The following is a 57,671-nucleotide window of genomic DNA, read 5'->3' on the forward strand; positions in this document are numbered from 1 at the left end:
GGCGACCCCGGCCGCGGCCTGGGCGTGGCCGAGGTTCGACTTGACCGAGCCGAGCAGCAGCGGGTGCTCGCGGTCGCGGCCGTAGGTGGCCAGCAGCGCGCCGGCCTCGATCGGGTCGCCGAGCACCGTGCCGGTGCCGTGCGCCTCGACGACGTCGACCTCGCCCGGCCCGAGACCGGCCCGCTCCAGCGCCGCGCGGATGACCCGCTGCTGGGCCGCCCGCTGGGCGCGGTGAGCCGTTGGAGGCGCCGTCGGAGTTGACCGCGGACCCGCGCAGCACCGCGAGCACCGGGTGCCCGTGCGCGACGGCGTCGGACAGCCGCTCCAGCAGGACGAGTCCGGCGCCCTCGGCCCAGCCGGTGCCGTCGGCGTCGTCGGAGAAGGAGCGGCAGCGTCCGTCGCGGGCCAGCCCGCCCTGGCGGCTGAACTCGACCAGTGAGCCGGGGGTGGCCATCACGTTGACGCCGCCGGCGAGCGCGAGACCGCACTCACCGGCCCGCAGCGCCTGCGCCGCCAGGTGCATCGACACCAGCGACGACGAGCAGGCGGTGTCCACGGTGACCGTGGGGCCCTCGAGGCCGAGCTCGTAGGACAGCCGCCCGGAGACGGCGCCGGCGGCGATGCCGGTACCGATGTCGCCGGTGGCGTCGTCCATCGAGCGGATGAGCAGGTGCGCGTAGTCCTGGCCGTTGGTGCCCACGTAGACGCCGGTGCGGCTGCCGCGCAGCGTGGACGGGTCCAGCCCGGCGCGTTCGACGGTCTCCCAGGCCAGCTCCAGCAGCAACCGCTGCTGCGGGTCCATGGTGACCGCCTCGCGCGGGGAGATCCCGAAGAAGCCGGGGTCGAAGTCGGCGACCCGTCGAGGAACCCGCCCTGCAGGCTGACCTCGGTGCCGCGGTCGTCGACGGTCCCGGCGTGCAGGGCGTCGAGGTCCCAGTTGCGGTCGGTGGGGAACCCGCCCACGGCGTCGCGGCCGGAGTCGACGAGCTGCCAGAGCTCGTCCGGGTCGGTGACACCGCCCGGGAAGCGGCAGCCCATGGCGACGATCGCGACGGGCTCGTTCGACGCCGCCCGCAGGTCCCGGTTCTGCCGGCGGAGCCGCTCGGTCTCCTTGATCGATGCCCGCAGGGCGACGACGACCTTCTCCGAGGGGTGCTCATCAGGTCAGCTCCATCAGTTCTGCGACGGGTCGGACAGGTCGTCGAGTGCGGCCCGTACCAGGTCGTCCACGGACATCGAGTCGATCTCGGGGTCGGTTCCGGAGCCGTCGGCCCCGGTCGGGGTGTGGCCGTTGCCATCGCCGTTGCCACTGCCGTTGCCATGGCCGTTGCCGTGGCCCCGGGGGTGGCCGTTGCCGTCGCCGTCGCCCCGGGGGTCGACGTGACCGGGCGTGCCGTCGGCGGCCAGCGCGAGCAGGGCGTCGAGCAGCCCGGCGTCGCGCGCAACCGCTCCAGCGGGAGCCCGGTGAGGGCGGCCCGCACCGCCGTCTCGGCCGCGCCGTCGGCGCCCGGCACCGCGGTGCCGGACGTGTCGCCGGTCAGTCCGGCGAGCACGTGCTCGGCGAGTGCCTGCGGTGTCGGGTGGTCGAACACCAGCGTCGCGGGCAGCGTCAGGCCGGTCGCCGCCGAGAGCCGGTTGCGCATCTCGACGGTGGCCAGCGAGTCGAAGCCGAGGTCCCGGAAGGGCCGGTCGGCGCCGACCCCGTCGGCGGCGTCGCGGCCGAGCACGCCGGCCGCGATCTCGCGGACCGTCCGGAGCACCGCGTCGAGCCGGGCCGCCGCGGGCAGCGCCAGCACCTGCTCGCGCAGCGCGTCCACCGGCGGGGCTCCCGGGCCCGTGCCGCGCCCGGGGGCCGTGTCGGCGCCGGGCATGTCCCGCAGCAGCGCCGTGGCCCGGGGGCCGGGCGCCGCCGGCCCCTCCACCGCGACGACGACCGCGTTGTCGGCGCCCTCGGCGACGAGCTGGCGCAGCACGGTGCAGGCCCGGCCGGGGTCGAGCGCACCGAGCCCGGCCCGGCGGGCGTGCTCGGTCGCGTCGGCGCCCTGCGCCATGCCCCCGCCCGCCCAGGCACCCCAGGCGATCGAGGTGCCCGCGGCGCCGCGGGCCCGCCTGCGGGCGGCGAGCGCGTCGAGCACCGCGTTGGCCGCGGCGTAGTTGGCCTGGCCGGGGTTCCCGACCGCCGAGGACGCCGAGGAGAACAGCACGAAGGCGTCCAGGTCGCCGGTGAGCTCGTCGAGCAGCAGCGCCGGGGCGACCTTGGCGTGGAACACCTCGGTGAACCGGTCGGGGGTGAGCCGGTCGAGGACGCCGTCGTCGAGCACACCGGAGGCGTGGACGACCCCGGTGAGCGGGTGCTCGTCCGGGATCGCGGCGAGCACCGCGGCCAGCCGGTCGCGGTCCGCCGCGTCGCCGGCGACGACCTCGGCGTGCGCGCCGAGCCCGGCCAGCTCCGCGGTCAGCTCCGCGGCGCCCGGGGCGTCCGGGCCGCGGCGGCTCAGCAGCACCAGCCGGCGGGCACCGGCCCGGGCCAGGTCGCGGGCCACGTGCCCACCCAGTGCGCCGGTCCCGCCGGTGACCAGCACGGTCCCCCGCGGCTCCCACGTCGTGGCGGGACGCGGCGCGGGTGCGGGCAGCAGCCGCCGCCCGTACAGGCCGTGCGGGCGGACCGCGAGCTGGTCCTCGCCGTCCCGGCGGTGAGCGCGGCGGCGAGGCCGCGCACGGTCCGGGCGTCGGTGGCGGGCCCGAGGTCGACCAGGCCGCCCCACCGGTCCGGGTACTCCATGGCCGCGACCCGGCCCAGGCCCCAGACGGCGGCGGCACCGAGGTCGTCCCCGACCGGGTCGTCGGCGGCGACCGAGACCGCGCCGCGGGTCAGCACCCCACAGCGGTGCGGTGACCCCGGCGTCGCCCAGCCCCTGCAGCAGCGTCGTGACCCGGGCGGCCGCGGCCGGCCCACCGTGCGGGTCGGCCGGGCCGGGCAGGGCGAGGACACCGTGCAGGGTCGCGGCCTCGGTCGCGGCTCCGGTCGCGGCGACCAGCCGGGCCACCTCGGTGCGGTCCGCGTCCGCGGTGACCGAGGTCCACACCGGCTCGATCCCGGTGGCCGCGGCCAGGTCCGCGACCATCCCGGCGTCCGGGCCCGCGGGGTCCCGACGACGAGCCAGGGCCCGCCGGGGACCGGGTCGCGGCCGGTCACCGGCCGCCAGCCGATCCGGTGCCGGACCGCGTCGAGCGCGTCGGCCTCCCGGCGGCGTTCCCGCCAGCCCAGCAGGCCGGGCAGGACCTCGGCGAGGGCGTCGGCGTCGACGTCGAGCTCGTCCGTGGCGTGGTCGCCGGAGAGCAGGTCCCACAGCTCGTCCCCGGCGCCGTCGTCGGGCCGGGCCGGGCGGCCGATGCCGGGGTCGCCGCGGTGGTGCTCCAGTAGCGCTCGCGCTGGAACAGGGTAGGTGGGCAGGTCGACGCGCCGGGCCGGGACCCCGGCGAAGACACGGCCCAGTCGACGGCGGCGCCGCGCACGTGCAGCCGGGCGAGCGCGCCGAGCAGGGATTCCTCCTCGTCGTGGTCGCGGCGCAGCGCCGGGACCGCGACCGGGTCGGTGGCCGCGCCGGTGCCGAGCTCGCCGATCAGCGACGACAGCGACGCGTCCGGCCCGAGCTCGAGCACGGTGCGGGCACCGCGCGCGGCGAGGGTCGCGGCGGCGTCGGCGAACCGGACGGTGTCGGCGGACGTGGGCCACCCAGTGGGCGGGGGTGTGCACCGGCCCGGTCCGGTGCCGTCGGCGGTGACGACCGGGATGCGGGGCGGTTCCAGGTCAGCGACGCGGCGACGGCGCCGAACTCCTCGAGCACCGGGTCCATCAGCGCCGAGTGGAACGCGTGGGACACGACCAGCTCGCGGTGCCGCCAGCGGCCGGCGACGGCGAGGACCGCCTCCCGGGGGCCGGCCAGCACGACCGACTCCGGACCGTTGACCGCGGCGACCGCGACGGTGTCCGCCGGGTCACGGTGAGGTGCGCGCGCACCTCGTCCTCGCCGGCGCGGACCGCGACCATCGTGCCGCCGCGGGGCAGTGCCTGCATGAGCCGCGCCCGGGCCGAGACCAGGGTGCAGGCGTCGTCGAGGTCGAGCACGCCGGCCACGTGGGCGGCGACGAGCTCGCCGACCGAGTGCCCGGCCAGCAGGTCCGGGATGACCCCCCAGGACTCGACCAGCCGGTACAGCGCCACCCCGACCGCGAACAGCGCGGGCTGGGCGACGCCGGTCTCGGCGAGCGCGTCCGGTCGTCGCCCCAGAGGGCGTCGCGGACGCCGTCGGGCATCCGGTCGAGGACCGCGTCGAACGCGTCGGCGAAGACCTCGAACCGGGCGTGCAGCTCGCGTCCGGCGCCGGGGGCGCAGCGCGCCCTGGCCGGGAAGACCATCGCGAGCCGGCCGGTGCGGGTGACCTCGCCGGACACGAGGTGCCGGGCCGGGGACCCGGTGGCCAGCGCGTCGAGGCCGTCGAGCAGTGCCCCGCGGTCGGCGGCGAGCACCACCGCGCGGTGCTCGAACGCGGCCCGCCCGGTCGCGGCGGAGAACGCGATGTCGGCCGGGACGGCGCCGTCGTGGGCGGCGACGGCGCGCAGCGCGGACGCGCGGGCCCGCAGCGCCGCGGGTGTGCGGGCCGAGACCGGCACCGGGAGCAGGGGTGCGGCCACCGGCGCCTCCGGGGCGGGTGCGGGAGGCTGTGGCTCGGCCTGTTCCAGCACGACGTGGGCGTTGGTGCCGCTGGCGCCGAACGAGGAGACCGCGGCCCGGCGGGGGCGGCCGGTCTCCGGCCATGCCTGCGGAGCGGGCACCAGCCGGACCGCGCCGGAGGACCAGTCCACCCGCGAGGTCGGGGTGTCCGCGTGCAGCGAGCCGGGCACGGTGCCGTGCTGCATCGCCATGACCGTCGCGATCACCCCGGCGACGCCGGAGGCCGCCTGGGTGTGGCCCAGGTGGGATTTCACCGCGCCGAGCAGCAGGGGATGCTCGCGCTCGCGGCCGTAGGTGGCCAGCAGCGCCTGGGCCTCGATCGGGTCGCCGAGCCGGGTGCCGGTGCCGTGGGTCTCCACGACGTCGACCTCGTGCGCGGCGAGCCCGGCCGCGGCCAGCGCGCGGGTGATCACGCGCTGCTGGGCGGGTCCGCTGGGGGCGGTGAGCCCGTTCGAGGCGCCGTCGGAGTTGATCGCCGAGCCGCGGACGAGGCCGAGCACACGGTGCCCGAGCCGGCGTGCGTCCGACAGCCGCTCGAGCACCAGCACACCGGCGCCCTCGGCCCAGGCGGTGCCGTCGGCCTCCTCGGCGAAGGGCTTGCAGCGCCCGTCCGGGGACAACGCGCCCTGGGTGCTGAACTCGACGAACCCGACCGGGGTCGACATCACGGTGACACCACCGGCCAGCGCCGCGGTGCACTCGCCGGTCCGCAGGGCCTGTGCCGCGAGGTGCAGCGAGACCAGCGACGACGAGCAGGCGGTGTCCACCGACACCGTCGGACCCTGCAGGCCCAGGGTGTAGGCGACCCGCCCGGACAGCAGGCTCGCCGACTGCGCGGTCTGCCACTCCTGGCCGTAGGTGTCGGCGGAGACGCGGTACTCGCCGCTGCCGCCGCCGATGAACACGCCGGTGTCGGAGCCGCGCAGCACCGACGGGTCGATGCCGGCCCGTTCCAGGGCCTCCCAGCAGGTCTCGAGCACGATCCGCTGCTGCGGGTCCATCACCACGGCCTCGCGCGGGGAGACGGAGAAGAAGTCCGCGTCGAACCCGGCGACGTCGTGCAGGAACCCGCCGCGGCGGGTGACACTGGCGAGACCGTCCAGGTCCCAGCCGCGGTCGGTGGGCATGTCGCCGGTCGCGTCGACGCCGTCGCGCACGAGCTCCCACAGGTCCTCCGGCGAGGTGACCCCGCCCGGGTACCGGCAGGCCATGCCGACGATCGCGATCGGCTCCCCCGCCGCCGCGGCGGCCGGTGCGGGCGCCGCCGCGGCGGCGACGGTCGCACCGCCGAGCTCCGCGAGCAGGTGCCGCGCCAGCTCGGCCGGGGTCGGGTGGTCGAACACGAGCGACGCGGGCAGTGCCAGCCCGGTCGCTGCGCCGAGCCGGTCCCGCAGGTCGACGGCGGTGAGCGAGTCGACGCCCAGGTCCCGGAACGGGACGTCACGGTCGACCGCGGCCGGGTCGTCGTGGCCCAGCACGCGGGCGGCGACGGCGCACACCATCTCGGTCAGCTCCGCGGCCCGGGCGCCCTCGGGGAGCTCGGCGAGGCGCGCCCGCAGCGCACCGTCGTCGCCGGCGCCCGCCGGTCGGCGGGCGCGGCCTCGGGCAGCAGGGCCAGCAGCCCGTCCGGTCCGCCCTGGGCCAGGGTCGGCGCGAGCCGCTCCCAGGCCACGTCGGCGACGACCTCCTCCGGTCCGCCGCCGGCGACGGCGGCCGCCAGCGCGGCGAGCGCGGTGTCCGGCTCCAGCTCGGGCAGCCCGTGCAGCCGCAGGTGCGCGGCCACGTCGGCCGTCGACGAGCCCGTCCACGGCCCGAACGCGACGGCGGTGGCGGGCAGGTCGCGCGCCCGGCGGGCGCGGGCCAGCCCGGCGGCGCGGGCCCCGGCGGCGGCCTCGTCGGCCCGGCCGCGGACGTGCCAGGTGCCGGCGACCGAGCCCAGCATCACGAACGCGGTCAGCTCGTGGGCCGCGACGAGCGCGTCGAGCTCGGCGGGGGTCCAGCGGGCGTCCGGTCCCCCGCCGTGCACGACGGCGGTGACCTCCGCGGGCACACCGTCGCTGTGGCCGAGGACGGTCACCTCGGTCCCGGCGGGGTCGAACCCGGTGCCGGGCGCGTCGGTGAGCAGCAGTGCCCGCGCACCGGCGGCGGCCAGCGCCGTCAGCACCGGGGGTCGGTCCCGTCGGCGAGGACGGTCGCGCCGGTGACCACCCGGTGGACCCGCCGGGCGCACCGCCCGGGACGCGGACCAGGCGCCGGGCGTGCACCCGGCCGTCGCGGACCGCGAGCTCGCCGGGGCCCGCCGTGCGCGGCAGGTCCACCGCGGTGCTCGGGTCGGTGCTCCCGGCACTCCCGGCGCTTTCGGCACTCCCGGCGGCCCCGGCGGTCCCGGCGCTCCCGGCGGGGAGGTCGACCCGCACCACGGTGCGGTCCGGGTGCTCCCGGGCGGCGACCGCCGTCCGGGCCCAGCGGTCGGCCTGGTCGGGGTCGCCCTGCTCACCGTCCAGGGCGCCGGCGCCGCGGGTCAGCACCCAGAGCGCGGCCCGGGAGCCGGCCTCGTCCAGCGCGGCGGGGTCCGGGGCGTCCGCCGCGCCGAGGTCGAGGAGGACCCGTCGTGCGGCGGCGAGGGTGTCGGGGTCGGCAACGGGCGGGCACCGTCTCCGGCCCGGTGGGTGCCGTCGGGACGTCCACGACCGGCCACTCGACCCGGTAGCGGGTCGCGGCGGCGGCGTCACGGGTCCGGCGGCGGCGTCGCCACGAGCCCAGCGCGGGCAGGACGGCGTCGGCGGTGTCGCCGTCGAGGCCCAGCTCCTCGGCCACTCGGTCCCGGTCGGACCGTTCGACGGCCGACCACAGCTCGGTCTCGGCCGGGTCCGCGGCACCGGGTGCCGCGCCGGCGGCGATCGTCGCCGGCCAGTACCGCGTCCGGCGGAACGGGTAGGTCGGCAGGTCGGCGCCGGGGCCCTCGCCCAGCGGCCAGCCGCTCCAGTCGACGTCGGTGCCCGCGGTGTGCAGCCGGGCCAGCGCGACCGCGAGGGTGTGCTCCTCGTCGCGGTCGCGGCGCTGCACCGGCACGACGGTGACGTCGTCGGCGACCGCGGCGAGCGCGGCGTCCGGGCCGACCTCGACGAACGTCGTCGTACCCGCGGCGCGCAGCGCGGTGACCGCGTCGGCGAAGCGGACGGTGTCGCGGACGTGGGACACCCAGTACTCGGGGTCGGTGACGTCACCCGCCGCCTCGACCGGGATGAGCGGCGGCGCGAGCTCCAGGCCCGCCACGACGGCCCCGAACTCGTCGAGGACCGGGTCCATGAGCGGGGAGTGGAACGCGTGCGAGACGGTCAGGACACGGTGCCGGAACCCGGCGGCGGCCGCGGTGACGGCGTCGGTGTCCCCGGCCAGCACCACCGAGTCCCGGCCGTTGACCGCGGCGAGCGCGACGACCCGGCCGGGGGTGTCGTCCAGGTGCGGGGCCACCTCGTCCTCCGAGGCGGCGACGGCGACCATGGCGCCCTGCTCGGGCAGGGCGTCCATCAGGCGGGCGCGGGCCGCGACCAGCGCGGCCGCGTGCTCGAGGGTCAGCACCCCGGCGACGTGCGCGGCGGTGATCTCGCCGATCGAGTGGCCGGCGACCCGGTCCGGGTGGATCCCGAACGACCCGAGCAGCCGGTGCAGGGCGACCTCGACCGCGAACAGCGCGGGCTGCGCCCATCCGGTGCGCTGCAGCGTGGCGGCGTCCCCGGACCGGACGACGTCGCCGAGCGGACGGTCGAGGTGGACGTCGAGGTGGGCGCAGACCTCGTCGAACGCGGCGGCGAAGACCGGGAACCGGTCGTACAGCGCGGCGCCCATGCCCGGCCGCTGGCTGCCCTGGCCGGTGAACAGGAACGCGGTGCCACCGCTGCCGCGGGCGACGCCGCGGGCGAGCTCCTCGACGGTCCCGTCGGTCCCGTCGGTCCCGGCGAGGAGCACCGCGCGGTGTGCGAGCGTGGCGCGGCCGTGCACCAGGGTGCGGGCGACGGCGGCCCGTCCGGCGTCGTCGGCGGGTGCCGGCGGGAGGGCGGCGAGCTGCTCGTCGAGGGCGTCGGCGGCGGCGGCCGACACCGGCCACGGCACGGCACCGGCCGGCGGAGCCGGGGCGGGCACCGGGTCGGGGCCCGCCTCCAGCACGACGTGCGCGTTGGTGCCGGACAACCCGAAGGCCGAGACCCCGGCCCGCCGCGGGCGACCGGTCTCCGGCCACGCGGTGGTGTCCTGCACCAGCTCCAGCGGCCCGCCCGCCCAGTCCACGTGCGGGGACGGGGTGGCGGCGTGCAGGGTCCGCAGGGAGGACGCCGTGCCGCATCGCCAGCACCATCTTGATCACACCGGCCATCCCGGCCGCGGCCTGGGTGTGGCCCAGGTTGGACTTCACCGAGCCGATCAGCAGCGGGTGGTCGCGCCGCCCCGCGAAGGTGCCGGACAGTGCGCGGGCCTCGATCGGGTCGCCGAGCACGGTGCCGGTGCCGTGCGCCTCGACGGCGTCGACCTCGGCCGGGGCGAGCCCGGCGTCGGCCAGCGCGGCGGCGATGGCCCGCTGCTGCGACGGCCCGTTGGGGGCGGTGAGCCCGTTGGAGGCGCCGTCGGAGTTCACCGCGGAGCCGCGGACCAGGCCCCACACGGTGTGTCCGTTGCGGCGGGCGTCGGAGAGCCGCTCCAGCACCAGCATCCCGGCACCCTCGGACCAGCCGGTGCCGTCGGCGCCGTCGGCGAAGGCCTTGCAGCGCCCGTCCGGGGCCAGCCCGCCCTGCGCGCTGAACTCCACGAAGGCATCCGGTGTGGACATGACCGAGACGCCGCCGGCGAGTGCGAGCCCGACCTCGCCGGAACGCAGCGCCCGGGTCGCCCAGTGCAGCGCGACCAGCGACGACGAGCAGGCGGTGTCGACGGTGACGGCCGGTCCCTCGGTGCCGAGCACGTAGGCCAGCCGGCCGGACAGCACCGACGCGGTGGTGCCGGTCGCGGCGTGGCCGAGCACCTCGGCGTCGCCGGCGCGGCGCAGCACCTCCCCGTAGTCCTGGCCGTTGGTGCCGACGAACACACCGGTGCCGGTGCCGCGCAGCGTGGACGGGTCGATGCCGGCCCGCTCCAGCGCGGTCCACGCGGTCTCCAGCACCAGGCGCTGCTGCGGGTCCATCGCCAGCGCCTCGCGCGGGGAGATCCCGAAGAACGCGGCGTCGAAGTCGGCGACCCCGGTCAGGAACCCGGCGCGGGGTGGTCGCGGTGTGTCCGGCCAGCGCGTCCAGGTCCCAGCCGCGGTCGGTGGGGAACCCGGTGATGGCGTCGCCGCCGTTCTCCAGCAGCGTCCACAGGTCCTCCGGCGAGGCGATCCCGCCGGGGAAGCGGCAGCCGAGGCCGACGACGGCGATCGGGTCGTCGTCGGCCGCGGCGGTGACGGGCCCGGCCGGGACCACGCCGTCGGAGGCCTCCGGCCCGCCCAGCTCGGCGAGCAGGAACGCGGTGAGCTCACGCGGGGTCGGGAAGTCGAACACCAGCGACGCGGGCAGGGTGAGCCCGGTCGCGGCGGCGAGCCGGTTGCGCAGCTCCAGGGTGGTCAGCGAGTCGAACCCGAGGTCGCGGAACGCGCGGTCGTCGTCCACGGCGGCGGCGTCGGCGTGCCCGAGCACCGCGGCGGCCTCACCGCGGACCAGGGCGGCGAGCGCGGCCCGGTCCCCCGGCCGGGGCCGCACGTCCGGTGCGGGGGCACCCGTGGTGCGGGCCCGGGCCTCGGCCAGGTCCGAGAGCAGCGGCAGCGGGCGCAGCGCGGTGAAGGCCGGCAGGAACCGGTCCCAGTCGATGTCGGCCAGCACGGTCGCGGTGTCGCCGCGGTCGAGCGCCCGGTCGAGCGCGGGCGACCGCGCGTTCCGGTGCCAGCGGGACCAGACCGCCGCGGCGCACCCGGTCGGCGACCACGCCCCGGTCGGCCATGCCGGCGCCGGCCCACGGTCCCCAGGCGAGTGCGGTCGCGGGGAGACCGGCGGCGCGACGGTGCTCGGCGAGTGCGTCGAGGTAGGCGTTGGCACCGGCGTAGACGCCCTGCCCCGGGGCACCCACGACGCCGGCGGTCGAGGTGAACAGCACGAAGGCCCGCAGGTCGAGGCCGCGGTCGACGGTGAGCTCGTGCAGGTTGCGGGCCCCGGTGACCTTCGGCCCGAGGACCGCGTCGACCGAGCCGGTGCTCACGGTGTCGAGCACGGCGTCGTCGACGACGCCGGCGGCGTGCACGACAGCGCGCAGCGGGCGGTCGGCGGGCACGGCGTCGAGGACGGCGGCCAGCGCCTCGCGGTCGGTGACGTCGCAGGCGACGGCGTCGGCGCCGGTACCGGCCTCGCGGAGCGCGGCGACCAGCTCGGCGGCACCGGGCGCGTCCGCGCCGCGACGGCCGAGGAGCAGCACGTGCGCGGCCCCGCGGGCGGCGAGCCAGCGGGCCACGTGCCCTCCGACGCCACCGGTACCGCCGGTGACCAGCGCGGTCCCGCCGGACAGGTCGACGGACCCGCCCGCCGAGCCGAGGGCGCCACGGCCGGTGTCGCGCACCAGACGGCGGGCGTACACCCCGGACGCGCGCACGGCGACCTGGTCCTCGTCACCACCGGCGGCGAGCACGGCGGGCAGCCGGCGCAGTGCCGCCGTGTCGGTGCCCGCCGGGAGGTCGACGAGGCCGCCCCACCGCTGCGAGACCTCCATCGCGGCGACCCGGCCGACGCCCCAGGCGACCGCCCCGACCGGGGCGGCGACCGTCTCCGAGCGGCCGATCGCGACGGCGCCCCGGGTCAGGCACCACAGCGGCGCGTCGACGCCGGCGTCACCGAGCGCCCCGACCGCCGCCGCCACCCGGGCGGTCAGGTCGGCGGCGGTGGCGCCGGTGTCGGGGCCGGTGTCGCCGAGCAGCAGGAGGACACCCCGGGGTGGTGTGTCCGTGTCCCCGGTGACCACCCCGGCGACCGCCTCGGCGAGTGCGGCGCGGTCGGCCAGGATGCGGGGGCCGCCCGGTACCGCCGTGGCGGGGGCGCCGAGCGCGTCGAGCACGGCGGCGGTCCAGGTGCCGTCGTCGTGCGGCAGCACCAGCCAGTCCCCGCCCGCCGGGGACGCGTCCGGCACGGGTCCGACCGGCTTCCAGGTGACGGTGTAGCGGCAGCGGTCGACGTCGGCGCGCTCGCGGATGTCGTGGCGGCGGGCGGCCAGCGCCGGGACGAGATCGGCGACCGCGGCGGGCTCGAGGTCGAGCGCGGCGGCGACGGCGTCGGTGTCGCCGCGCTCGACGGCGTCCCAGAACGCGGCGTCGGCCGGGTCGGCCGTGGCACCGGTGTCGGCGGTCGCGGGGGCGGCCTCCGGCCAGAACCGGGTGCGCCGGAACGGGTAGGTCGGCAGGGCGACCGTGCGCGCACCGGTGCCGTCGAACACCGCGGCGGGGTCCGTCGCGGTGCCGTGCACGGCGAGGGTGGCGAGCGCGACGGCGACGCTCGCGGTCTCCGTGCGGTCCCGGCGCAGCAGCGGGACCAGGACGGAGTCGTCGCCGTCCGGGCCGGGGCAGGCGCGGGCGGCGGCGCACAGCACACCGTCCGGGCCGAGCTCGACGAAGCTGCGGGCGCCGTCGGCATGCGCCCGGGTCACCGCCGCGGCGAACCGGACCGGCTCGCGGACCTGACGCACCCAGTACTCGGCGGTGAGCGGCTCCGCGGCGGTCAGCGGGGCGCCGGTCAGGGTGGACACGACCGCGATCTCGGGTGCGACGGCCGGGATCCCGGCGGCGACGGCGCGGAACGCCTCGAGCATGCCGTCCATCCGCGGCGAGTGGAAGGCATGGCTCACCCGCAGCGCGGTGGTGCGGCGCCCCCGCGCGGCCAGTGCCTCGGCCACCGCGCGGACCTCGTCGGCCTCACCGGAGAGCACCAGCGACCGCGGCCCGTTGACGGCGGCGACGCCGACCCCGGCGGTGAGCAGCTCGGTGACCTCCTCCTCGGTGGCCTCGACGGCGACCATCGCGCCGCCGTCGGGCAGGGCTTCCATCAGGCCGGCGCGGGCGGCGACCAGGCGGCAGGCGTCGGGCAGGGGCAGCGCGCCGGCGCAGTGCGCTGCGGCGATCTCGCCGACCGAGTGACCGACGAGCACGTCCGGGCGCAGCCCCCAGGACACCCCCAGCCGGTAGAGGGCGACCTGCAGGGCGAACAGCGCGGCTGGGCGGCGCCGGTCCGGTCGATCCGCTCGGCGGCGGCCGGTGTCTCGTCGAGCAGCAGCGGACGGACCGGGGCGTCGAGCAGCGTGTCCAGGTGTGCCAGCACCTCGTCGAGGGCCTCGGCGAACACCGGGAAGTGCCGGTAGAGCCCGGCGCCGGCGCCCGCCCGCTGGCTGCCCTGGCCGCTGAACAGGAACGCCGTCCGTCCGCGGCCACCGGGCCCGGGGCGGACCAGCGCGGGGTCGGGCCGGTCGTCGCGCAGCGCGCCGAGTGCCGGGTGAGCTCGCCGGTGTCGGCCGCGACGACCGCGGCCCGGTGCTCGAACGACGTGCGGGTCGTGGCGACCGAGTGGGCGAGGTCGGCCGGTCGGACCGACGGCTCGTCGCCGAGCAGCTCCAGGAGCGCGGCGGCCTGGGCGCGCAGCGCACCGGCGTCGCGGGCCGAGAGCACCAGCGGGACCTCGCGCCCGTCGGCCTCGGGTCCGTCGATCTCGGGGGCGCCGGTCTCGGTACCGCCGAGCGGGGTGGCGGCGAGCAGGCCCGGTCCCTGCTCCAGCACGGTGTGCGCGTTGGTGCCGGACAGCCCGAACGACGAGACCGCGGCCCGGCGCGGGCCGGTGGTCTCCGGCCACTCCTGGGGCCGCTGCGGCAGCGTGATCGTCCCGGACGACCAGTCGACGTGGGTGGTCGGAGTGGCCGCGTGCAGGGTCGGCGGCACGATGCCGTGCTGCATCGCCAGCACCATCTTGATCACGCCGGCGACGCCGGAGGCCATCTGGGTGTGGCCGATGTGGACTTCACCGAGCCGAGCACCAGCGGGGCCCGCCCGGCGCGCTCGCCGTAGGTGCTCTGCAGGGCCCGCATCTCGATCGGGTCGCCGAGCGCCGTTCCGGTGCCGTGCCCCTCCACGACGTCGACGTCGGCGGGGGTCAGACCCGCCTCGCCCAGCGCGGCGGTGATCACCCGCTGCTGCGCGGGACCGCTGGGGGCGGTGAGCCCGTTGGAAGCGCCGTCCTGGTTGATCGCGCTGCCGCGGACCACCGCGAGGATCGGGTGCCCGTGGCGTTCCGCCTCCGAACGGCGGGTCAGCAGCAGCATGCCGACCCCCTCGGCGAGGGTCATGCCGTCGGCGTCGTCGGAGTAGGCCTTGCAGCGGCCGTCGGCGGCGAGTGCGCGCTGCCTGCTGAACCCGACGAACGCGCCGGGGGTGGCCATCACGCTGACACCGCCCGCGAGGGCCATCGTGGACTCGCCGTCGCGCAGCGAGCGGCAGGCCAGGTGCAGCGCCACCAGCGAGGAGGAGCAGGCCGTGTCCAGGGTGACCGCCGGGCCCTCCAGGCCGAGCAGGTAGCTCACCCGCCCGGACAGGATCGACGACAGAGTGCCGGTGACGAGGTGGCCCTCGGCGCCGTCGGACGGGTCGCCGCCGGAGGCACCGGCGCGGACGTTGTCGTAGTCCTGGTAGCTGGCCCCGACGAAGGTGCCGACCCGGGTCCCGCGCAGGCTGGACGGGTCGATCCCGGCGCGTTCGACGGTCTCCCACACGGTCTCCAGGACCAGGCGCTGCTGCGGGTCCATCGCGAGTGCCTCGCGCGGGGAGATCCCGAAGAACGCGGCGTCGAAGTCGGCGACCCCGGAGAGGAACCCGCCCCGCACCGAGTAGGTGCTGCCCGCGGCGTCGGGGTCGTCGTCGAACAGGGCCGCGGCGTCCCAGCCACGGTCGGCGGGGAAGGTGTCGATGGCGTCGCCGCCGTCCACCATGAGCTGCCAGAGGTCGTCGGGCGAGGTGACCCCGCCCGGATAGCGGCACCCCATCCCGACGACGACGATCGGGTCGTCGGCCAGGTCGGCGCGCGCCGCGGGGCGCGGCACGACGGGCCCGGCGGCCCCGGTGCCGCCGCCGAGCTCGCCGTCGAGGAAGCGGGCCAGCGCGACCGGGTCCGGGTGGTCGAACACCATCGTGGTCGGCAGGGTGAGTCCGGTGGCGGCGACGAGCCGGTTGCGCAGGTCGACGGCGGTGAGCGAGTCGAACCCGACGTCGCGGAACGCCCGGCCCTCGGCGAGCTCGTCCGGTCCGCCGAGGCCGAGCACGGCGGCGGCGGTGGTCCGGACCAGGTCCAGTAGGGCGCGGTCGCGGTCGGCGGGGGTGAGCTCGCGCAGCCTGCGGGCCAGCCCGGCGTCGCCGCCCGCGGCGGGGTCGGCGGCGGCCAGCGCGGCGACCTCGGGGACCTCGTCGAACAGCGTCGTCGGCCGCGCCGCGGTGAACACCGGGTGGTAGCGGCGCCAGTCGATGTCGGCCAGCGTCAGATCGGCCTCGCCGGTCTCGACGGCCCGCTGCATCGCGTCCAGCGACAGGCGGGCGTCCATGAACACCAGGCCGCTGCCGGTGATCTGCTCGGGGTCGATCCGGCCGAGTCCGAGGTCGTCGGACCAGATGCCCCAGGACAGCGCCGTCGCGGCCAGGCCGCGGGCCCGGCGGTGGCGGGCGAGCGCGGACAGGTAGGCGTTGGCCCCCACGTAGGCGGCGTGGTGGCCGCTGCCCCAGGCACCGGAGATCGAGGAGACAGGACCAGCTCGGCGACGTCGTCGCCGAGCAGCCGGTCCAGGTTCGCCGCGCCGGTGACCTTGGCGTGCAGCACCCGCTCCACCTGTGCGGGATCGGTCTCGGCGATGCTGCCGAGCTCGATGACCGCGGCGGTGTGCAGCACGGTGTGCACGGTGCGCCCGGCCGCGGCCAGGTCGTCGAGGACGGCGGAGAGCGCGTCGAGGTCGGTGATGTCGCAGGACCGGATCTCGACGTCGGCGCCCAGCCCGGTCAGGTCCGCGGCGAGCTCGGCGGCGCCGGGGGCATCGGGTCCGCGCCTGCTGAGCAGCACCAGGTGCTCGGCGCCCTGGTGTGCCGCCCACCGGGCGACGTGCGGGCCGAGCGTGCCGGTGCCGCCGGTGATCACGGTGGTGCCGTCGAACGACCACGGGCGCGGCCGGTCGTCGCGGGCGGCGGCGCGCTCGATCCGGCGGGCCAGCGCCCCGGACGCGCGGATCGCGAGCTGGTCCTCGCCGGTGCCCCCGGCCAGGACCGAGACCAGCCGCTGGGCGGCGCGGCGGTCGAGCTCCGGAGGCAGGTCGACCGTGCCGCCCCAGCTGCGCGGGTGCTCCAGGGCCGCGGTCCAGCCGATCCCGGTCGCGATCGCCCGGACCGGTGCGAGGGCGGGTCGGCCGGGCCGGTGCCGACCGCGCCCCGGGTGAGGGACCAGACCGGGGCCGTGAGCGGGCCGCCGTCCCGGTCGGGGTCGGTCAGCGCCTGGACGAGCGCGAGGGTCCAGGCCGCGCCGAGCGGCAGCGCGGGGGTGGCCGGGGTGGGGGCGTCGACGTCGCCGAGCAGCGACACCACACCCCGGACGCCGGTGCCGTCGGTGGCGGTGCCGTCCCGGGTGCCGTCCTGGGCGGGGTCCTGGGCGGACAGGCCGGCCAGCCGGCCGGCGAGCACCCCCGATCGGCGCAGGCCGCGTCGAGGGCGATGCGGTGCACCGTGGCGCCGTGCCCGCGCAGCGCGGCGGCGACGGCGTCGGCGTGCCCGGGTCGGCGAGCTCCGACGTCGGGTCCGGTTCGACCAGCACCCAGGTGCCGTGCAGCGCCGCGAGCGGGAGCCGCCCGAGCGGGGTCCAGGTGGTGCGGTAGCGCCAGGAGTCGGTGGTGGAACGGTCCCGGCGCCTGCGCCGCCACTCCCCCAGAGCGGGCAGGACCGGTGCGAGCACGGCCTCGTCGACGCCGAGGTCGGCGGTGAGGGCCGGCAGGTCGGCGGCCTCGACGGCGTCCCAGAACGTGTCGTCGGGGGCCCCGTCCTCCCCGCCCGGGCGGGGCGGGAGCACCGGGTCGCTCCAGTACCGCGCGTTCTGGAACGGGTAGGTGGGCAGCCCGATGCGGCGGCCCGTGGCGGCACAGCGACCCCAGTCGACCGGCACACCGCGCACGGCGAGCGCCGCGGCGGAGGTGTAGAGCCGGTCCAGCCCGCCGTCGTCGCGCCGGAGCGTGCCGGTGACCACGGCGCGTGCGCCCGCGGCGGCGACGGTGTCCTCCAGCCCGGCGACGAGGACGGGATGCGCACCGACCTCCACCAGGGCCCGGTGGCCGGCGGTGAGCAGGGTCCGGACGGCCTCCTCCAGCCGGACCGTGCCGCGCAGGTTGCGGTACCAGTAGCCGGAGTCGAGCTCGGCACCGGTGACCCACTCGCCGGTGACGGTGGACAGGAAGGGCACCTGCGGTGCGAGCGGTGTGATCCCGGCCAGCTCGTCGGCGAGCTCGGACCGGATGTCCTCGACGTGCGCCGAGTGCGAGGCGTAGTCCACGGCGATCCGGCGGACCCGGACGCCGTCCGCGCGAGGGCCTCGAGGAGCTCGTCGAGGGCGGCGGAGTCACCGGACACCGCGACCGCGCCGGGCCCGTTCACCGCGGCCAGCGAGAGCCGCTCACCCCACGGCTCGATCCGGGCCGAGACCTGCTCGGCGGGCAGCGCGATCGAGGCGATGCCGCCGCGGCCGGACAGCCGCCGCGCGATCGCGAGGCTGCGCCGGGCGACGACCGCGGCGCCGTCGGCCAGGCTCAGCGCCCGGCCACGCACGCCGCGGCGATCTCGCCCTGGGAGTGTCCGACGACCGCGTCCGGCTCGACGCCGAGGGAGCGCCAGAGGGCCGCCAGCGAGACCATCGCCGCCCAGGACGCGGGCTGCACGACGTCGACCCGGTCCAGGGTCGGGGCGCCGTCGACCTCGCGGAGCACGTCGAGCAGCGACCAGTCGACGTGCGGGGCCAGCGCGGCCGCGCACTCGGCGAGGCGCTCGGCGAAGACCGGGGACTGTTCGGCCAGCCGGGCCCCCATGCCGGCCCACTGGGCACCCTGGCCGGGGAAGACGAACGCGACCGGACCCGCCAGGTCCGCGACCCCGGTCACGACGTCCGCGGCCGCCGGGTCCGCCAGGGCCGCGGCCATCGCGGCGGTGTCGCGACCGACCACCACGGCGCGGTGCTCGAAGGCCGTTCGTGTGGTGGCCAGCGAGAACGCGACGTCCGCTGCGGCCGCGGGGACGGCATCGAGGTGGGCACGCAGCCGCGCCGTCTGGTCGGCGAGCGCCTCCGCGGTCCGCGCCGAGAGGGGCCAGGCGACGACGGGGCCGTCGGTGGCCGGCGGCTCGGTCGCCGTGGGCCCGGTCGCGGTGGGCACGGTCGCGGTGGGCTCGGTGGCCGGCTCCTCGGGAACCTCCTCCAGGACCAGGTGCGCGTTGGTGCCGCTGATGCCGAACGCCGAGACCGCGCAGCGGCGGGGGCGCTCGCCACGCGGCCAGGGCCGCGCCGTGGTGAGCAGCTCCACGGCACCGGCGTCCCAGTCGATGTGCGACGAGGGCGTGCCGGCGTGCAGGGTGCGCGGCAGCAGGCCGGCCCGCAGCGCGAGCACCATCTTCAGCACGCTCGCGACGCCCGCCGCGGACTGGGTGTGCCCGATGTTGGACTTCACCGAGCCCAGCCAGAGCGGCCGCTCCGCGTCGCGGTCGCGGCCGTAGGTGGCGAGCAGCGCCTGGGCCTCCACCGGGTCGCCGAGCGCGGTGCCGGTGCCGTGCGCGTCGACCGCGTCGATCTCGTCGGCGGCGAGCCCGGCCGCGGCCAGCGCGGCCCGGATGACCCGCTGCTGCGACGGCCCGTTCGGGGCGGTGAGCCCGTTGGAGGCACCGTCCTGGTTGACCGCGGAGCCACGGACGACCGCGAGCACCTCGTGGCCGTGGCGGCGGGCGTCGGAGAGCCGTTCGACCAGCACGACGCCGACGCCCTCGGACACGGTCATGCCGTCGGCGTCGTCGGAGAACGCCTTGCACCGGCCGTCGCGGGCCAGCGCGCGCTGCCTGCTGAACGCGATCAGCGGCTTCGGGTTCGGCATGACCGTGACACCGGCGGCGACCGCGAGGTCGGACTCGCCCGACCGCAGTGATGCCACGGCCAGGTGCAGCGCGACCAGCGACGACGAGCAGGCCGTGTCCACCGTGACCGCCGGGCCCTCCAGCCCGAGCACGTAGGACAGCCGCCCGGACAGCACGCTGGGCAGGGTGCCGGTGACCTGGTAGCCCTCCGAGCCCTCCTCGCTGCCGCCGTACTCGGCGTAGCTGGCACCGACGAAGGCGCCGGTACGGGTGCCGCGCAACCCGGCCGGGTCGATCCCGGCCCGCTCGATCGACTCCCAGGTCGTCTGCAGCAGCAGCCGCTGCTGCGGGTCCATCCCGAGCGCCTCGCGCGGGCTGATCCCGAAGAATCCGGGATCGAAGTCGCCCGCCTCCGGCAGGAATCCCCCGGCCAGCGAGTAGGTCGCGCCGGGGGCGTCCGGGTCGGCGTCGAGCAGGGCGGCCACGTCCCACCCGCGGTCGGCCGGGAACTCGGTGATGGCGTCGACGTCGTCGTCGAGCAGGGCCCAGAACTCCTCGGGGGTGCCGGCGCCGCCGGGGAACCGGCAGCTCATCCCGACGATCGCGATCGGCTCGTCGGCCGGGCCCGCGGCGTGGACGGGGGTGTGCGGGGGGCCGTCGACCGCGGGGTCGGTCGCCCCGCCGAGCTCCCCGTCCAGGAACGCGGCGAGCACGGCCGGGGTGGGGTGGTCGAAGACCAGGGTGGCGGGCAGCTCGAGACCGGTGGCGTCGCCCACCGCGCGGCGCAGCTCGACCGCGGTCAGCGAGTCGACACCGAGGTCGCGGAACGGCAGGTCGAGGTCGATGCCCTCCGGGGAGTCGTGTCCGAGCACCGACGCGGCGGCGGCGCGGACCAGCGTGACGATCCTGCGGCGGCGCTCGGCGGGGGCCAGGCCGCGCAGCTCGCCGGCACCGGCACCGGCCGGGGCGGCCGCCACCGGTGTCGTCCGCTCGGCGAGGTCGGCGAGCAGCGGGCTGGGGCGCACCGAGGTGAACACGGGCAGGTAGCGGGCCCAGTCGACGTCGGCGACCGTGACGGTGGTGTCCCCGTCGGCCAGCGCCCGGACGAGCTCGTCGAGGGCCGCGTCCGCCGCGAGCAGGGCCAGTCCGCGTCGGGTGAGGTCGTCGGCGGTGTGCTCGGCGGCCATCCCGATCTCGCCCCACGGTCCCCACGCCACCGAGGTGGCGGTCAGGCCGCGGGCCCGGCGGGACTCGGCGAGGGCGTCGAGGTGTGCGTTGGCGGCCGCGTAGGCCGTCTGCCCGCCGCTGCCCCACACTCCGGCGATCGAGCCGACCAGCAGGAACAGGTCGAGATCGCGGTCACCGAGCAGCTCGTCGAGCAGCTCGGCGCCGGTGGCCTTGGCGGCCAGGACGGCGGCGAGCTCGTCGTCGGAGGTCTCGGCCAGTGCCGTGCGCTGGCCGAGACCGGCGGCGTGCACGACCCCGGTGAGCGGCAGCTCGTCGTCGCCCGCGGAGTCCAGGACGGTGGCGAGCGCGTCGCGGTCGGCCGCGTCGCAGGCGGCGAAGCGGACCTCGGCCCCGCGGGCCTCCAGGTCGGCGCGCAGCTCCTCGGCGCCGGGGGCGTCGGGACCGCGGCGCCCGGTGAGCACCAGCCGCCCGGCACCGAGGTCGGCGAGCCGCCCGGCGATGGCGGCACCCAGGCCACCGGTGCCACCGGTGACCAGGACGGTGCCGTGCACCCGGTACTGCTCGGGCAGCGGACGTCCGGGGCGCCGCGCCAGCCGACGGGCGAGCAGACCGGTGTCGCGGACGGCGAGCTGGTCCTCCCCCAGCCCGGACAGTGCCGACAGCACTCCCGCCGGCACCTCGGTCGGGTCGCCGCCTGCGGGCAGGTCGACGGTGCCGCCCCAGCGGTGCGGCAGTTCCAGGGCGACGGCGCGGCCGAACCCGGCGACGGCCGCCTGGTGCGGCGACCGGGCCAGGTCACCGCCGCCGGTGCCGACGGCCCCGCGGGTGATCGCCCACAGCGGTGCGTCGACCGCGCGGACGGCGGCGACGGTGAGTGCGAGCCCGCCCGAGAGCAGCGGGTGCGCCGACCCGTCGGCGGCGAGCAGCGACACCGCGCCGGTCCAGCGGCCCGACGGTGCGGCGCCGACCCGCTCGGCGAGCACGGCGTGGTCGGTGCAGGAGGCGTCGACCTCGACGAGGTGGACCCGGGCGCCGTGCACGCTCATCGCGTCGCGCAGGGCGGACGGGTCGAGCACGCCGGGGTCCGGCGCGCCGGCGGCCGGGGCGAGCAGCAGCCAGTCGCCGTCGAGCACCGGGCTGTCGGTGACCCGCACCGGGCTCCAGGTGACCCGGTAGCGCCAGCCGTCGAGCTGTGTGCGCCGACGGCTGCCCGAGCGCCACGACGACAGGGCGGGGAGCACCGCGTCGAGCGCGGCGCGGTCGCCGGCGGGCAGCCGCAGCAGGGCGCCGAGGTCCTCGGCGTCGCCGCGGTCGACGGCGTCCCACAGTGCCCCGTCCGCCGCCCCGCCCGCAGTGGTGCCCCGTGCCGGGCCGAGGTCGGCGACCGGCCAGAAGTGGGTGTGCTGGAAGGCGTAGGTGGGCAGTGCGACCCGTCGGGCTCCCGGGTACGGCGCGGCCGGCTCGGTGGCGACGCCGTCGACGTGCAGCCGGGCCAGCGCGGCCAGCGCGCAGAGGTCCTCCTCGCGGCCGGCGCGCAGGACCCCGGTGACGGTGGCCGCGTCGCCGAGCACCGCCCGGACGGCGGGAGCGAGCACGGTGTCCGGTCCCACCTCGACGACGGCGCCGGTGCCGGCGTCGCGCAACGCCGCGACCGCGTCGGCGAACCGCACGGTGGAGCGGACGTGGGCGACCCAGTAGTCCGGCGAGGCCAGGTCGCCCGCCACGGCCGGTGCCCCGGTGACGGTGGAGACCATCTCCAGTGCGGGCTCGGCGAACGTCAGGCCCTCGACGACCCGGCGGAACCCGTCGAGGACGGGCTCCATCAGGGGCGAGTGGAAGGCGTGGCTGACGTCGAGCCGGGTGGTGCGGCGGCCCTGCGCGGCGAACGTGGCGGCGACCCGCTCGGTGGCGTCGGCGGCACCGGAGAGCACGACCGAGGTCGGCCCGTTGACCGCCGCGACCGCGACGCCGTCGGTGAGCGCGGCGCGTGCCTGCTCCTCCGTGGTCTCGACGGCGATCATGGCCCCGCCGTCGGGCAGGGCGTCCAGCAGGCGGCCGCGGGCGGCGACGAGCGCGGCGGCGTCGGCGAGGTCGAGGACCCCGGCGACGTGCGCGTCGGCGATCTCGCCGACCGAGTGCCCGCCGACCCGCGCCGGGCGCACGCCCCAGGAGGTGAGCAGGCGGTAGAGGGCGACCTCGACGGCGAACAGCGCGGGCTGGGCGTAGCGGGTCCGTCCGAGCAGCTCGGCCTCGGCGCTGCCCTCGGCGGCGTGCAGCACCTCGTACAGCGGGCGGTCCAGGTGCGGGTCGAGGGCGGCGACGACCTCGTCGAGGGCGGTGGCGAACGCGGGGAACCGCTCACGCAGCCGCGCCCCGGCGCCGGCGCGTTGGCTGCCCTGTCCGCCGAACAGCACGGCGACCGGTCCTGCGGCCGCGGCCCGTCCGGTGAGGACGCCGGGGTCCGGCTCGCCCGCGGCGAGTGCTGCGAGCCCGCGCAGCACCCCGTCCCGGTCGTCGGCGACGACCGCGGCCCGGTGCTCGAACGCCGACCGGGTGGTGGCCAGCGAGAACGCGACGTCGGCGAGGTCGGCGCCGGGCTGCTGCTCCAGCCGGGCGCGCAGCCGTGCGGCCTGGTCGCGGACGGCGCCCTCGGTGCGCCCGGACACGTGCAGCGCCACGGCGCCGGTGCCGGGGTCGATCACGGTGGGCGCCACGGCGGGGGCCGGCGGCGCCTGCTCCAGCACGATGTGGGCGTTGGTGCCGCTGATCCCGAAGGAGGACACCGCGGCCCGGCGGAGGCGGCCGGCCTCCGGCCAGTCCGTGGGCTCGGTGACCAGGTCGACGGCGCCGGACTCCCAGTCGACGTGCCGCGACGGCGTCCCGACGTGCAGGGTGCGCGGCACCCTGCCGTGCCGCATCGCCTGCACCATCTTGATCACTCCGGCGACACCGGCCGCGGCCTGTGTGTGCCCCAGGTTCGACTTCACCGAGCCGAGCAGCAGCAGGGTGTCCCGGTCCTGCCCGTAGGTGGCGAGCAGCGCCTGGGCCTCGATCGGGTCACCGAGCACCGTGCCGGTGCCGTGGGCCTCGACCACGTCGACGTCGGCGGTGGTCAGCCCGGCCGAACGCAGGGCCTGCCGGATGACGCGCTGCTGCGCCGGGCCGTTCGGCGCCATCAGGCCGTTCGAGGCGCCGTCGGAGTTGACCGCGCTGCCCCGGACCACGGCGAGCACCTCGTGCCCGTTGCGGCGGGCGTCGGACAGCCGCTCCAGGACGACGACGCCGACGCCCTCCGCCCAGCTGACGCCGTCGGCGGCGTCGGAGAACGCCTTGGACCGTCCGTCCGGTGCGAGCCCGCGCTGCCGGGAGAACTCGATCAGCGCGACGGGGGTGGACATGACGGTGACGCCGCCGGCCAGTGCGAGCGAGCACTCCCCCGCCCGCAGTGCCTGCATCGCCCAGTGCATCGCGACCAGCGACGACGAGCAGGCGGTGTCGAGGGTGACGGCCGGGCCCTCCAGCCCGAGGGTGTAGGCGGCGCGGCCGGAGACGATGCTCGGCGAGGTGCCGCTGCCCTGCATCCCCTCGGACGGGGCCGTGCCCGCGCCGTAGTCGCTGTACATGACCCCGGCGAACACCCCGGTCCGGGTGCCGCGCAGGGTGCCGGGGTCGATGCCGGCGTGCTCGACGGCCTCCCAGGAGGCCTCGAGGAGCAGCCGCTGCTGGGCGTCGGTGGCGAGCGCCTCGCGCGGGCTCATGCCGAAGAACGCGGCGTCGAACTCGCAGGCGTCGTGCAGGAACCCGCCGGAACGGGTGTAGGACGTGCCGGGGTGGTCGGGGTCGGGGTGGTAGAGCGCGTCGAGGTCCCAGCCGCGGTCGACCGGCAGTCCGGACACCGCGTCGCGGCCCTCGTCGACCAGCCGCCACAGCTCGTCCGGGCCGCCGACGCCGCCCGGGTACCGGCAGCCCATGCCGACGACGACGATCGGGTCGTCCGCGGTCCGGGCCGCGGTGGTCGCCGGCGTCGGGGTGTCCGCGGTGGCCGCGGCACCGGCGAGCTCGGTGGTGACGTGCCCGGCCAGCACCCGCGGTGTGGGGTGGTCGAAGACCAGGGTGGCGGGCAGCCGCAGTCCGGTCGCGGCACCCAGGGAGTTGCGCAGGTCGACCGCGGTCAGCGAGTCGAACCCGAGCTCGGAGAACGGGCGGTCGGGGTCGATCTCGTCGCCGCCGGTGTGCCCGAGCACCGCGGCCACCCGGCCGCGGACGAGCTCCAGCACCGCGGCGGCACGCTCGTCGCCGGACAGGGCCGCGAGCCGGCGGGCCAGCGAGCGGGAACGTTCGGTGCCCGCGGCGGAGCGGCGGGCCCCGCGGACGAGGCCGCGCAGCAGCGGCGGGACCTCGGGCAGCCCGCGCAGCACCGACAGGTCGAGCGGGAGCGGCAGGACCAGCGGGGCCGGTCCGGGGACGGCGGCGTCGAGCAGGGCCAGCCCCTCCTCGACGGCGACGGCCGGCATCCCGGCCCGGCGCAGCCGCTCGGGCTCGGCTCCGGCGAGCATGCCGGGGCCGTCCCAGGCGCCCCACGCCAGCGACGTCGCGACGAGCCCGGCGGCGCGCCGGTGGGCGGCGAGTCCGTCGAGGAACGCGTTCGCCGCCGCGTAGCCGGCCTGGCCGGGGGTGCCGAGGACACCGGCGGCCGAGGAGAACAGCACGAACGCGGTGAGCTCCCGGTCGGCGGTGAGCTCGTGCAGGTGCCAGGCGGCGTCGGCCTTCGGGGCGAGCACCCCGCTGACGCGTCCGGCGGTCAGTCCGTCGACGACGCCGTCGTCGAGGACACCCGCGGCGTGCACGACCGCGGTGACCGGGTGCGCGTCGAGCAGCGCGGCGACGGCGTCGCGGTCGGTCACGTCGCAGGCCACGACGGCCACGTCCGCGCCGAGTCCGGTCAGCTCGGCGGTGAGCTCCGCCGCGCCGGAGGCGTCCGGGCCGCGGCGCCCGGCGAGCACGAGGCCGCCGACGCCGTGCTCGGTGACCAGGTGCCGGGCGACGAGCGCGCCGAGCCCGCCCGTGCCGCCGGTGACCAGGACGGTGTCGGCCGGAGCCCAGCCGGGGGTGTGGTCCTCGGCCGGGGCGGGCAGCCGGACGAGCCTGCGGGCGTGCACCTCGCCGTCGCGGCAGACGATCTCCGGCTCGTCGACGGCGAGCGCGGCGGGCACCAGGTCGGCGCGTCCGTCGGCGGGGCCGGGGTCGAGCAGGGCGAACCGGCCGGGGTGCTCGGCCTGGGCCGAGCGGACGAGGCCGCGCACCGCGTCGGCGGCGGGCCCGTCGCCGTCCGGGACGACGACGAGCCGGGCGTCGGTGACCGCGTCGCAGGCCAGCCAGTCCTGCAGCAGCGCCAGCACCGCGGCGGTGGCGGCGTGCGCCCCGGCGACCGGGTCGTGGACGTCCCCCGTGGCCACCGGGGCAACGACGACCGGCACACCGGCGGCCTCGGCGGCGGTCGCGACGACCGGGGTCCTCGGGTCCAGCCCGAGCTCCGCGACAGCGGTGGCCGGGCCGAGCAGCGCGGTCTCGGGGACCGGGGTACCCGCGGCCGGGGTGACGACCGTGCTGCCGATGCCGTACAGCGCGCGGGGGCGGGCACCCGGCTCGGGCACGGCGGCGTCGGCGAGCGGGCGCAGCGCCAGGGACTCGACGGTCGCGACCGGCTCGCCGTCGGGGTCGCGGACGTCGATCGCGACCCCGCCCGCGACGGGCGTGAGCCGGGCCCGGACCGCGGTGGCGCCGGAGGCGTGCAGGCTGACGCCCTGCCAGGAGAACGGCAGCCCACCGGTGTGTTCCCCGGGTCCGGCCTCGCCGAGCAGCGCGGTGGCGTGCAGCACGGCGTCGAGCAGCGCGGGGTGGATGCCGAACCCGTCGTGCTCGGTACCGGCGGGCAGCTCCACCACGACGTCGACGCCGGATCCGGCGCCCGCCGCGGGGTCGACGGGCGTCGCGGTGCGCAGTCCGCGGAAGACCGGGCCGTAGCCGAAGCCGTGCCCGGCCAGGCGTTCGTAGAGCTCGGCGCCGTCGACGACGTCCCCGTCCGCCACGCTCCGGTCGGGTCGCGGACCGGGCCCGGAGGCACCGGTCGCGAGCAGACCGGTGGCGTGGGTGATCCACGGGTGCTCGTCGTCGTCGGCCGGGCGCGAGTGGATCCGCACCTCGCGGACCCCGTCCGGGTCGGCGTCGCCGACCCACATCTGCACCTGGACGGCACCACGCTCGGGCAGCACCAGCGGGGTGGAGAGGGTGAGCTCCTCGACGCGGTCGCACCCCGCCTCGTCGGCGGCCCGGACGGCGAGCTCCAGGAACGCGGTGCCCGGCAGCAGGACGGTGCCGTGCACGACGTGGTCGGCGAGCCACGGGTGGCTGTCGACCGACAGCCGCCCGGTGAGCAGGGTCCCGCCGGCCCCGGCGAGCGACACGACGGCGGACAGCAGCGGGTGCCCGCTGGCGCCCTGCCCGGCGGCGCGGAGGTCACCCGCGCCGGACGGACGGCGCGGCCAGTAGCGCCGGCGCCGGAAGGCGTAGGTCGGCAGCGTGGTGCGGCGCGCACCGGTGCCGGCGAACCAGGCGGCCCAGTCGACGCCGACGCCGCGCAGGTGCAGCCCGGCGGCGGCGGCCGCGGCGGTGACGGTCTCGTCGTGCCCGGCGCGGAGCACCGGCAGCGCGGTGACGGCCGCGCCGCTGTCGGCGGCGCGGTCGCGGACCATGGGGGTGAGCGCGGCGTCCGGGCCGAGCTCGACGACGACGCCGGTGCCGTGCTCGATCAGCCAGCCGACGGTGTCGGCGAACCGCACCGTGTCGCGGACCTGGCGGACCCAGTGCTCCGGCGAGCCGAGCTCGTCGAGGGTGGCCTGGGTGCCGGTCACCGACGACACGACGGGGACGAGCGGCTCGCGGACGGTCAGCCCGGCGACGACCTCGCGGAACTCGGCCAGCACCGGGTCGGCGTGGTGGGAGTGGAAGGCGTGCGAGACGCGCAGCCGGGTCGTGCGGTGGCCGTCGCCGGCGAGCCGCGCGGCGGCCTCGGCGACGGCGTCGGCGTCGCCGGACAGCACGACCGACCGGGTGCCGTTGACCGCGGCCAGCGCCACCTGCTCGCCGAGCAGGCCGGCGACCTCCTCCTCGCCCGCGTCGACGGCGACCATCGCCCCGCCGTCGGGCATGCCCGCCATGAGCCTGCCGCGCGCCGTGACCAGTGCGGCGGCGTCGGGCAGGTCGAGGACCCCGGCGACGTGTGCGGCGGCGATCTCGCCGACCGAGTGGCCGGCGACGGCGTCGGGGACGACCCCCCAGGACCGGACCAGCCGGTACAGCGCGACCTCGACCGCGAACAGCGCGGGCTGGGCGTAGGCGGTGGCGTCGAGCGCGTCGGGGTCCTCGCCCCACAGCACCTCGGTCAGCGGGCGGTCCAGGTGCCGGTCGAGCTCGGCGACGACCTCGGAGAGCGCCTCGGCGAAGACCGGGAAGCGGGCGGCGAGGCGGCGCCCGGCGCCGATCCGCTGGGCGCCCTGGCCGGTGAACACGAACGCGGTGCGGGTGCGCGGCCCGGCGGTGCCGAGCAGCACCGCGGGGTGCGGCTCGCCCGTCGCGATCGCCCGCAGCCCGGCGCGCAGCCGGTCGGGATCCTCGGCGACGACCGCGGCCCGGTGGTCCAGCGCGGCGCGGGTGGTGGCGGCGGAGAAACCCAGGTCGAGCAGCGGGGCGGGCGCGTCCCCGTCGAGTGTGTCGAGCAGCCGCTGTGCCTGGGCCCGCAGCGCCTCGGCGCCGCGCCCGGACAGCAGCACCGGCACCGCGGCGGCGATGTCGGCCACGACCGGGGCGGGTGTCTCCGGGGCGGGGGTCCCACCGTCGTCGCCCGCGGGGTCGGTGTCGGTGGCGGGGGCCGGGTCCGGTGCCTGCTCCACGATCACGTGGGCGTTGGTGCCGGAGAGCCCGAACGACGACACCCCGGCCCGCCGCGGTCGTCCCCGGTCCGGCCAGGCGACCTGCTCGCGGACCAGCTCGACGGCGCCGCTCGACCAGTCCACCTTCGTCGACGGCGTCCGCACGTGCAGCGTCGCGGGGACGACGCCGTGCTGCAGGGCCAGCACCATCTTGATGACACCGGCGACGCCCGCGGCGGCCTGGGTGTGCCCGAGGTTGGACTTGACCGAGCCGAGCAGCAGCGGCTGTTCGCGGCCGCGGCCGTAGGTCGCGAGCAGCGCCTGGGCCTCGATCGGGTCGCCGAGCGCGGTGCCGGTGCCGTGGGCGTCGACGACGTCGACGTCGTCGACGCCCAGCCGCGACTGCGCCAGCGCCTGCGTCAGCACCCGCTGCTGGGACGGTCCGTTCGGCGCGGTCAGCCCGTTCGAGGCCCCGTCGGAGTTCACCGCCGAGCCGCGCAGCACCGCGAGCACGTCGTGGCCGTGCCGCTGGGCGTCGGAGAGGCGTTCCAGGACCAGCACCCCGACGCCCTCGGACCAGCCGGTGCCGTTCGCGTCGTCGTCGAAGGCGCGGCAGAAACCGTCCGCGGCGAGCCCGCCCTGGCGCCCCATCTCGGCGAAGGTGACCGGCCCCGACATGACGGTGACCCCGCCCGCCAGGGCCAACGAGCACTCCCCCGCCCGCAGTGCCTGCGCCGCGAGGTGCAGCGTGACCAGCGACGACGAGCAGGCGGTGTCCACCGTGACGGTCGGCCCGACCAGGCCGAGGACGTAGGAGACCCGGCCGGACAGCACACTGCTCGCCGTCCCGGTCAGCTGGAAGCCTTCGGCCTCCTCCGGACCGATCGGGTACTGCTGACCCATCGCGCCGGCGAAGACACCCGTGTCGCTCCCGCGCAGGGTGCCGGGGTCGATCCCGGCCCGCTCCAGCGCCTCCCAGGTCACCTCCAGCAGCAGCCGCTGCTGCGGGTCCGTGGCGACGGCCTCGCGCGGGGAGATGCCGAAGAAGTCGGCGTCGAAGTCGGGGGCGTCGTAGAGGAAGCCGCCGACGTTCGCGTCCGGGTCGGCCCCCAGGGCGGCCAGGTCCCAGCCGCGGTCGTCGGGGAACGGGCCGATCCCGTGCCCGCCGTCGGACAGCATCCGCCACAGCGCCTCGGGACCGTCCACCCCGCCGGGGTAGCGGCAGCCGATGCCGACGACCGCGATCGGCTCGTGCGCGGCTGCCTCGACGTCCTGCAGCCGCTTGCGGGTGCGTCGCAGATCCGCGCTCGCCCGCTTCAGGTAGTCCCGGAGCTTCTGTTCGTTGTCCATCGCGGGGCACACCCATCTCGAGGTACGGCGGACTCACGCCTGTGCGGCGGTGCCGTGGTCGTCTGTGGACTGCGGGGCGCTCGCCGGCCGCGTTCGGGGGGCGGGGGCGGCGGCCGCGGGCCTGCGCGGATCACCAGGACATGGCGGGTACCAGGTCGCCGTAGCTGTCCTCGCGCCGGAGCTGCGCCAGGTCGGAGTCGACCATCATCCGCATCAGCTCGGGGAACGACGTCACGGGCGTCCAGCCGAGCGCCGCCGTCGCGCGGGTGGTGTCCGCGCACAGCACCTCGACCTCGGCCGGACGCACCAGCGCGGGGTCGACCACGACGTGGTCGCGCCAGTCCAGCCCGACGTGCTCGAAGGCGATGCGCACCGCGTCCCGGACCGAGTGCATGACCCCGGTGCCGATCACCCAGTCGCCCGGCTCGTCCTGCTGCAGCATCGCGTGCATGGCCTGCACGTAGTCCCCGGCGAAGCCCCAGTCGCGGACCGCGTCGAGGTTGCCCAGGTGCAGCTTCTCCTGCCGGCCCGAGGCGATCCTGGCCGTCGCGAGCGAGATCTTGCGCGTCACGAACTCCGTGCCGCGGCGCGGGGACTCGTGGTTGAACAGCATCCCGGACACCGCGTACATGCCGAAGGACTCGCGGTAGTTGCGGGTGATGCAGTGGCCGTACACCTTCGCGACGCCGTACGGGCTGCGCGGGTGGAACACCGTCGACTCCGACTGCGGGGTCTCGGCGGCCTTGCCGAACATCTCCGACGACGACGCCTGGTAGAACCGGATCCCGCCGCCGTCCGAGCCCCGCGACCCGGACAGGCCGCCCACCATCCGGATGGCCTCGAGCATCCGCAGCACGCCCATGCCGTTCACCTCGGTGACCAGCTCGGCCTGCTGCCAGGACATCGGCACGAACGAGATCGCGCCGAGGTTGTAGACCTCGTCGGGCTGCACCCGGTCGACCACCGACACCAGGCTGGCCTGGTCCAGCAGGTCGCCGTACTCGAAGGACAGGTCCGCGGCGAGACGGCTGATGCGGGACTGGCGCGGGTTCGACTGCCCGCGGACCAGACCCCACACGTCGTAGCCCAGCGACAACAGGTACTCGGCGAGGTAGGAACCGTCCTGCCCGGTGATCCCGGTGATCAACGCGCGCCTCGGCATGGGGTCGTCTCCCTCCGACGTGTGGTGGGTGTCCCCCACTCCGGCGGCGACGGTAGGTTCGCGCCGACTAGTGATTCGTCGAGACATGACCGGTGCGCCGCACCGTGCTCTGGGGATTTCCGGGCCGCCGCCGTGGTCGGGTGCACGCGTCCGTTCCCCGCGACTCGCTCGCCGGGCCCGCCGTGCCGGAGAGGGACACCCGTGGTCCGAGATCTCGTCCTGTTCCTGCGCACCGGCCTGCGGCCGTACCGGCTCACCGTCGCCGGGATCGTGCTGCTGCAGCTGGTGCAGACCGCCGCCGTGCTGACCCTGCCCACCCTCGCCGCCGCGGTCATCGACATCGGCATCGTGCGTGGCGACGTCGGGTTCGTCGGCCGCATCGCGGCCGTGATGGCCGGGGTGGCGGTGCTGCAGGTCGTGGCGTCGGTCGCGGCCCAGTGGCTCGCCGCCCGGGTCGCCGCGCAGCTCGGCTACGACCTGCGCACCGCCGTGGTCTCGCGGGTGCTGTCGCTGTCGGCCCAGCAGGTCGGCCGGTTCGGTGTCCCGTCGCTGATCACCCGCTCGGTGAACGACGTCCGGCAGGTGCAGCAGCTGTGTCTGGCCCTGTTCGACGTCGCGGTGACGGCCGTGGTGATGTCCCTGGGCGGGCTGGCGCTGGCGACGGCCCTGGACCCGTGGATCGGGCTGGTGCTGGTGGGGCTCTTCGTGGTGGTGGCGGTGACCATCGGGCGGCTGCTGGTGCAGATGTTCCCGCTCTACGACCGGCTGCAGACCGCGACCGACCGGGTCAACCGGATCCTGCGTGAGCAGATCGCCGGGGTACGGGTGGTCCGGGCGTTCGTGCAGGACCGCCGCGAGCACGCGCGGTTCGCCGGGGCGAACCGCGAGCTCCACGACCCGGGGCTGCGGCTGGGGTACCAGATGGCGACCTTCCCGGCGCTGGTCACCCTGGTGATGAACGTGTTCGCGGTCGGCCTGGTGTGGCTGGGGGCGGGACGGGTCGACGCCGGGCTCATGCCGCTGGGTGTGCTGACGGCGGTCCTGGGCTACCTGGCGCTGATCGTGCTGTCGATGGTCATGACGATCGTCGTCATCACCGGCGCGGCCCGGGCCCGCACCTCGGTCGCCCGGCTGACCGAGGTGCTCGACGCCCCCGTCCCCGAGCAGCCCCGCGTCCCGTCGTTCCCGACGGTCGGGCCGGCCGACGGCGGCCGGGTCGAGCTGCGCGGGGTCGGACACGTCGCCCCGGGTGCCGAACGTCCGATGCTCGACGGTGTCGACCTCACCGTCGCCCCCGGCGAGACGGTCGCGGTGCTCGGCGGCACCGGCAGCGGGAAGAGCACGCTGTTGTCGCTGGTCGTGCGGCTGCTCGATCCGACGTCGGGCAGCGTCCGGGTGGACGACGTCGACGTCCGGGAGATGGATCCCGACGAGCTGGCCCGCCGGGTCGGTCTGGTGCCGCAGACCGCGCAGCTGTTCGCGGGCACCGTCGCCACGAACCTGCGGTTCGGCGCCCCCGCCGCCACCGACGAGCAGCTGTGGGACGCGCTGGCCGCCGTCCGCGCGGACGAGCTGGTGCGGGGCCTCCCGGACGGGCTGGAGTCCGCGGTCTCGCCGGACGGCCGCAACCTCTCCGGTGGACAGCGACAACGGCTCGCGCTGGCCCGCACGCTGCTGCGCAGGCCACGCGTCTACCTGCTCGACGACTGTTTCTCCGCCCTCGACACCACCACCGAACGCGAGGTGCGTGCCGGGCTGGCGGCACGGACCGGCGGCGCGACGGTGCTGCTGGTCACCCAGCGGGTCGCCACCGCGGCCACGGCGGACCGCATCGTCGTCCTCGACGGGGGCCGGATGGTGGCCTGCGGTGACCACGACACGTTGCTGCGCGAGGACCCGGTCTTCGCCGAGATCGTGCGGTCCCAGCAGGCCGTGGCCGAGCCGGTCGTCGGAGGCCTGCGATGAGCGACGGCACGACGGAGGTCACCGCGCAGGACACCGCAAACGGCACAGCGGACGGCACGGCACGGTCCGGGGGCCCGCGCGCGACGGCGAGGCGGGTCGCGGGACTGTTCGCCGCGCACCGCCCCGCGGCCGCACTGATCGTCGGGCTCGGGCTGGTGGCGACGGCGACGAACCTGCTGGGGCCCGTGCTCCTGGGGCGGGCGACCGACCTCGTCGCGGCCGGGCTGATCGGTCGCTCGGTGGGTCCGGACACCACCAAGGAGCAGGTCGTCGCCGGGCTGCGGGCGTCGGGGGACGAGACTCTCGCCCAGGTCGCCGGGACCGTCGACTTCACCCCCGGAGCGGGCGTCGACATGGCCGCCCTCGCCGCGGTCCTGACCGTCGCCGCTGTGCTGTTCGTGGGCTCGGCGCTGCTGGCCCGCTGGCAGGGCCGGGTCGTCGCGCGGGTCGTCCAGCGGATCCTGTTGGACCTGCGCGAACGTCTCGCCCGCAAGATCAGCCGGTTGCCGCTGGCCGAGCTCGACCGCACCCCGCGTGGTGACCTGCTCAGCCGGGTCACCAACGACGTCGACAACCTGCAGCAGTCGCTGCAGCTGGCCGTCGGCCAGCTCTTCGTGACGGTGGCGAACGTCGTCGGGGTGGTCGTGGTGATGGCGGTGCTGTCCCCGACGCTGGCCGCGGTGGTCGTGGTCGCGGTGCCGGTCGCCGCGGTGCTGGCCGCACGGGCGGCGCGCCGCGCGCAGCCCCGGTTCGCCGAGCTGTGGCAGGCGACCGGCGCGGTCACCACGCACGTGGAGCAGGCCTACGGCGGGCACGCCCTGGTCAGCTCGATGCGCCGCCAGCAGGCCGTCGCCGAGGAGTTCGACCGCCACAACCGGGCGCTGCGGGAGGCGGAGCGACGCGCCCAGGCCGTGACCGGCACGATCGAGCCGAGCACCCGCTTCGTGACCGACCTGGCCTACGTCCTGGTCGTCGTCGTGGGCGCCCTGCAGGTCACCGCGGGTGCGATGACGATCGGCGGCGTCCAGGCGTTCACCCAGCTCGTGATGATCTTCAGCAGGCCGGTGGTGAGCCTGGCCGGGTTCTCCGCGCAGATCCAGTCCGGACTGGCCTCGGCCGAGCGGGTGTTCGCGCTGCTCGACGCCCCCGAGCAGTCCGCCGACCCGGTCGACCCGGCCCGGCCGGCGACGGTGCGGGGGCTGGTCGAGTTCGACCGGGTGGGCTTCCGCTACCGACCCGACACGCCGCTGATCGAGGACCTGTCCCTGCGGGTGGAGCCCGGCTGCACGGTGGCGGTCGTCGGTGCGACCGGTGCCGGGAAGACGACGCTGGGCAACCTGCTGCTGCGCTTCCACGAACCGCACGCCGGGCGGGTTCTGCTCGACGGCGTCGACGTCGCGACGATGGCCCGTGACGAGCTGCGGCGCATGATCGGCGTCGTGCCGCAGGAGCCGTGGCTGTTCGGCGGCACGATCGCCGAGAACATCGCCTACGGCCGTCCGGACGCGAGCCGCGAGGAGGTCGTGGCGGCGGCGCGGGCCACCTGCGTCGACGAGATGGTGCGCCGGCTCCCCGACGGCTACGACACCGTCGTCGACGTCGACCGGCCCGGCGTCAGCGCCGGTGAGCGCCAGCTGATCACGCTGGCCCGGGCGTACCTGAGCGACCCGGCGGTACTGCTGCTCGACGAGGCGACCAGCTCCATCGACACCCGCACCGAGGTGCTGGTGCAGGAGGCGATGGCGGCGGTGCGACGCGGCCGTACCGGGTTCGTCATCGCGCACCGGCTGTCCACCGTGCGCGCCGCGGACCTGATCGTCGTCATGGACGCCGGACGGATCCTCGAGCGCGGCTCGCACTCCGAGCTCCTCGCCCGGGGCGGGGCCTACGCCCGGCTGCACGCCGCCGGGACGACCGCCGACGACGCATCTGGGGTTTTGCCCGCTGCTGCCGGGGTTGACTCCGGGCGAGGGGACGGCGCGCAGATCCGGACCCCGTGAGGCGGTACCCGCACCCGCGAAGGGACGAGATGACCACGAGCACCGAGAGCCGACCGGCCGGCGACCCGATCCCGGACGACGGCACGACGCCCTGGATCCGCCGCTACCACCCCACCCGGTCCGCGACCCGGCGGCTCGTGTGCTTCCCGCACGCCGGCGGGTCGGCCAGCTACTTCCACCCGGTCTCCGCCCGGTTCCCCGACGACGACGTGGTCGCGCTGCAGTACCCGGGGCGGCAGGACCGCCGGCACGAGCCGTGTGTCACCGACATCGACGAGCTCGCCGACCTGATCGCCGCCGAGCTGTCGCGGCTCTCGTCGCTGCCCACGGTGTTCTTCGGGCACAGCATGGGGGCGACGCTGGCCTTCGAGACCGCCTGGCGGCTCGAACGCGACGGTGCGGGCCCCGGCGCGGTGGTGGTCTCCGGCCGCCGGGGACCGACCACGAGCCGTGACGAGGCCGTGCACGAGCTCGACGACGACGGTGTCCTCGCCGAGATCACGCTGCTCGACGGCACCGACTCCGCGGTGCTCGCCGACGACGAGGTCCTCCGGATGTCGCTGCCCGCGATCCGGGGCGACTACACGGCGATCGAGGGCTACCGCTGGACCCCCGGCCGGACGCTGTCCTGCCCGCTGGTGTCGCTCACCGGGGACGCCGACCCGCGCACCACCGTCGAGGAGGCCGCGGCGTGGTCGGAGGTGGCCACCGGGGGCTTCCGCTCCCGGGTGTTCCCCGGCGGGCACTTCTTCATCGCCGCGCAGGCGGCCGCGGTCCAGGCCGAGCTCGCCCGCGAGCTGGACGGCGTGGCCCGGTGAGCCGGCCGGCCGCCGTCGCGCTGTGGGTGCTGCAGGTGGTGCTCGCGCTGGTGTTCGTGGGCTCGGCGTTCGGGAAGCTCACCGGCGACCCGGCGATCGTGGCGGTCTTCGACGCGCTCGGTCCCCTGGCCTGGCTCCGCTACCCGGTCGCGGTGGCGGAGATCGTCGGCGCGGTCGGGCTGCTCGTCCCGGCGACGACGGCACTCGCCGCCGCCGCGCTCACCCTGCTGATGCTCGGCGCGGTGTCGGTGCACCTGTTCGTCGCGGGTGGGTCCGTGGTCCCCGCACTGGTCGTGCTGGTGCTGTGCGCGGTGACGCTCGTCGGCCGCCGGAAGGATCTCCAGCGTCCGGTGACCGCCGGGCGGACGGGACCCGCCGGCGAACGGTCCTGACCCGCTTCGCCGGGGCCCGCCCCGAGCCCTTGCCCTCCTCCGCCGCGCCCGGAACCGTCACCGGAGACGACCCCGGAACCGACCTGCAGGAGGAGACCCGATGACCGCCGTCCAGGAGCCGCGCACCAGCGCGAGCCACCCGCTGGCCCCGACCACGGAGGCCGAGGTCACCGCCGTCCGCGAGGTCCTCGTCGCGGCCGGGCTGCTCACCGAGCACGTCCGCTTCGCGTTCTTCGCCCCCGAGGAGCCGCCCAAGTCCGAGGTCCTCGCCCACTCCGACGGCGCCGACGTCGACCGCAGCTTCCGCGCGGTGCTGCTGGACCTGGGCACCGGCCGCTCCCACGACACGGTCGTCTCGGCCACCCGGTGCGAGCTGGTCTCCTGCCGGGAGCTGGAGCCCGAGCGGGAGGGGCAGCCGCCGATCATCGACTCGGAGTTCGAGTTCATCGAGGACGTCCTGAACGCCTCGCCGGACTGGCTCGCCGCGCTGGAGCAGCGCGGGCTGGAGCCCGCCTCGGTGCGCGCGGTGCCGCTCTCGGCCGGCGTCTACGACATCCCCGGCGAGAAGGGCCGCCGGCTCGCGCGCGCCTTCGGGTTCCGTCAGGACCACGAGGCCGACCACGCCTGGGCGCACCCCGTCGACGGGCTCGTCGCCTACGTCGACCTGACCGCCCGCACGGTCGACCGGGTGATCGACACCGGCGTCGTGCCGGTGCCCGCGACCAGCGGGAACTTCGACGATCCTGCCGTGCAGGGCGAGCACATGACCTCGCTGCGGCCGATCGAGATCACCCAGCCCGAGGGCCGCTCGTTCACCGTGGAGGACGGTCGCGTCCGCTGGGGCAAGTGGGACCTGCGCGTCGGGTTCAACGAGCGCGAGGGCCTGACCCTGCACCAGATCGCCTTCGACGACCGTCCGATCTGCTACCGCGCCTCGGTCGCGGAGATGGTCGTGCCCTACGCCGACCCGGCGCCGGTGCGGTTCTGGCAGAACTACTTCGACTGCGGCGAGTACATGTTCGCCCGCTACGCCGACTCCCTGCAGCTGGGCTGCGACTGCCTCGGCGACATCCACTACCTCGACGCGGTGGTCGCCGACGACCTCGGCAACCCGCGCACGATCACCAACGCCATCTGCCTGCACGAGGAGGACCACGGCGTCCTCTGGAAGCACACCGACATCTTCACCGGCGCCCGCGAGGTGCGCCGCCAGCGCCGCCTGGTGATCTCGTTCTTCACCCCGATCGGCAACTACGACTACGGCTTCTACTGGTACCTCTACCTCGACGGCACCATCGAGCTGGAGTGCAAGGCGACCGGCATCGTGTTCACCTCCGGCACGCCGGGCGAGTACGCCACCGAGGTCGCCCCGGGCCTGGGTGCGCCGTTCCACCAGCATCTGTTCTCGGCGCGGCTGGACATGACCGTGGACGGCACCGCGAACGCCGTCGAGGAGGTCGAGGCGGTCCGTGTGCCGATGGGCGAGGGCAACCCCCACGGCAACGCGTTCGCCCGGTCGGCGACCCGGCTGACCCGCGAGTCCCACGCCCAGCGGGACGCCGACCCGGGGTCGGGGCGGGTCTAGCACGTCGTCAACACCGAGAAGACCAACGCGCTGGGACGCCCGGTCGGCTACGTCCTGCACCCGCACGGGCAGCCCACGCTGCTGGCGGACCCGGCCTCGTCGATCCACGCGCGGGCGACGTTCGCCGCGAAGGCGCTGTGGGTGACCCGCTACGACCCGGCGCAGCGCTACCCGGCCGGTGACTTCGTCAACCAGAACCCGGGTGGGGACGGGCTGCCGTCCTGGGTGGCCGCGGACCGCGACCTCGACGGCCAGGACGTCGTGCTGTGGCACACCTTCGGGCTGACCCACTTCCCGCGCCCGGAGGACTGGCCGGTCATGCCGGTCGACCACACCGGCTTCGTGCTCAAGCCGGCCGGGTTCTTCGACCGCAACCCCACCCTCGACGTCCCGCCGGCGCCGACGAGCTGCCACTGACCGCCCCCTCCCGGCCGGCGCCGCCCAGGTCGTCCCGCCGCCGCACGGGTTCCGTCCCGTGCGGCGGCCCCGGCACCCGTGCGGCGCCCGCGGGTGCCCGACGACGGGCGGGGTGTGACGACGGCGCCGGGCCGGGCGGGGCGCAGCGGTGGCGGACTAGGGTCGGTCCCGACCGCTCCACCCCGTCGCACCAGGAGGAACCCCGTGGCTCTCGCCGCCGGTGACCAGATCCCCGACGTCACCCTGATGACCCCGTCCGCCGAGGGGCCGAAGCCCGTGCAGAGCGCCTCGGTGCTCGGCACCGGCACCGTCGTGCTGTTCGGTGTGCCCGGCGCGTTCACCCCGGCCTGCTCCGACACCCACCTGCCCGGCTTCGTCCTGCGCCGCGACGAGCTCAAGGCCAAGGGCGTCGACACCGTGGCCTGCACCTCGGTCAACGACGCGTTCGTCCTGGAGGCCTGGGCCGAGTCCCGCGGCGCCGGCGACGCGGTGCTCATGCTCGCCGACGGCAACGGCGACTTCGCCAAGACCGCCGGCCTGGACATGGACGGCTCGTCGTTCGGGCTCGGCACCCGCTCGAAGCGCTACGCCGCGATCGTCACCGACGGCGTCGTGCGCTGGATCGGTGTCGAGGACGTCCCGTCCTCGGTGGACGTCTCCGGCGTCGAGTCCGTGCTCGCGCAGCTCTGAGGTTCCGGGCCGACCGGCACGCGGGCCTACACTGGCCCGCGTGCCGAAGGTCCTGGGCTCGCTCGCCACGCACCGCGAGCAGGTCCGTGAGCGCGTGTTCGACGCGCTGCGTGTGCAGCTCTACGAGCGCGGCTTCGACACGGTGACCCTGTCCGGGGTCGCCTCGGCCGCCGGTGTGGGGCGTTCGGCGCTCTACAACCACTTCCCCGACCGCCAGGCCCTGCTCGTCGCCTTCGTCGAGCACGAGGCGCAGCGCTACGTCGCCGATCTCGACGCCGCGCTGGCCGATGCGCCGGGCCCGCGCGAACGACTCGCCACCTTCGCCCGGCTCCAGCTGCGCCGCCTCGCCGAGTTCCACCTCCCGCCCGGCCAGGCACTGGCCGGCGCGCTCGACCCGGCCGCCTACCGCCGGATCGCCGCGCACGCCGACCCCATCGGGGACCGGCTGGTCGCGGTGCTGCGCGAGGGCGCGGCCGCGGGCTGCATGGTCGAGGACGACCCCCGGGTGCTCGCCGCCGTCGTCGCCGGGGCGCTGTCGAGCAGGCGGATCGTCGACGTCGACCCGGCCGAGCTCGACGCCACGGTGGAGACCGCGGTCGCGGCCGTGCTGCGAGCGGTCTCGACGGTTGCGCGCGACTGAGGCTAGCCTTACTCGTGTTCGCGCCCTAGCATCGTGATCTGACACGGTGTCAGATCCGGCGCCGTGCCGTCGCACCAGACGTCACGTCACGGGAGGGCCGATGGCCGCCACGACCCCCATCGCGGGCACGCTGTCCGCCGATCTCCGCCAGGCTGTCTGGGCGGTCCACGAACGGGCGCACCACTCGTCCTACATGGGCGCGCTGCTCGACGGCGCCCTCCCGCTGGACGCCTACACCCTGCTCGCCGAGCAGTACATCGCGATCTACACCGCGCTGGAGGCGGCCGGGGACACCCTGGCCGCCGACCCGGTCGCGGCCCCGTTCGTCATCGACGAGCTGCGCCGGGTGCCCGCACTGCACGCCGATCTCGACGCACTGGGCGGCGGGGTCCCGCGGGTCCTGCCCGCGACCGCGGCCTACGTGGCGCGGCTGCGCGAGACCGCGGCGGACCCGGCGCTGTTCGTGGCCCACCACTACACCCGCTACCTGGGTGACCTGGCCGGCGGCCAGGTCGTCGGGAAGATCCTGCAGCGCACCTACGGCATCGACGGGCCGGGGCGGCTGTTCTACGACTTCACGGCCCTCGGCAGTCCCTCGGCGTTCCGGGCCCGCTACCGCGCCCTGCTCGACGACGCCCCCTGGACGCCGGCGCAGCGCGAGCGGCTGCTCGCCGAGGCGGTGCACGCCTTCGAGCTGAACATCGCCGTGCTCACCGAGATGGCGCAGGAGGTCGGGCTCGGGCAGCCGCTGGCGTCCTGAGCCGGAATCGGGGGAACTAGGATCGACGCCCGTCCCCCGACCACGATCCCAGGAGTGTCCCGGTGTCCAGCCCCGGCATCGACCCGGACGAGCTCGCGACCGCGCTGAAGGTACTGGCCCAGGTCGACGAGCTGCCACCCGAACACCCCGACGCCGTGGTCGTCCGGCGGGCGACCGCCGGGATCTGGAAGTCGGTGCGGCTGCGGCGTCGCGCGGAGAAGCGCCAGGCCGAGAAGTCCTCCGACGAGGCCGTCACCGCCGCCACCGCGACCGGGGCGGCCGGACGCATCGACGACGAGACCGCCGGGATCCCGCTGGTGTCGACCACCCCCGGCGCGACGGCGGGGACCCTGCACCGCGCCCGCGGCTGCTACGTGTGCAAGACGCGCTACACCGTCGTCGACGCCTTCTACCACCAGCTGTGCCAGGACTGCGCCGCCGCGCACCGCGCGCACCGCGAGGCCCGCACCGACCTGACCGGGCGCCGCGCGCTGCTCACCGGCGGCCGCGCCAAGATCGGGATGTACATCGCGCTGCGGCTGCTGCGCGACGGTGCGCACCTCACGATCACCACCCGCTTCCCGCGCGACGCCGCCCGGCGCTTCGCCGCACTGCCCGACTCGGCGCAGTGGCTGCACCGGCTGCGGGTGATCGGGGTGGACCTGCGCGACCCGGCCCAGGTCGTCGCGGTCGCCGACGAGGTCGCCGCCGCCGGACCGCTCGACATCCTGGTGAACAACGCCGCACAGACGGTGCGCCGCTCCCCCGGCTCGTACTCCGCGCTGGAGGCGGCCGAGCAGGAGGAGCTGCCCGCGGGCGAGCTGCCGGAGATCGTGTCGTTCACCAGCGCCTCGCGCGAGCACCCGGTCCTGCTCGCCGGGGCGGGCCCGGGCGGGCGCGACCTGGCCGCGCTGGCGACGACGGCCCGTTCGGCGTCGCCGGAGCGGATGGCCGACGGCACCGCGGTCGACGCGGGCGGTCTGCTCCCCGACACCGCGGCGGTCAACAGCTGGGTCGACCACGTCCAGCACGTGGACCCGCTCGAGCTGCTCGAGGTGCAGCTGTGCAACCAGACGGCGCCGTTCGTGCTGGTCTCGCGGCTGCGCCCGGCGATGGCGGCGTCGAGCGCACGCAACAAGTACGTCGTGAACGTCTCGGCGATGGAGGGCGTGTTCGGCCGCGGCTACAAGGGGCCCGGGCACCCGCACACCAACATGGCCAAGGCCGCGCTGAACATGCTGACCCGCACCAGTGCCGGGGAGATGTTCGCGACCGACCGGATCCTGATGACCGCGGTGGACACCGGCTGGATCACCGACGAGCGGCCGCACCCGATGAAGCTGCGCCTGGCCGAGGAGGGGTTCCACGCCCCGCTCGACCTCGCCGACGGCGCCGCCCGGGTCTACCACCCGATCGTCGCCGGGGAGGCCGGGGAGGACCTGCACGGAGTGTTCCTGAAGAACTACCGCGTGTCGTCCTGGTAGAGGGGTCCGGCCGTCCCTGTCGGGGGTCGCCGCTACCGTGCGGTCCGTGCTGGAGATCCATCGGGCCGAACGCGCCGACACCCTCGTGGAGGCGCTCGCCGACGTGCTGGCGGTCGGCTCGGGTGACCCGTTCGCGGCCGAGACCGTCGCGGTCCCCGAGCGCGGGGTGGAGCGCTGGCTGGCCCAGCGGCTGGCACACCGGCTGGGTGCGGGGTCGGGCAGCGGCGGGGTCTGCGCGAACGTCCGGTTCCCGGCCCCGGCCGCGCTGCTCGGCGGGGTCGTCGCGCACGTCACCGGCACGGACCCGGCGACCGACCCGTGGTCGCCCGGCCGGTCGGTGTGGCCGCTGCTGGAGCTGATCGACGAGGCCGTCGCCACGTCCGGGGACGACCGGTTCACCGCCCTGGCCGCACACCTGGAGCGTGGTGGGCACGGCCGCCGCTACGCGCTCGCCCGCACACTGGCCGGGCTGTTCGGCTCCTACGCCACCCACCGCCCCGAGCTGCTGCGCCGCTGGCGCGCCGGGGAGGACGCGGTGCCCGCCGACCTGCGGTGGCAGCCCGAGCTGTGGCGGCGCCTGCGCACGGCGGGCGGGGTCCCCGGTCCCGCCGAGCGGCTCGACGAGGCGGTGGCCCTGCTGCGCGGGGGCGCCGACCCGGGACCCGAGGTGGGGCCGCGGCTGTCGTTGTTCGGCCCGACCCGGCTGGCCGCCGAGCACCTGGCCGTCCTGGAGTCCCTCGCGGCGCACCGGGAGGTCCACCTGTGGCTGCCGCACCCGTCGCCGGTGATGTGGGAGGCGGTGCGCGCCGGGCGTTCGCCGGGGGTGCCGTCGCGTGCCACCGACACCAGCGCCGAGGCGGTCCGTCACCCGCTGCTGCGCTCGCTCGGCCGCGACACCCGGGAGCTGGCGCTGCGGCTGCCCCCGGCCGGGCCCACGGTGGCCGACACCCACCACCCGGCCCCCGCCGACACCGGCCCGCCGACGCTGCTGCGCCGCCTGCAGGCCGCGCTGCGCGACGACGCCGTGCCGCCCGCCCCCGCGGACCGTCCGCTGCTCGACCCGGCCGACCGCAGCGTCGCGCTGCACTCCTGCCACGGCCCGGACCGGCAGGTGGAGGTGCTGCGCGAGGTGCTGCTCGGGCTACTCGCCGCGGACCCGGACCTGGAGCCGCGCGACATCATCGTCATGTGCCCGGACATCGAGGTGTTCGCGCCGCTGATCACCGCCTCCTTCGGTCTCGCCCCGGACGCGGACACCCCGGACGGCGCGGGCCCGTCCCGCGAGGAGCTGCACCCCGGGCACCGGCTGCGGGTGCGCCTGGCCGACCGGGCGCTGCGCCAGGCGAACCCGCTGCTGGGCACCGTGTCGTCGCTGCTGGAGCTCGCCGGGTCCCGGGTCAGTGCCTCCCAGGTGCTCGACCTGGTCGCCTCCGCCCCGGTGCGGCGCCGATTCCGCTTCGACGACGACGCGCTGGAGCGGCTGTCCGAGCTGGTCACCGCGGCCGGGGTGCGGTGGGGGCTCGACGCCGCGCACCGCCGGCCCTACCGGCTCGAGGGGGTCGGGCAGAACACCTGGCGAGCCGGTCTGGACCGGATGCTCGTCGGCGTCGCGATGGCCGAGACACCGGGCGCCCCGGCCTGGCTGGGCACCGCTCTGCCGCTGGACGAGGTCGACTCCTCCGACGTGGACCTGGTCGGGCGGCTCGCCGAGTTCGTCGACCGGCTCGCGACCGTGCTCGGTGCGCTGCGCGGGCCGCAGCCGCTGTCGGCGTGGGTGGACGCGCTGGTCGAGGGGCTGTCGGCGCTGACCGACACCACCCCGACCGACGCCTGGCAGGCCGGGCAGGCGCGCGCGGAGCTGGCCGACGTCGTCGCCTCCGCGGGGCCGCAGGCCGCCACCGTCGACCTCGACCTGCCCGACGTGCGCGGTCTGCTCGCCGAGCGGCTGCGCGGTCGGCCCAGCCGGGCGAACTTCCGGACCGGCACGCTGACCGTCGCGACCTTGGTCCCGATGCGGGCCGTCCCGCACAAGGTGGTGTGCCTGCTGGGCTGCGACGACGAGGTGTTCCCCCGCGCGGGCGCCTCCGACGGGGACGACGTGCTGGCCCGGGATCCCGTCGTCGGCGAGCGCGACCCGCGCGGGGAGGACCGCCAGCTGCTGCTCGACGCGATCTGCTCGGCCACCCGGCACCTGGTCGTGGTGTCCTCCGGTGCCGACGAGCGCACCGGGGCGACCGACCGCCGTCGGTACCGGTCGGGGAGCTGTGCGACGCGATCGACGCCTGCGTGCGGACCACCTCCGGCACCCCCCGCCTCACGGGCGCTGCTGCGGGCCCGGCACCCGCTGCAGCCCTTCGACCGGCGCAACTTCACCCCCGGCGCGCTGCTGGCCGACGGGCCGTTCAGCTTCGACCGGGCCGCGCTGCGCGGCGCCGAGGCCGCGGCCGGGCCGCGCACCGTGACCCCGCTGTTCGGTGCGGACCCGCTGCCCCCCGCCGGAGGACCCGCCGGACGGGGTGGTCGAGCTCGACGAGCTGGTCGCGTTCGTCGAGCACCCGGTGCGGGCGTTCCTGCGCCAGCGGGTGCGGGTGCTGCCGCCGGAGGAGAACGTCGAGCCCGACGACGCGCTGCCGGTCGAGCTCGACGGCCTGGCCACCTGGAAGATTGGTGACCGGCTGCTGACCGACCGGCTCGCCGGGCCGCACCGCAGGCCGTGGCGCGGGCCGAGACGCTGCGCGGGGACCTCCCGCCCGGCGGGATCGGCCACCGGGTCCTCACCGAGGTCGGCGGGCAGGTCGAGCCGCTGGTCGCCGTCGCCGCGTCGGTCGCGACCGGCGAGGCGGGCTCGCAGGACCTCGTCGCGCAGCTCACCGGCACCCCCGAGGACGGCCGCGCCGTCGCCGGGACGGTGCCGGGCCTGCACGGCGACGTCGTGGTGCGTCTCGAGTACTCGCGGCTCAAGGCCAAGCACCGGCTGCGGGCCTGGGTGCAGCTGCTCGCGCTCACCGCCGCACACCCCGGCCGGTCCTGGACGGCGGTGACCGTCGGCCGCGGCCCCGGCGGCGAGGCGCGCTCGGTACTCGGCCCGGTCGACCCCGGCCTGGCCCGTCGCACCCTGGCCGACCTGGTCGCGCTGCGCCGCGAGGGGCTGCGGGCGCCGCTGCCGCTGCCGACCGACGCCGCCGCCGTCTACGCCCGCAACCGCGCCCGCGGCGTGGTCCCCGCCAACGCGTTCGCCGCGGCGGAGAGCGAGTGGTCGCGCTTCGAGCACGCCGAGGCCCCGCACGTCTTCGTCCGGGGCGGCGCGGGCGGCCCGCTGGTCGTCCGTCCCGAGCCCGGTTCCGGCGGTGAGCCCACCCGGTTCGGGGAGCTCGCCGTCCGGTTGTGGGCACCGCTGCTCGACCACGAGAGGCAGGACGCGCCGTGAGCACCACGAGCCTGCTGTCGGCACCGACCTTCGACGTCGACGGCCCGCTGCCGACCGGCACCGTCGTGCTGGAGGCGAGTGCGGGGACGGGCAAGACCTACACGATCGCCGCGCTCGCGACCCGCTACGTCGCCGAGGGCGTCGCGGACCTGGACCGGCTGATGCTGGTCACCTTCGGCCGCGACGCCACCCAGGAGCTGCGCGAGCGGGTCCGGGAGCGGTTGGTGGGCACCGAGCGCGCGCTGGCCGCGGTGCTCGCCGGCGCCACCCCGCCGACTCCCGACGCGGACCCGGTCGTCGCGCACCTGGCCGCCACCGACCCGGCCGAGCTGGAGCGGCGCCGGGCCCGGCTGGCCGTGGCCTCGGCGTCGTTCGACGCGGCCACGATCGCCACCACCCACCAGTTCTGCATGCAGATGCTGGCGGGGCTGGGCGTGGCCGGGGACAACGACCCGGACGCGGAGTTCGTCGACCACGTCGACGACGTCGTCACCGAGGTCGTCGACGACTTCTACGTGCGCAAGTACGCCGCGCCGAACGCGGGCCGCCCGGCGTTCGACCGGGCCGCGGCGCTGGCGCTGGCCCGCCGCGCCGTCGGCGACCCGCAGGCCGAGCTGGAGCCCCGCGACGCCGACCCGACCACCCCGGCCGCCACCCGCTACGGCTTCGCCTCCGCGGTGCGTCGCGAGGTCGACGCCCGCAAGCGGCGCGCCCGCATCTACAGCTACGACGACATGCTCACCCGCCTCGCGACGGCGCTGCGCGACCCGGTCCGCGGCCCCGCCGCCCGGGAACGGCTCCGGTCACGGTTCTCGGTGGTGCTCGTCGACGAGTTCCAGGACACCGACCCGCCGCAGTGGGAGATCCTCTCCCTGGCCTTCCACTCCGCCCCGGGGACCACCCTGGTGCTGATCGGCGACCCGAAGCAGGCGATCTACGCCTTCCGCGGCGCCGACGTGCACAGCTACCTGCGGGCCGCCGACGCGGCGGCGACGAAGCGCACCCTGTCGACGAACCGCCGCAGCGACGCGGCGCTGCTCACCGCGCTGGACGCGGTGTTCGGCGAGGCCACCCTCGGCGACCCCGGGATCGTCGTCCACCCGGTCCGGGCCCACCACACCGGGCGGCGGCTGACCGCCCGGCACGACGCCCCGCTGCGGCTGCGGCTGATCGACCGGGACCGGCTCGACCTGACCGGGCGCGGCCTGGCCCGGGCCAAGGGCGCCCGCGCGGTCGTGGCCCGCGACGTCGCCGTCGACCTGTCGCAGCTGCTCGACGGCACCGCCCGCTTCGCGGGGGACCAGCTGCGCCCCGGCCAGGTCGCGGTGCTGGTAAGGACCAACGCCCAGGGCATGCTGGTGCGGGACGCCTGCGCCGAGGCCGGGGTGCCCGCCGTGCTCACCGGCACCAGCAGCGTGTTCACCACGCCGGTCGCCGCGGAGTGGCTGACGCTGTTGGAGGCCGTCGAGCAGCCGCAACGCTCGATGCGGCTGCGCGCCGCCGCGCTGACCCGGTTCGTCGGGCACACCGTCGCCGACCTGTGCGGGCCCGACGCCGAGGGACTGGTCGACCAGCTCGGCGCGGACCTGCGGGCCTGGCACCAGGTCCTCGCCGAGCGCGGGGTCGCCGCGCTGCAGGAGGCGGTGTTCGCCCGCTACGCCACCGCCGAACGCCTGCTGCGCAGCCCCGACGGCGAGCGCGACCTCACCGACGTGCGCCACGTCGGCCAGGTGCTGCACTCCGCGGCGCTGGAACGACACCTGGGCCCGACGGCCCTCACCGAGTGGCTGAGGCACCGGATCGGCGAGGCCGCCCGCGACACCTCGGCCGAGCGGAGCCGGCGGTTGGAGTCCGACGCCGACGCCGTCCAGATCGTGACGGTGCACCGGTCCAAGGGGCTCGAGTTCCCGGTCGTGTACCTGCCCTTCGCGTGGGACCGCTGGGTGGACGACCGGCCCGAGACGCTGCTCTACCACGACACCCCGCCCGGCTCCGACGGTCCGCGGCGGCTGCTCGACGTCGGCGGGTCCACCGGCCCGGACCGCACCCGGCGCACCGCGCTGCACCAGGCCGAGGAGGCCGGCGAGGACCTCCGCCTGCTGTACGTGGCGCTCACCCGCGCCTGCAGCCAGGTCGTCGCCTGGTGGGTCCCCGGGACCACGACGGCGGCGTCGTCGTGGTCCCGGGTGCTGTTCGGGCACGCCGGGCCCGGCGCGGATCCGGAGCCGACCGCGAAGGTCCCCGGCGACGCGAACGCGCTGGCGTTCCTGCGGGAACGGCTCGCCCCGGCCGGCGCGTCGGTGGAGACCGTGAGCGACCGCGACCCCGTCGGGCGCACCCCGGTCCCGCCGGGCGCCGAACCGGCCGTCGCGACGTTCTCCCGCACCCTGGACACCGCGTGGCGGCGCACCTCCTACACCGCGCTGACCGCGGCGGCGCACGCCGCGCACCACCCGCACCCGGCCGTCGACGCCGAGCCGGAGCCGGTCGCGACCGCCCCCGGGGTGCTGACCGAGCCCGAGGACGAGGGCATCGTCGACGAGCCCGACGCCGCTCCGCTCCCCGGTGCCGGCGGAGGCACCGCGACGGGCGCCGCCGACCCGGCCGCGTTCCCCTCCCCCATGGCCGACCTGCCCTCCGGAACCGGGTTCGGCACCCTGGTGCACGCCGTGCTGGAGCACCTCGACACCACCACCGCGGCCGGGGGCGACACCGCGCTGCGCGCCGAGGTCGTTGCGCACGTCACCGAGGAGCTGCGCCACCAGCCGGCCGACCTCGATCCCGACGAGCTCGCCGACGCGCTCGTCCCGGTGCTGCGGACCCCGCTCGGGCCGATCGCGTCCGGGCTCGCGCTGGCCGACGTCGCCCCGGGCGACCGACTGTCCGAGCTGGACTTCGAGCTGCCGTTGTGCGGCGGGGACACCCCGACCGGGCGGCTCACCCTGTCCGGGCTGGCCGCCGCGGTCCGCAGGCACCTCGGGTCCGACGACCCGCTGCACGGCTACGCCGACCTGCTCGACTCCCCCGACCTCGCTGGGCAGCCGCTGCGCGGCTACCTGACCGGCAGCATCGACTCGGTGCTGCGGATCCGCGACGGGGCCGGGGAGCGGTTCCTCGTCGTGGACTACAAGACGAACTGGCTGGGCCCGACCGGCCCGTCCGGGCGCGACCCGCTGACCGCGGCGCACTACACCGCCGACCGGCTGGCCACGGCGATGGCCGACGCGCACTACCCGCTCCAGGCCCTGCTCTACGCTGTCGCACTGCACCGCTACCTGCGGTGGCGGCTGCCCGGCTACGACCCGGACACCCACCTCGGCGGGGTCGGCTACCTGTTCCTGCGCGGCATGTGCGGGCCGGACACCCCGGTCACCGGGTCCGGGCCGCTGGCCGCGCCCTGCGGTGTCTTCGCCTGGCGGCCACCCGCCGCCCTGGTCGAGGAGCTGTCGGACCTGCTGGACGGAGGCACCCCGTGACGACGACCGCACCCTCCACCCCGGCACCGACGGCAGCGACGGCAGCACCGCCGGTGCCACCGGCCCCCGAACGGGACCCGTTCGGCCCGCGGGCCGCCCGCACCGCGACGGGGGTGCTCGCCGCGTTCAACGAGGCCGAGATCCTCGCACCGGGAGACATCCACGTCGCCCGGCGGCTCGCCGCCCTCGGCGGGCGCGGCGACCCGACCGCCGCCGACGATCCGGCCACCCCCGAACCCGAACCCGTGGTGCTGGCCGCCGCGCTCGCCGTCCGCGCGATACGCAACGGGTCGGTGTGCGTGGACCTGGCCAGCGCCGCGGACACGACCGCCGGCGAGGGCGAGGTCGCCGTCGACGTGTCCGGGCTGCCCTGGCCGGAGCCCGCGGCGTGGCGCGCGGCGTGCGCGGCGAGCCCGCTGGTCGCCGTCGGCGAGGACGGTCCCGCCGGACGGCCGCTGCGCCTGCTCGGGGACCTGCTCTACCTGGAGCGCTACTGGCAGGAGGAGGAGCTGGTCCGGCGCGAGTTCACCGCGCGCGCCGGGCCGGTGGCGGCCGTCGACCCCGACCGGCTGTGCGCGGCGCTGGACCGGCTGCTCGGCGACCCCGGCGCCGAACGGCAGCGCCTCGCCGCCGCGGTCGCCGCGCTGCGACCGGTCGCCGTGATCGCCGGTGGCCCCGGCACCGGCAAGACGACGACGGTCGCGGCCCTGCTCGCCGTCCTGCACGACCTGCACCGCGCGACCGCCCCGCCGGGGGCGCCGGGTCTGCGGGTGGCGCTCGCCGCGCCGACCGGGAAGGCCGCGGCCCGGCTGACCCAGTCCGTCGCCGAGGCCCACGGGCGGCTGCCGGAGACCGACCGGGCCGCCGTCGCGGGGGCGACCGCGTCGACACTGCACCGGCTGCTGGGCTCGCGGGGCACCTCGGGCCGGTTCCGCCACCACCGCGGGAACCGGCTGCCGCACGACGTCGTGGTCGTCGACGAGACGTCGATGGTGTCGCTGACGATGATGGCGCGGCTGCTGGAGGCCGTCCGGCCCGACGCCCGGCTGGTGCTGGTCGGGGACCCGGAGCAGCTCGCCTCGGTGGAGGCCGGCGCGGTGCTCGGCGACCTCGCCGCCGCGGGCGGGCGGGCCGAGCCCGCGCTGCAGGACGCACTGGCCGCCTGCGGCGCGTTCCGCGTGGACCGGCCCGTCCCGGCATCCGGTACCGCGGTCACACCGGCGCCCGCCGAGCCCGGACCGCCCGTCGTGGTCCGCAACGGGGTGGTGCGGCTGGAGCGCAACTGGCGCTTCGGCGGCACGATCGCGGACTTCGCGGCCGCCGTGCAGGACGCCGACGCCGACACCGCCGTCGCCCTGCTGCGGCGCGGCGCGGCCGACCTGTCCTTCGTTGACGGCGACGCGGCCGAGATCGAGCCGTCCCGGCTGGACACCTTCCGCCAGGACGTGGTCCGGGCCGCGGTGGACGTGATCGGTGCGGCCGATGCCGGGGACTCCGCACGGGCGCTGCGGGTGCTCGACGACCACCGCGTCCTCTGCGCGCACCGCCGCGGCCCGCACGGGGTGGCCCGCTGGACCGCGGAGATCGAGCGGTGGATCGAGACCGAGCGTCCCGGATTCGCCGCCGAGGCCCCCTGGTACCCGGGTCGTCCGTTGCTGGTCACCACGAACGACTACGACCTCGGGCTGTTCAACGGCGACACCGGGGTCGTGGTCCGGACCGCATCCGGGCGCCGCGCGGTGTTCGCCCGGGACAACTCCTCGGTCGCGTTCGAGCCGGCCCGGCTCGGTGGTGTCGGCACCGTCCACGCGATGACGGTGCACCGCAGCCAGGGCAGCCAGTTCCGGCGGATCACCGTCGTGCTGCCGCCCGCGGACTCACCGCTGATGACCCGTGAGCTGCTCTACACCGCCGTCACCCGGGCGAAGGAGGCCGTGCGGATCATCGGCACCGAGGAGGCGGTGCGCGCCGCGATCGGCCGCCCGGCCGGGCGTGCGAGCGGCCTGCAGCAGCGGCTCGGGACCTGAGGTCCCGGGCCGCGCCGGCGCGGGCACGGCTCACGCGGCCGGCGGGGCCTGCTGCTTCTGCTTGCGGCCCGCCTGCACCGAGACGAGCACCACCAGGGCCAGGCTGATCCACAGTGCGTACTTGTCGATGGCGAGCACCACGTCGACGGCGTGCTGCCCGAGCCCGAACCCGAGCCCGGCGACGAGTCCGGTGATCAGCGCGGCACCGATCGCGTCGAACAGCAGAAAGGTCCAGAGCCGCATCTTCCCCAGGCCGGCGACGGCGAACACCGCCGCGGCCGGGATGCCGGGCAGCGCGGACGCGACGACGGCGATCGGCATCGCCCAGCGCGGCCAGCTGCGGATCCGGCCGACGAACCGCTTCGCGAGGTCACCGGGCGCCCACAACGCGACGATCTTCTCACCCCACCGGCGCCCGGCCAGCCAGAACAACCAGTCGAACTTGATCATCCCGAACACGCCGGCGGCGATCACGACCCACAGGTCCGCCTCCCCGATCCGGGCGAACGCCGCGCCCGCGCCGACCGCGGAGAGGCTGCCGGTGACCGCGGCGAGCCACACCGGGTGCGACGCCAGCAGGAACGGCCGCAGCGGCATCGTCGCCAGCATGAACACGAGCAGGCCGAGGGTGGAGAAGACGAGCACCTTGTCGCCGCGCGACATCGGGTGGTCCCACGGCATCGCATCGCGCCAGGCCTGCTTGCCCGCCTCGATCTCCTCCGGGCTGTAGTCGCGCCGCCACCACCGCGTCCGTGCGGGGGCCTCGCCGTCCCCGTCGGGGACCGCCCCGTCCGCGGCGGGTGCCACCTGCTCCCCGGCGGGCGCGGCTCGTCCGGTGTGGTCGTTCGTCATCGTCGTCCCCTCGTCCGATGGCGTTCCCTCGGCACAGGACCCTAGGCCGGACGGGGTCCTGTCCGAATCCGCAGGGAGGACGACATGCCCACCGCCCCGTCCTCGTCCGGGCGGAGGAGGAAACCGCTCGGCGGCGTCCCGCGGCGCGGCTACGCTCCCGCTCTGTGCCGCCCGCCGCACCGACCGACGGACCTCTCCTCGACGCACCCGTCGCCCTGCGTCCGCTGGTGCGCGCCGACCTGCCCCTGCTGCAACGCTGGCTGGCCGCGCCGCACGTGCACCGGTGGTGGTTCCACGAGACCACCGACGAGGCCCTCGAACACGACTTCGGGGCGGGGCTGTGCGGGGAGGAACCGGGCGAGGACCTCGTCGCCGAGCTCGGCGGTGTCCCGGTCGGGCTGGTCCAACGCGCCCGCTGGGCCGGAGAAGGCCGGGTTCCGCCGGATCGCGACCGGGGAGCTGCCCCCCGACAACCCGGCCGACCCCCCCGCTGTCCCACGTGCTCCGGCTCGACCGACCCGCCCGTCCGGGATGATCGCCGGATGACTCCCGTGACCAGCGCCGGCCTCCTGCTCCACCGGACCGGCCCGAACGGCCCGCAGGTACTGCTCGGCCACATGGGCGGACCGTTCTGGGCCCGCAAGGACGACCACGCCTGGTCCCTGCCCAAGGGCGAGCACCCTCCCGACGAGAGCCCGCTCGACGCGGCCCGCCGCGAGTTCACCGAGGAGATCGGTGCCCCGCCACCCGACGGCGACCCGGTCCCGCTCGGCACGGTCCGCCAGTCCCGCAAGACCGTCACCGCCTTCGCGCTGGACGGGTCCGGCTTCACCGGCGCCGACGCCGTCGCCGACCGTCCCGACGACGGCAGCTGGGTCGAGATGGAGTGGCCGCCCCGCTCCGGGCGCACCCTGCGCTTCCCGGAGCTGGACCGCGCCGCGTGGTTCGACCTCGCGACCGCCCGGGAGAAGATCGTGAAGGGGCAGGTGCCGCTGCTGGACAGGTTGGCGGAGCTGCTCGGCGGGTAGTCGACCCCCATGGCGAACAGCATCAAGGACGAGGAGATGTACGAGCGCCTCCGCGAGGAGGGCAACTCCAAGGAGAAGTCCGCGCGGATCGCGAACGCCGCGGCGGCGCAGGGACGCGACACCGTCGGACGGCGTGGCGGTGAGCACGGCGACTACGAGAACCAGACCCGCAACGAGCTCTACGCGCAGGCGCAGAAGGTCGGCATCGAGGGCCGCTCGGACATGACCAAGGACGAGCTGATCGAGGCCCTGCGGAAGCACTGACCGGCGGCCTGGCAGGGTCGCGGGCATGAGCCGCCGCCACGACCACGACGCCGGGGGCGACCCCGAGATCCTCGCCCGCAAGGCGGAGCTGCGCGAGGAGGTCTGGACCGCGCTGACCGAGCAGAAGGTTTCCCGGTTCCCGGGTGCGCGGAACCGGATCTCGAACTTCGTCGGTGCGGAGGCCGCGGCCCGGCGGCTGCGCGAGCTGGACGTGTGGCGTGCCGCCCGCACCGTGAAGTCCAACCCGGACTCCGCACAGCTCCCGGTGCGGCAGTACGCGCTGGAGGACGGCAAGACCGTCTACATGGCCGTCCCCAGGCTGGCCGAGGACGACCCGTTCTTCCTCCTCGACCCCGACCACCTGGCCGACCCGCCGCGCCGGGCCGTGTCGATCAAGAATGCCACCCGGTCGGCCCGCCGCGTCGCCGTCGACGAGCTGGAGCCGGTGGACATCGTGGTCACCGGCTGTGTGGCGGTCGGCGCGGACGGAGCGCGGCTGGGCAAGGGCGGCGGGTTCGCCGACCTCGAGTTCGCGTTGGCCCGCGCGGCCGGGCTGATCTCCGACGACACCCTCGTCGTCACCACCGTGCACGAGCTCCAGCTCCGCGACGCCGGGGTGGTCCCGTGGGCCGACCACGACGCGCCGGTCGACCTCGTCGTCACCCCGGACCGCGTCGTCGACTGCCGGCAGCACCGGCGCCGCCGCCCCGAGGGCGGCATCGTGTGGAGCTCCCTGACCGAGGACAAGATCGCGGCCATTCCGCTGCTGGGACGGCTGCGCGAGGAGGCACGCGCATGAGGATCGTCTGCGAGCGCGGGGACATCACCGAGGCCCGCGTCGACGCCGTCGTCAACGCCGCCAACTCCGGCCTCCGCGGCGGGGGCGGGTCGACGGCGCCATCCACCGTCGCGGCGGGCCCGCGATCCTGGCCGAGTGCGAGCGGCTGCGTGCCACGGAGCTGCCCGACGGGCTCCCCACCGGCCGGGCCGTCGCGACGACCGCCGGGAACCTGCCCGCCCGCTGGGTGATCCACACCGTCGGCCCGGTGTACGCGAAGCGCGAGGACCGGTCGGCGCTGCTGGCGAGCGCCTACCGCGAGTCGCTGCGGGTCGCCGACGAGCTCGGCGCCCGGACGGTCGCGTTCCCCGCCGTCTCGGCCGGGATCTACGGGTGGCCGCTCGACGACGCCGCCCGGATCGCCGTCGCCACCGTCCGGGAGGTCGCCGACGCGGGCACCGCGGTGGCCGAGGTCCGGTTCGTCCTGTTCAGCGACGACGTCCTCGCCGCCTTCGAGACCACCCTAGGCTGACCCCATGATCACCGTGAACGGCCACACCCCGCAGGTCCACGAGCAGGCCTGGGTGGCGCCCGGCGCCGTGCTGGCCGGCGAGGTGAGCGTCGGCGCGGAGACCGGGATCTGGTACACCTGCGTGGTCCGGGCCGACCTCGCACCGATCACCCTCGGCGCCCGCACCAACGTCCAGGACGGCTCGGTCCTGCACGCCGACCCCGGCTTCCCCACGACCATCGGCGACGGCGTCACCATCGGCCACCGCGCGGTCGTGCACGGCTGCACGGTGGCCGACGACGTGCTGATCGGCATGGGCGCGGTGCTCATGAACGGGGTGCACGTCGGCGCCGGGTCGCTGATCGCCGCGGGGGCGGTGCTCACCCAGGGCACGGTCGTGCCGCCCGGGTCGCTGGTCGCCGGGGTCCCGGGGAAGGTGCGTCGTGAGCTCGGCGAGGCCGAGCGGGACTCGATCCCGCTGTCGGCCGCCGCCTACGTCCACCTGCTGGGGCTGCACCGCGACGCGAACACCTGACCCACCGATCGGCCCCGGCGGCCGGGACCGGGAACGGGCGGTCAGCCGAGGTCAGCGGCGGGTCAGGCGTCCGGCGAGGGTCGCGACGCCGTCCCCGGTGAGCCGGTCCAGCACGGCGGGGCGCCCGCACACGGCCAGCAGCAGGTCGATCGCGCGTCCCCGCACCGGCGCGCCCTGCCCCGCGTCGAACCCCGCGTCGTCGGCGACGAACCGCAGCCCCGCCACCCGGCGCCGCGTGGTGAACGCGAGCGGGACCGTCCCGACCACGAAGTCGAGCGCGACGCGCACGTCGGCGGGGTCGGGGTCGAACGGCAGCCCGAGCGGGACCACGACGTCGCCGGTGTGCACGATCGCGTCGGTCATCGGGCCCCGCGTCCCGATGCCGGGCGGGGCGACGGAGCTGCCGGCCCGCTCGCGCAGGACCGCGACCAGCTCCTCGACCGGGCGGGTGGCCTCCCGCCGCGCGGCCCGGTCGACGGCCCGGTCCAGGTTCCCCCGTGCCCACAGCACCTGGACCAGGAACGACGGGATCGTCGTGGTCAACGCGGACACCAGGTGTCCGGCGACGGTCCGCACGTCCCACCCGGCGCACAGGCTCGGCGCCGCGAGCTGCGCCGCGTCGAGCGAGGACACCAGGTCGGCGAACGCACGACGATGGCGGGCGGAGATCTCGACGACGGCGGCGTCGGGCAGGTCGGAGGTGGTCACCGCGGCGAGCGTAGGGCAGTTCAGACCCGGCCGTGGAAGGCGCGGATGTGCGCCTCGATCCGGTCCGCCGCCAGCGTCGGGTCGCCGTCGGCGAGGGCCGCGTGGATCTCCCGGTGCTCGGCCCGCAGCCGCTCGCGCAGTGCGGGCCAGTCCCCCTGGGACTGCATCGCCTCGAGCAGCATCCCCCGCACCGACTCCCGGATCGCCCGGGTCAGCTCCCCCACCAGCCGGTTCCCGGCGGCCGCGGCGATGGCGACGTGGAAGGCGATGTCGGCGTCGCTGAACGCGGCCGGATCGAGATCGGCGTCCATGACGTCCAGCGCGGCCGCCCATTCCAGCAGGTCCGACGCCGAGCGCCGACGCGCGGCGAGCCCGGCGGAGAACCGTTCGAGCATGACCCTGGCCTCGGTGACGTCGTCGACCGGGAACGAGTCGACCGCCAGGTGCAGGGCCAGGACCCGGCCGAGCGCCCGCGCCGGGGCCGGCACGACGACCGTCCCGGAGTCGGCGCCGGTGCCCACCTGCGAGCGGATCACACCCTGCGCCTGCAGCACCCGCAGCGCCTCGCGGACCGCCTGGCGGGAGGCGCCCAGCGTCGCGGCGAGCTCGCGCTCCGGCGGGAGCCGGTCCCCCGGGCGCCACTCGCCGCTCGTCAGGCGCTCCTCGACGTGGGCGAGCACCATCTCGTAGGCGGCGGGAACAGGCACGTCGTCCTCCTGCTTGTGTGTGGTCCGACCATACCGTTACCTTGGTCGGACCACACCCTCCGTCCCACCACGTCACCGGAGGCGCCATGCCGATCCCACCGCCCCGCGTCGGCCTCATGGTCACGTGTCTGAACGACGCCCTGTTCCCGGACACCGGCCGGGCCGTCGTGTCCCTGCTCCGCCGGCTCGGCGTCGACGTCGACTTCCCCGCCGCCCAGACCTGCTGCGGGCAGCCGATGGTCAACACCGGCTATCTCGACGAGGCCGTCCCGCTCGTCCGCAACCACCTCGACGCCTTCGCCGGCTACGACGCCGTCCTCGCACCGTCCGGCTCCTGCGCGGGTTCGGTGCGCCACCAGCACGGCCTGGTCGCGCGCCGCTCCGGCGACCCCGGCCTGGTCCGCGGCGTGGAGGCGGCACCGCCGGTCTACGAGCTGAGCGAGTACCTGGTCGACGTGCTCGGCGTCGTCGACGTCGGGGCGTACTTTCCGCACCGCGTCACCTACCACCCGACCTGCCACTCGCTGCGGATGCTCGGGGTCGGCGACCGGCCGACCCGGCTGCTGCGCGCGGTCCGCGGGCTGACCCTGCTCGACCTGCCGGGCGCGGCCGAGTGCTGCGGGTTCGGCGGGACGTTCGCGGTGAAGAACTCCGAGCCCTCGATCGCGATGGGCAACGACAAGGCCCGCCACGTCCGGTCGACCGGCGCCGAGGTGCTCGCCGCCGGGGACAACTCCTGCCTGATGCACGTCGGCGGGCTGCTGTCGCGGCAGCGGTCGGGGATGCGGGTCATGCACCTGGCCGAGGTGCTGGCCCAGACCGAGCCGGTGGTCGCCGGGGACGACCGGGCGGGCGACGAGCGCTCCGTCGGCAGCCGTGTCGAGGCACGTTCCGCGGAACTGCGCGCCGGCGGGGTGGCCCGGTGAGCGGCACCTTCCTCGGCACCCCGTCGTTCCCGACCGCGGCGAAGCACGCGCTGGAGGACTCGCAGCTGCGCCGCAACCTCGCGCACGCGACGGGGGTCATCCGCACCAAGCGGGCCGGCGTCGTCGGCGAGGTCGACGACTGGGAGCAGCTGCGGCTGGCCGGTGAGGCGATCAAGAACCGGGTGCTGCGGCACCTGCCCGACTACCTGGAGCAGCTGGAACGCTCACTCACCGCGGCCGGGGCCACCGTGCACTGGGCGCGCGACGCCGCCGAGGCCAACGCCGTCGTCGTCGACATCGCGCGGCGCCACGGCACCGACGAGGTCGTGAAGGTCAAGTCGATGGCCACCCAGGAGATCGACCTCAACTCGGCGCTGGAGGCCGCGGGCATCCACGCCTGGGAGACCGACCTGGCCGAGCTGATCGTGCAGCTCGGCGACGACCTGCCCAGCCACATCCTGGTCCCGGCGATCCACCGCAACCGCGCGGAGATCCGGGAGATCTTCCTGCGCGAGATGGGCCGCGCCGGACGCGCCGCGCCCGCGGACCTGACCGACGAGCCGAAGCGCCTCGCCGCCGCCGCCCGGGAGCACCTGCGGGAGAAGTTCCTGCGGGCGAAGGTGGCGGTGTCGGGGGCGAACTTCGCCGTCGCCGAGACCGGGACGCTCACCGTCGTCGAGTCCGAGGGCAACGGCCGGATGTGCCTGACCCTGCCCGAGGTGCTGGTGTCGGTGGTCGGGATCGAGAAGGTCCTGCCCACCTTCCAGGACCTGGACGTGATGCTGCAGCTGCTCCCCCGGTCCTCGACCGGCGAGCGGATGAACCCCTACACCTCCACCTGGACCGGGGTCACTCCCGGCGACGGGCCGCAGGAGGTGCACGTGGTGCTGCTGGACAACGGCCGTACCGACGTGCTCGCCGACCCGACCGGGCGGCAGGCGCTGCGCTGCATCCGCTGCTCGGCCTGCCTGAACGTGTGCCCGGTCTACGAGCGCACCGGCGGGCACGCCTACGGCTCGGTCTACCCGGGCCCGATCGGCGCGATCCTCACCCCGCAGCTGCGCGGGGTGGGCAGCGACCCGCAGACCGACTCGCTGCCCTACGCCTCCAGCCTGTGCGGGGCGTGCTTCGAGGTCTGCCCGGTCCGCATCGACATCCCCGAGGTGCTGGTGCACCTGCGCGCCGAGGTCGTCGACGCGCAC

Annotated in this window: 31 protein-coding genes and 11 pseudogenes (1 of these 42 running past the window's edge); 23 read left to right on the forward strand and 19 right to left on the reverse strand. The window is 76.5% G+C overall.

Translation table 11 applies throughout. The features are described 5' to 3' along the window. Positions 1-201: hypothetical protein (locus KPL57_RS73130; RefSeq protein ID WP_374203936.1), on the reverse strand; the 201-nt coding region annotated here is incomplete at its 3' end. Positions 202-292: 91 nt separating this feature from the next. On the opposite strand from KPL57_RS73130, the gene KPL57_RS73135 reads away from it, so the two are divergent. Next, on the forward strand, positions 293-439 hold the full coding sequence (locus KPL57_RS73135) for a hypothetical protein (protein ID WP_374203932.1): 147 nt from the start codon (positions 293-295) through the stop codon (positions 437-439). Here KPL57_RS73135 and KPL57_RS55400 read toward each other — a convergent pair. The 15 genes and pseudogenes from KPL57_RS55400 to KPL57_RS55465 all read right to left on the reverse strand — a co-directional run. Continuing rightward, positions 368-1,128, reverse strand: a pseudogene (locus KPL57_RS55400) (beta-ketoacyl synthase N-terminal-like domain-containing protein); the annotation flags it as partial. The gene KPL57_RS73135 and the pseudogene KPL57_RS55400 overlap by 72 nt on opposite strands. Before the next feature lie 482 nt (positions 1,129-1,610). Further along, positions 1,611-2,582, reverse strand: a pseudogene (locus KPL57_RS73140) (beta-ketoacyl reductase); the annotation flags it as partial. Beyond that, positions 2,495-3,196, reverse strand: coding sequence for a hypothetical protein (locus tag KPL57_RS73145; RefSeq protein ID WP_374203937.1), 702 nt, complete (start codon positions 3,194-3,196; stop codon positions 2,495-2,497). The pseudogene KPL57_RS73140 and the gene KPL57_RS73145, both read right to left, overlap by 88 nt. Continuing rightward, positions 3,193-3,663 carry a hypothetical protein gene (locus KPL57_RS55410; RefSeq protein WP_226358273.1) on the reverse strand — a complete coding sequence of 157 codons (471 nt, stop codon included), beginning with the start codon at positions 3,661-3,663 and terminating at the stop codon, positions 3,193-3,195. The genes KPL57_RS73145 and KPL57_RS55410 overlap by 4 nt, the downstream gene beginning before the upstream one ends. Further along, positions 3,624-3,950, reverse strand: a complete 327-nt coding sequence (locus KPL57_RS55415) for a hypothetical protein (RefSeq protein ID WP_226358274.1) — start codon at positions 3,948-3,950, stop codon at positions 3,624-3,626. Before KPL57_RS55415 ends, KPL57_RS55410 begins: the two co-directional genes overlap by 40 nt. Then, complete coding sequence (locus KPL57_RS55420; RefSeq protein ID WP_308253151.1) at positions 3,857-4,225, reverse strand: acyltransferase domain-containing protein; 369 nt, start codon at positions 4,223-4,225, stop codon at positions 3,857-3,859. The genes KPL57_RS55415 and KPL57_RS55420 overlap by 94 nt, the downstream gene beginning before the upstream one ends. 308 nt (positions 4,226-4,533) lie before the next feature. After that, positions 4,534-6,237: pseudogene (locus KPL57_RS55425) on the reverse strand (beta-ketoacyl synthase N-terminal-like domain-containing protein); the annotation flags it as partial. Positions 6,238-6,242: 5 nt separating this feature from the next. Continuing rightward, positions 6,243-6,899: a KR domain-containing protein gene (locus KPL57_RS55430; RefSeq protein ID WP_226358275.1), complete on the reverse strand. Its 657-nt coding sequence runs from the start codon at positions 6,897-6,899 to the stop codon at positions 6,243-6,245. Positions 6,900-7,228: 329 nt separating this feature from the next. Beyond that, positions 7,229-9,022, reverse strand: a complete 1,794-nt coding sequence (locus tag KPL57_RS73150; protein ID WP_226358276.1) for an acyltransferase domain-containing protein — start codon at positions 9,020-9,022, stop codon at positions 7,229-7,231. A 91-nt stretch (positions 9,023-9,113) separates the two neighbouring features. Next, a pseudogene (locus KPL57_RS73155) lies at positions 9,114-10,461 on the reverse strand (type I polyketide synthase); the annotation flags it as partial. Continuing rightward, complete coding sequence (locus KPL57_RS73160) at positions 10,409-12,907, reverse strand: SDR family NAD(P)-dependent oxidoreductase (protein ID WP_374203933.1); 2,499 nt, start codon at positions 12,905-12,907, stop codon at positions 10,409-10,411. The pseudogene KPL57_RS73155 and the gene KPL57_RS73160, both read right to left, overlap by 53 nt. Positions 12,908-13,283: 376 nt before the next feature. Next, positions 13,284-15,463, reverse strand: a pseudogene (locus KPL57_RS73165) (ketoacyl-synthetase C-terminal extension domain-containing protein); the annotation flags it as partial. Positions 15,464-15,576: 113 nt separating this feature from the next. Beyond that, positions 15,577-17,292 (reverse strand): annotated as a pseudogene (locus KPL57_RS73170) (SDR family NAD(P)-dependent oxidoreductase); the annotation flags it as partial. 253 nt (positions 17,293-17,545) lie between these two features. Then, complete coding sequence (locus KPL57_RS68290; protein ID WP_374203934.1) at positions 17,546-29,329, reverse strand: type I polyketide synthase; 11,784 nt, start codon at positions 29,327-29,329, stop codon at positions 17,546-17,548. A 118-nt stretch (positions 29,330-29,447) separates the two neighbouring features. Beyond that, positions 29,448-30,479 carry a GDP-mannose 4,6-dehydratase gene (locus KPL57_RS55465; protein ID WP_020627527.1) on the reverse strand — a complete coding sequence of 344 codons (1,032 nt, stop codon included), beginning with the start codon at positions 30,477-30,479 and terminating at the stop codon, positions 29,448-29,450. Between the two features lie 201 nt (positions 30,480-30,680). On the opposite strand from KPL57_RS55465, the gene KPL57_RS55470 reads away from it, so the two are divergent. The 14 genes and pseudogenes from KPL57_RS55470 to recD all read left to right on the forward strand — a co-directional run bounded on the left by KPL57_RS55470 (position 30,681) and on the right by recD (position 50,160). Beyond that, complete coding sequence (locus KPL57_RS55470) at positions 30,681-32,444, forward strand: ABC transporter ATP-binding protein (RefSeq protein ID WP_226358277.1); 1,764 nt, start codon at positions 30,681-30,683, stop codon at positions 32,442-32,444. Then, on the forward strand, positions 32,441-34,444 hold the full coding sequence (locus tag KPL57_RS55475; protein ID WP_226358278.1) for an ABC transporter ATP-binding protein: 2,004 nt from the start codon (positions 32,441-32,443) through the stop codon (positions 34,442-34,444). Before KPL57_RS55470 ends, KPL57_RS55475 begins: the two co-directional genes overlap by 4 nt. A gap of 29 nt (positions 34,445-34,473) precedes the next feature. Continuing rightward, the gene (locus KPL57_RS55480) at positions 34,474-35,262 is read left to right on the forward strand and encodes a thioesterase II family protein (RefSeq protein WP_083695834.1); all 789 of its coding nucleotides are present in this window, start codon (positions 34,474-34,476) and stop codon (positions 35,260-35,262) included. Further along, entirely contained in the window at positions 35,259-35,654 is a 396-nt protein-coding gene (locus tag KPL57_RS55485; protein WP_226358279.1) for a DoxX family protein, read from the forward strand. The genes KPL57_RS55480 and KPL57_RS55485 overlap by 4 nt, the downstream gene beginning before the upstream one ends. Before the next feature lie 100 nt (positions 35,655-35,754). Then, positions 35,755-37,656: pseudogene (locus tag KPL57_RS55490) on the forward strand (primary-amine oxidase). Positions 37,657-37,860: 204 nt separating this feature from the next. After that, the gene (locus KPL57_RS55495) at positions 37,861-38,346 is read left to right on the forward strand and encodes a peroxiredoxin (RefSeq protein ID WP_060712110.1); all 486 of its coding nucleotides are present in this window, start codon (positions 37,861-37,863) and stop codon (positions 38,344-38,346) included. Positions 38,347-38,386: 40 nt separating this feature from the next. Further along, on the forward strand, positions 38,387-38,986 hold the full coding sequence (locus KPL57_RS55500; protein WP_226358280.1) for a TetR/AcrR family transcriptional regulator: 600 nt from the start codon (positions 38,387-38,389) through the stop codon (positions 38,984-38,986). 100 nt (positions 38,987-39,086) lie between these two features. Then, entirely contained in the window at positions 39,087-39,746 is a 660-nt protein-coding gene (locus KPL57_RS55505; protein ID WP_226358281.1) for a heme oxygenase (biliverdin-producing), read from the forward strand. A 62-nt stretch (positions 39,747-39,808) separates the two neighbouring features. Beyond that, entirely contained in the window at positions 39,809-41,230 is a 1,422-nt protein-coding gene (locus KPL57_RS55510; protein ID WP_226358282.1) for an SDR family NAD(P)-dependent oxidoreductase, read from the forward strand. Positions 41,231-41,276: 46 nt separating this feature from the next. Further along, a pseudogene (gene recC, locus KPL57_RS55515) lies at positions 41,277-43,676 on the forward strand (exodeoxyribonuclease V subunit gamma); the annotation flags it as partial. A gap of 112 nt (positions 43,677-43,788) precedes the next feature. Next, positions 43,789-43,869, forward strand: a pseudogene (locus tag KPL57_RS73175) (hypothetical protein); the annotation flags it as partial. A 74-nt stretch (positions 43,870-43,943) separates the two neighbouring features. Beyond that, on the forward strand, positions 43,944-44,657 hold the full coding sequence (locus KPL57_RS55520; RefSeq protein WP_374203935.1) for a hypothetical protein: 714 nt from the start codon (positions 43,944-43,946) through the stop codon (positions 44,655-44,657). Beyond that, entirely contained in the window at positions 44,654-48,133 is a 3,480-nt protein-coding gene (locus KPL57_RS55525) for a UvrD-helicase domain-containing protein (protein WP_226358283.1), read from the forward strand. The genes KPL57_RS55520 and KPL57_RS55525 overlap by 4 nt, the downstream gene beginning before the upstream one ends. Further along, positions 48,130-50,160, forward strand: coding sequence for an exodeoxyribonuclease V subunit alpha (gene recD, locus KPL57_RS55530; protein WP_226358284.1), 2,031 nt, complete (start codon positions 48,130-48,132; stop codon positions 50,158-50,160). The genes KPL57_RS55525 and recD overlap by 4 nt, the downstream gene beginning before the upstream one ends. 30 nt (positions 50,161-50,190) lie before the next feature. Here recD and KPL57_RS55535 read toward each other — a convergent pair whose 3' ends face one another. Continuing rightward, positions 50,191-51,012: a DedA family protein gene (locus tag KPL57_RS55535; RefSeq protein ID WP_226358285.1), complete on the reverse strand. Its 822-nt coding sequence runs from the start codon at positions 51,010-51,012 to the stop codon at positions 50,191-50,193. Between the two features lie 17 nt (positions 51,013-51,029). On the opposite strand from KPL57_RS55535, the pseudogene KPL57_RS55540 reads away from it, so the two are divergent. The 6 genes and pseudogenes from KPL57_RS55540 to KPL57_RS55565 all read left to right on the forward strand — a co-directional run. Continuing rightward, positions 51,030-51,368: pseudogene (locus KPL57_RS55540) on the forward strand (hypothetical protein); the annotation flags it as partial. Positions 51,369-51,554: 186 nt separating this feature from the next. Next, complete coding sequence (locus KPL57_RS55545; RefSeq protein WP_226358294.1) at positions 51,555-52,040, forward strand: NUDIX domain-containing protein; 486 nt, start codon at positions 51,555-51,557, stop codon at positions 52,038-52,040. A gap of 9 nt (positions 52,041-52,049) precedes the next feature. Then, positions 52,050-52,304: a Rho termination factor N-terminal domain-containing protein gene (locus KPL57_RS55550; protein ID WP_226358286.1), complete on the forward strand. Its 255-nt coding sequence runs from the start codon at positions 52,050-52,052 to the stop codon at positions 52,302-52,304. 25 nt (positions 52,305-52,329) lie between these two features. Then, positions 52,330-53,103, forward strand: coding sequence for a 5-formyltetrahydrofolate cyclo-ligase (locus tag KPL57_RS55555; protein WP_020627881.1), 774 nt, complete (start codon positions 52,330-52,332; stop codon positions 53,101-53,103). Further along, positions 53,100-53,614 (forward strand): annotated as a pseudogene (locus KPL57_RS55560) (O-acetyl-ADP-ribose deacetylase). The gene KPL57_RS55555 and the pseudogene KPL57_RS55560 overlap by 4 nt, the downstream one beginning before the upstream one ends. A gap of 4 nt (positions 53,615-53,618) precedes the next feature. Further along, a complete protein-coding gene (locus KPL57_RS55565) occupies positions 53,619-54,128 on the forward strand; it encodes a gamma carbonic anhydrase family protein (RefSeq protein ID WP_075306893.1) in 510 nt (169 codons plus the stop codon). A 51-nt stretch (positions 54,129-54,179) separates the two neighbouring features. Here the strand turns inward: KPL57_RS55565 and KPL57_RS55570 are convergent, their stop codons facing one another. Together KPL57_RS55570 and KPL57_RS55575 are read right to left on the reverse strand one after the other, a co-directional pair. After that, positions 54,180-54,836 (reverse strand): maleylpyruvate isomerase family mycothiol-dependent enzyme, encoded by a 657-nt coding sequence (locus KPL57_RS55570; RefSeq protein WP_226358287.1) that lies wholly within the window; start codon positions 54,834-54,836, stop codon positions 54,180-54,182. 20 nt (positions 54,837-54,856) lie between these two features. Then, on the reverse strand, positions 54,857-55,543 hold the full coding sequence (locus tag KPL57_RS55575; RefSeq protein ID WP_226358288.1) for a FadR/GntR family transcriptional regulator: 687 nt from the start codon (positions 55,541-55,543) through the stop codon (positions 54,857-54,859). Between the two features lie 86 nt (positions 55,544-55,629). Here KPL57_RS55575 and KPL57_RS55580 point away from each other — a divergent pair, with 86 nt between their 5' ends. Further along, the gene (locus KPL57_RS55580; protein ID WP_226358289.1) at positions 55,630-56,469 is read left to right on the forward strand and encodes a (Fe-S)-binding protein; all 840 of its coding nucleotides are present in this window, start codon (positions 55,630-55,632) and stop codon (positions 56,467-56,469) included. Further along, positions 56,466-57,671 carry the 5' portion of a lactate utilization protein B gene (locus KPL57_RS55585; protein ID WP_226358290.1) on the forward strand. 348 nt of this gene lie beyond the right edge of the window, so only the first 1,206 of its 1,554 coding nucleotides appear in the window; the start codon lies at positions 56,466-56,468; the stop codon falls past the right edge of the window. Before KPL57_RS55580 ends, KPL57_RS55585 begins: the two co-directional genes overlap by 4 nt.

This window comes from Pseudonocardia sp. ICBG601 (assembly GCF_020496245.1).

Excerpts from the sequence above, each read along its gene's own strand:
- KPL57_RS55535 (WP_226358285.1), bottom strand. The coding sequence starts at position 51,012 with ATGACGAACGACCACACCGGACGAGCCGCGCCCGCCGGGGAGCAGGTG.
- KPL57_RS55565 (WP_075306893.1), top strand. The coding sequence starts at position 53,619 with ATGATCACCGTGAACGGCCACACCCCGCAGGTCCACGAGCAGGCCTGG.
- KPL57_RS55550 (WP_226358286.1), top strand. The coding sequence starts at position 52,050 with ATGGCGAACAGCATCAAGGACGAGGAGATGTACGAGCGCCTCCGCGAG.
- KPL57_RS55465 (WP_020627527.1), bottom strand. The coding sequence starts at position 30,479 with ATGCCGAGGCGCGCGTTGATCACCGGGATCACCGGGCAGGACGGTTCC.
- KPL57_RS55545 (WP_226358294.1), top strand. The coding sequence starts at position 51,555 with ATGACTCCCGTGACCAGCGCCGGCCTCCTGCTCCACCGGACCGGCCCG.
- KPL57_RS55480 (WP_083695834.1), top strand. The coding sequence starts at position 34,474 with ATGACCACGAGCACCGAGAGCCGACCGGCCGGCGACCCGATCCCGGAC.
- KPL57_RS55505 (WP_226358281.1), top strand. The coding sequence starts at position 39,087 with ATGGCCGCCACGACCCCCATCGCGGGCACGCTGTCCGCCGATCTCCGC.
- KPL57_RS55475 (WP_226358278.1), top strand. The coding sequence starts at position 32,441 with ATGAGCGACGGCACGACGGAGGTCACCGCGCAGGACACCGCAAACGGC.
- KPL57_RS55580 (WP_226358289.1), top strand. The coding sequence starts at position 55,630 with ATGCCGATCCCACCGCCCCGCGTCGGCCTCATGGTCACGTGTCTGAAC.
- KPL57_RS55555 (WP_020627881.1), top strand. The coding sequence starts at position 52,330 with ATGAGCCGCCGCCACGACCACGACGCCGGGGGCGACCCCGAGATCCTC.